The organism is Streptomyces sp. NPDC002845 (assembly GCF_053591955.1).
Window position 1 is genome coordinate 1 of sequence record NZ_JBSFUU010000015.1, and the last position, 57,671, is coordinate 57,671.

General features: G+C 70.8%; 43 protein-coding genes and 3 pseudogenes. 35 read left to right on the top strand and 11 right to left on the bottom strand.

Annotated elements, in window-relative coordinates; translation table 11 throughout:
* Positions 1 to 137: 137 nt before the first annotated feature.
* The 5 genes from ACWD3C_RS13295 to ACWD3C_RS13315 all read right to left on the bottom strand — a co-directional run bounded on the left by ACWD3C_RS13295 (position 138) and on the right by ACWD3C_RS13315 (position 5,582).
* Positions 138 to 1,493: a hypothetical protein gene (locus tag ACWD3C_RS13295; protein WP_451143235.1), complete on the bottom strand. Its 1,356-nt coding sequence runs from the start codon at positions 1,491 to 1,493 to the stop codon at positions 138 to 140.
* Between the two features lie 236 nt (positions 1,494 to 1,729).
* Positions 1,730 to 2,494 (bottom strand): succinate dehydrogenase/fumarate reductase iron-sulfur subunit, encoded by a 765-nt coding sequence (locus tag ACWD3C_RS13300; RefSeq protein ID WP_451143237.1) that lies wholly within the window; start codon positions 2,492 to 2,494, stop codon positions 1,730 to 1,732.
* Positions 2,491 to 4,431, bottom strand: a complete 1,941-nt coding sequence (locus tag ACWD3C_RS13305; protein ID WP_451143239.1) for a fumarate reductase/succinate dehydrogenase flavoprotein subunit — start codon at positions 4,429 to 4,431, stop codon at positions 2,491 to 2,493. The genes ACWD3C_RS13300 and ACWD3C_RS13305 overlap by 4 nt, the downstream gene beginning before the upstream one ends.
* Complete coding sequence (locus ACWD3C_RS13310; RefSeq protein ID WP_451143474.1) at positions 4,431 to 5,267, bottom strand: hypothetical protein; 837 nt, start codon at positions 5,265 to 5,267, stop codon at positions 4,431 to 4,433. Before ACWD3C_RS13310 ends, ACWD3C_RS13305 begins: the two co-directional genes overlap by 1 nt.
* An 18-nt stretch (positions 5,268 to 5,285) precedes the next feature.
* On the bottom strand, positions 5,286 to 5,582 hold the full coding sequence (locus ACWD3C_RS13315) for a hypothetical protein (RefSeq protein WP_451143241.1): 297 nt from the start codon (positions 5,580 to 5,582) through the stop codon (positions 5,286 to 5,288).
* A gap of 290 nt (positions 5,583 to 5,872) precedes the next feature.
* On the opposite strand from ACWD3C_RS13315, the gene ACWD3C_RS13320 reads away from it, so the two are divergent.
* The 19 genes and pseudogenes from ACWD3C_RS13320 to ACWD3C_RS13410 all read left to right on the top strand — a co-directional run bounded on the left by ACWD3C_RS13320 (position 5,873) and on the right by ACWD3C_RS13410 (position 34,462).
* Complete coding sequence (locus ACWD3C_RS13320; protein ID WP_451143243.1) at positions 5,873 to 8,152, top strand: ABC transporter family substrate-binding protein; 2,280 nt, start codon at positions 5,873 to 5,875, stop codon at positions 8,150 to 8,152.
* Between the two features lie 148 nt (positions 8,153 to 8,300).
* Positions 8,301 to 9,047, top strand: a complete 747-nt coding sequence (locus tag ACWD3C_RS13325; RefSeq protein WP_451143245.1) for a hypothetical protein — start codon at positions 8,301 to 8,303, stop codon at positions 9,045 to 9,047.
* A 171-nt stretch (positions 9,048 to 9,218) separates the two neighbouring features.
* Positions 9,219 to 11,135: a translational GTPase TypA gene (typA, locus tag ACWD3C_RS13330; RefSeq protein ID WP_451143247.1), complete on the top strand. Its 1,917-nt coding sequence runs from the start codon at positions 9,219 to 9,221 to the stop codon at positions 11,133 to 11,135.
* Between the two features lie 678 nt (positions 11,136 to 11,813).
* Positions 11,814 to 13,433, top strand: coding sequence for a peptide ABC transporter substrate-binding protein (locus ACWD3C_RS13335; RefSeq protein ID WP_451143249.1), 1,620 nt, complete (start codon positions 11,814 to 11,816; stop codon positions 13,431 to 13,433).
* A gap of 164 nt (positions 13,434 to 13,597) precedes the next feature.
* Positions 13,598 to 14,527 carry an ABC transporter permease gene (locus tag ACWD3C_RS13340; protein ID WP_451143251.1) on the top strand — a complete coding sequence of 310 codons (930 nt, stop codon included), beginning with the start codon at positions 13,598 to 13,600 and terminating at the stop codon, positions 14,525 to 14,527.
* A complete protein-coding gene (locus ACWD3C_RS13345) occupies positions 14,520 to 15,482 on the top strand; it encodes an ABC transporter permease (protein WP_451143253.1) in 963 nt (320 codons plus the stop codon). The genes ACWD3C_RS13340 and ACWD3C_RS13345 overlap by 8 nt, the downstream gene beginning before the upstream one ends.
* Positions 15,483 to 15,496: 14 nt before the next feature.
* On the top strand, positions 15,497 to 16,549 hold the full coding sequence (locus ACWD3C_RS13350; RefSeq protein WP_451143255.1) for an ABC transporter ATP-binding protein: 1,053 nt from the start codon (positions 15,497 to 15,499) through the stop codon (positions 16,547 to 16,549).
* Positions 16,542 to 17,690, top strand: a complete 1,149-nt coding sequence (locus ACWD3C_RS13355) for an ABC transporter ATP-binding protein (RefSeq protein WP_451143257.1) — start codon at positions 16,542 to 16,544, stop codon at positions 17,688 to 17,690. The genes ACWD3C_RS13350 and ACWD3C_RS13355 overlap by 8 nt, the downstream gene beginning before the upstream one ends.
* A gap of 288 nt (positions 17,691 to 17,978) precedes the next feature.
* Positions 17,979 to 21,296, top strand: a complete 3,318-nt coding sequence (locus tag ACWD3C_RS13360; protein WP_451143259.1) for an FtsX-like permease family protein — start codon at positions 17,979 to 17,981, stop codon at positions 21,294 to 21,296.
* 1 nt (position 21,297) lies between these two features.
* On the top strand, positions 21,298 to 24,075 hold the full coding sequence (locus ACWD3C_RS13365) for an FtsX-like permease family protein (protein ID WP_451143261.1): 2,778 nt from the start codon (positions 21,298 to 21,300) through the stop codon (positions 24,073 to 24,075).
* Positions 24,076 to 24,233: 158 nt separating this feature from the next.
* Positions 24,234 to 25,208, top strand: coding sequence for an ATP-binding cassette domain-containing protein (locus ACWD3C_RS13370; protein ID WP_451143263.1), 975 nt, complete (start codon positions 24,234 to 24,236; stop codon positions 25,206 to 25,208).
* Positions 25,209 to 25,294: 86 nt separating this feature from the next.
* The gene (locus ACWD3C_RS13375) at positions 25,295 to 25,948 is read left to right on the top strand and encodes a helix-turn-helix domain-containing protein (RefSeq protein WP_451143265.1); all 654 of its coding nucleotides are present in this window, start codon (positions 25,295 to 25,297) and stop codon (positions 25,946 to 25,948) included.
* On the top strand, positions 25,945 to 27,234 hold the full coding sequence (locus tag ACWD3C_RS13380; RefSeq protein ID WP_451143267.1) for an MFS transporter: 1,290 nt from the start codon (positions 25,945 to 25,947) through the stop codon (positions 27,232 to 27,234). Before ACWD3C_RS13375 ends, ACWD3C_RS13380 begins: the two co-directional genes overlap by 4 nt.
* 241 nt (positions 27,235 to 27,475) lie before the next feature.
* On the top strand, positions 27,476 to 29,353 hold the full coding sequence (locus ACWD3C_RS13385) for an ABC transporter substrate-binding protein (RefSeq protein WP_451143269.1): 1,878 nt from the start codon (positions 27,476 to 27,478) through the stop codon (positions 29,351 to 29,353).
* Between the two features lie 30 nt (positions 29,354 to 29,383).
* A complete protein-coding gene (locus tag ACWD3C_RS13390) occupies positions 29,384 to 30,451 on the top strand; it encodes an ABC transporter permease (RefSeq protein WP_451143271.1) in 1,068 nt (355 codons plus the stop codon).
* Positions 30,448 to 31,383, top strand: coding sequence for an ABC transporter permease (locus tag ACWD3C_RS13395; RefSeq protein WP_451143273.1), 936 nt, complete (start codon positions 30,448 to 30,450; stop codon positions 31,381 to 31,383). Before ACWD3C_RS13390 ends, ACWD3C_RS13395 begins: the two co-directional genes overlap by 4 nt.
* Positions 31,380 to 32,348 (top strand): annotated as a pseudogene (locus tag ACWD3C_RS13400) (ABC transporter ATP-binding protein); the annotation flags it as partial. The gene ACWD3C_RS13395 and the pseudogene ACWD3C_RS13400, both read left to right, overlap by 4 nt.
* 419 nt (positions 32,349 to 32,767) lie before the next feature.
* Positions 32,768 to 33,802 (top strand): ABC transporter ATP-binding protein, encoded by a 1,035-nt coding sequence (locus tag ACWD3C_RS13405; RefSeq protein WP_451143275.1) that lies wholly within the window; start codon positions 32,768 to 32,770, stop codon positions 33,800 to 33,802.
* Positions 33,803 to 33,910: 108 nt separating this feature from the next.
* Complete coding sequence (locus ACWD3C_RS13410; RefSeq protein ID WP_451143277.1) at positions 33,911 to 34,462, top strand: DinB family protein; 552 nt, start codon at positions 33,911 to 33,913, stop codon at positions 34,460 to 34,462.
* Between the two features lie 832 nt (positions 34,463 to 35,294).
* On the opposite strand, the gene ACWD3C_RS13415 is transcribed toward ACWD3C_RS13410, so the two are convergent.
* Positions 35,295 to 36,218: a GNAT family N-acetyltransferase gene (locus ACWD3C_RS13415; RefSeq protein WP_451143476.1), complete on the bottom strand. Its 924-nt coding sequence runs from the start codon at positions 36,216 to 36,218 to the stop codon at positions 35,295 to 35,297.
* Between the two features lie 523 nt (positions 36,219 to 36,741).
* Between ACWD3C_RS13415 and ACWD3C_RS13420 the strand changes: the two genes are divergently transcribed.
* Together ACWD3C_RS13420 and ACWD3C_RS13425 are read left to right on the top strand one after the other, a co-directional pair.
* A complete protein-coding gene (locus tag ACWD3C_RS13420; RefSeq protein WP_451143279.1) occupies positions 36,742 to 36,882 on the top strand; it encodes a hypothetical protein in 141 nt (46 codons plus the stop codon).
* Positions 36,883 to 36,940: 58 nt separating this feature from the next.
* Entirely contained in the window at positions 36,941 to 38,062 is a 1,122-nt protein-coding gene (locus ACWD3C_RS13425) for a HesA/MoeB/ThiF family protein (RefSeq protein ID WP_451143281.1), read from the top strand.
* Between the two features lie 165 nt (positions 38,063 to 38,227).
* Here the strand turns inward: ACWD3C_RS13425 and ACWD3C_RS13430 are convergent.
* Together ACWD3C_RS13430 and ACWD3C_RS13435 are read right to left on the bottom strand one after the other, a co-directional pair.
* A pseudogene (locus tag ACWD3C_RS13430) lies at positions 38,228 to 38,545 on the bottom strand (amidohydrolase family protein); the annotation flags it as partial.
* An 18-nt stretch (positions 38,546 to 38,563) separates the two neighbouring features.
* A complete protein-coding gene (locus ACWD3C_RS13435) occupies positions 38,564 to 39,016 on the bottom strand; it encodes a hypothetical protein (RefSeq protein WP_451143283.1) in 453 nt (150 codons plus the stop codon).
* Positions 39,017 to 39,053: 37 nt separating this feature from the next.
* On the opposite strand from ACWD3C_RS13435, the gene ACWD3C_RS13440 reads away from it, so the two are divergent.
* From ACWD3C_RS13440 to ACWD3C_RS13475, 8 genes are all read left to right on the top strand, one after another.
* Positions 39,054 to 39,476, top strand: a complete 423-nt coding sequence (locus ACWD3C_RS13440; protein WP_451143285.1) for a VOC family protein — start codon at positions 39,054 to 39,056, stop codon at positions 39,474 to 39,476.
* Positions 39,477 to 39,545: 69 nt separating this feature from the next.
* Entirely contained in the window at positions 39,546 to 39,803 is a 258-nt protein-coding gene (locus ACWD3C_RS13445; RefSeq protein ID WP_451143287.1) for a hypothetical protein, read from the top strand.
* Between the two features lie 35 nt (positions 39,804 to 39,838).
* Positions 39,839 to 40,180, top strand: a complete 342-nt coding sequence (locus tag ACWD3C_RS13450; RefSeq protein ID WP_451143478.1) for a hypothetical protein — start codon at positions 39,839 to 39,841, stop codon at positions 40,178 to 40,180.
* Between the two features lie 265 nt (positions 40,181 to 40,445).
* The gene (locus tag ACWD3C_RS13455) at positions 40,446 to 42,080 is read left to right on the top strand and encodes a peptide ABC transporter substrate-binding protein (RefSeq protein ID WP_451143289.1); all 1,635 of its coding nucleotides are present in this window, start codon (positions 40,446 to 40,448) and stop codon (positions 42,078 to 42,080) included.
* Between the two features lie 54 nt (positions 42,081 to 42,134).
* Positions 42,135 to 43,058 (top strand): ABC transporter permease, encoded by a 924-nt coding sequence (locus ACWD3C_RS13460; protein WP_451143291.1) that lies wholly within the window; start codon positions 42,135 to 42,137, stop codon positions 43,056 to 43,058.
* Positions 43,051 to 44,064, top strand: a complete 1,014-nt coding sequence (locus ACWD3C_RS13465) for an ABC transporter permease (RefSeq protein ID WP_451143293.1) — start codon at positions 43,051 to 43,053, stop codon at positions 44,062 to 44,064. Before ACWD3C_RS13460 ends, ACWD3C_RS13465 begins: the two co-directional genes overlap by 8 nt.
* 9 nt (positions 44,065 to 44,073) lie before the next feature.
* Positions 44,074 to 45,057: an ABC transporter ATP-binding protein gene (locus tag ACWD3C_RS13470; RefSeq protein WP_451143295.1), complete on the top strand. Its 984-nt coding sequence runs from the start codon at positions 44,074 to 44,076 to the stop codon at positions 45,055 to 45,057.
* Positions 45,050 to 46,135, top strand: coding sequence for an ABC transporter ATP-binding protein (locus ACWD3C_RS13475; protein WP_451143297.1), 1,086 nt, complete (start codon positions 45,050 to 45,052; stop codon positions 46,133 to 46,135). Before ACWD3C_RS13470 ends, ACWD3C_RS13475 begins: the two co-directional genes overlap by 8 nt.
* A 287-nt stretch (positions 46,136 to 46,422) precedes the next feature.
* Here the strand turns inward: ACWD3C_RS13475 and ACWD3C_RS13480 are convergent, their stop codons facing one another.
* Entirely contained in the window at positions 46,423 to 48,543 is a 2,121-nt protein-coding gene (locus ACWD3C_RS13480; RefSeq protein WP_451143299.1) for a prolyl oligopeptidase family serine peptidase, read from the bottom strand.
* A 176-nt stretch (positions 48,544 to 48,719) separates the two neighbouring features.
* On the opposite strand from ACWD3C_RS13480, the gene ACWD3C_RS13485 reads away from it, so the two are divergent.
* The 4 genes from ACWD3C_RS13485 (at position 48,720) to ACWD3C_RS13500 (ending at position 53,066) form a co-directional block, all read left to right on the top strand.
* A complete protein-coding gene (locus ACWD3C_RS13485) occupies positions 48,720 to 48,914 on the top strand; it encodes a hypothetical protein (RefSeq protein WP_451143301.1) in 195 nt (64 codons plus the stop codon).
* A 106-nt stretch (positions 48,915 to 49,020) separates the two neighbouring features.
* Positions 49,021 to 49,944: an N-acetyl-1-D-myo-inositol-2-amino-2-deoxy-alpha-D-glucopyranoside deacetylase gene (gene mshB / locus ACWD3C_RS13490; RefSeq protein WP_451143303.1), complete on the top strand. Its 924-nt coding sequence runs from the start codon at positions 49,021 to 49,023 to the stop codon at positions 49,942 to 49,944.
* An 85-nt stretch (positions 49,945 to 50,029) separates the two neighbouring features.
* Positions 50,030 to 50,461, top strand: a complete 432-nt coding sequence (locus tag ACWD3C_RS13495) for a DUF6113 family protein (RefSeq protein WP_451143305.1) — start codon at positions 50,030 to 50,032, stop codon at positions 50,459 to 50,461.
* A 160-nt stretch (positions 50,462 to 50,621) separates the two neighbouring features.
* A complete protein-coding gene (locus ACWD3C_RS13500) occupies positions 50,622 to 53,066 on the top strand; it encodes a hypothetical protein (RefSeq protein WP_451143307.1) in 2,445 nt (814 codons plus the stop codon).
* A gap of 134 nt (positions 53,067 to 53,200) precedes the next feature.
* On the opposite strand, the gene ACWD3C_RS13505 is transcribed toward ACWD3C_RS13500, so the two are convergent.
* On the bottom strand, positions 53,201 to 54,097 hold the full coding sequence (locus ACWD3C_RS13505) for a transglutaminase-like domain-containing protein (protein ID WP_451143309.1): 897 nt from the start codon (positions 54,095 to 54,097) through the stop codon (positions 53,201 to 53,203).
* A gap of 668 nt (positions 54,098 to 54,765) precedes the next feature.
* Positions 54,766 to 55,773: pseudogene (locus ACWD3C_RS13510) on the bottom strand (GNAT family N-acetyltransferase); the annotation flags it as partial.
* A gap of 140 nt (positions 55,774 to 55,913) precedes the next feature.
* Between ACWD3C_RS13510 and fdxA the strand changes: the two are divergent.
* Positions 55,914 to 56,231, top strand: coding sequence for a ferredoxin (gene fdxA / locus ACWD3C_RS13515; protein ID WP_005480604.1), 318 nt, complete (start codon positions 55,914 to 55,916; stop codon positions 56,229 to 56,231).
* A 283-nt stretch (positions 56,232 to 56,514) separates the two neighbouring features.
* On the top strand, positions 56,515 to 57,642 hold the full coding sequence (locus ACWD3C_RS13520; protein ID WP_451143311.1) for a bifunctional succinyldiaminopimelate transaminase/glutamate-prephenate aminotransferase: 1,128 nt from the start codon (positions 56,515 to 56,517) through the stop codon (positions 57,640 to 57,642).
* Positions 57,643 to 57,671 lie beyond the last annotated feature (29 nt).

A 57,671-nucleotide genomic window follows, 5' to 3' on the forward strand; every position in this document is an offset into this window, starting at 1 on the left:
ATACAAAAGCCTCAAGGTCGACCGACGCACCTACAAAGCCACCCTCAGCATCAACATCTTGACGCCGACGATCAGCCCGTAACTTCACGGCCTTGCCCTTTGGGGCGCGGTACCTGGCCGGACTTCGCCAGACCCGCCTAGCCGACCTCGCCCCGTACATCTCGTACGCCCTGTACATCCTGTTCGGCCAGCCGGAGCGCTTCCCGGGCGAGGGCGTCGGCGCGGGCGGTGTCCTCCGGGGTTTCGCGGTGCTCCTGGGCGTCCTGGTCCTGTTCCTCGTCCTCCCGGGCCCGCGCGAGATGCCGCTCCGCCTCCGCCAGACGGGTCCGTGCCTCGCTCCCGACGACCTCTCGATGGGCCGTGACGAAGCCCGCGGCGGCGGCCACGGTGCCCCGGACGGGCGGCAGACTCCTCGCGGCCTGGGCGGCCTGCGCGGCTTCCCTGTCTTCCCTGCCTTCCCCGGCCTCGGTGGCCTCGGTGTCGAGGGCGGGTGAGAGGCTCCCCTCGGCTTCGGCGGTCTCGGCGGTCTCGGCGGCTTCCGCGGCCTCGGTACCCCGGACGGGCGGCCGGCTCCCCTCGGCCCCCGCCAGCTCGGCCGCGAGTCGGTCCACGGCGGTGAGGAGGGCGTCCGCCCGGGATACGGCGCTCTCGGCTGCCCGTAGCTGGGCGGCGGCGGTCGTGTTGTCGCCCGAGTCGGCCGACTGGTGTGCCTGGTTGAGGCGGACAGCCGCGGACAGCAGCCGGTCCTTGGCCTGTTCGACGTGACCGATGACGGACGCGGTGGCGGAGGGGGCGTACTCCTGGCGGAGCCGGGTGAGTGTCGCGTCGGTGGCGGCGACCCGTCCGGTCAGCTCGCGGAAGCGGGTCTCGGCGTAGCCGAGGGCCGGAGCCACGTCCCGCTCCAGCGCTCTGACCCGTGCGAACTCGGCCGCCGCGGTGCCGAGGCCGCGCCCGGCCGTGGTGCAGCGGGCGACGATCTCCTCCAGCAGCCCGCGTTCCGTGTCGGGCGACACGGCCCCCGGCGCGCTGTCGTCGAGCTGTTGCCGCAGCTGGAAGGCTACGGCCAGCTGGTCCCGCGCGGATTGGAGCGCCGCCGCGAACGGTTCGCCCGCCCGGTCCCCCAACCGCCCGACGACGAAGCCGAGTTCCTCGTAACCCGCGCGTATGCGGTCGTCGACCTCGACGAGCAGTCGCCGTCCCTGCCGGTCGAGCTCGGGCAGCGGTGCGACGGGCGGCGGCGCGACGCTCCCGCCCGGGGTCGTACGGGTGGTCGCCCGCCGCCTCCGCCGGAGGTACGCGTACGCCACGAGCACCGCGACCGCGACCACCGCGACGACCGGCGGGACGAGGTCCCAGGCCGCGGACTCGTGCTCCGTCGCCTCCAGGGGCGCCGGCACACCCTGCCGGGTGGCGGCCACCTCCTCCGTCCCGCCGCCGGACGCCGCCGCCACGGCCGACACCAGCCAGCCCACGGCCACGAGTCCCCCGATCACGGCATGCGCCAACCGCGCGCATATGTGCGCTTTGGGGCGACCCGATGGGGTTCGGCTTGGGGACGAGGTCACATTTGGGAGCGTATTTCCGCTTACGCGGTCTCGCGACCGGAATGAGACCCGGAGCGCGACCCCGAGTGCGACCCCGACTGCGTCCGGGGCGGGTGAAGACCCTCGTGGCCCTTGTAGCCCCCGTGAGCCCGCCCCTCACCGCCTCACCCCTTACCGCCTCACCCTCACCGCCTCCTGATCTTCGACCCCAGCCACACCAACGGGTCGTACTTGCGGTCGACCGCGCGCTCCTTCAAAGGGATCAGGGCGTTGTCCGTGATCTTGATGCCTTCGGGGCAGACCTCCGTGCAGCACTTGGTGATGTTGCAGTAGCCGAGGCCGTGTTCGTCCTGGGCGGTGCGTTTGCGGTCCAGACCCGACTCGGCGGCGGAGTCCAGGGGGTGCATGTCCAGTTCGGCGACGCGCATCAGGAAGCGCGGGCCCGCGAACGCCGGTTTGTTCTCCTCGTGGTCGCGGACCACATGGCACGTGTCCTGGCACAGGAAGCACTCGATGCACTTGCGGAACTCCTGCGAGCGGTCCACGTCCTCCTGCATCATGCGGTACTCGCCGGGCCCCAGCTCCGCCGGCGGGACGAAGGACGGGACCTCCCTCGCCTTGGTGTAGTTGAAGCCGACGTCCGTGACGAGATCCCGTACGACCGGGAAGGCGCGCAACGGCGTCACCGTGATCGTCTCCTCCTTCCCGAACACCGACATGCGCGTCATGCACAGCAGCCGCGGCCGCCCGTTGATCTCCGCCGAACACGAACCGCACTTGCCCGCCTTGCAGTTCCAGCGGACGGCCAGGTCGGGGGCCTGGGTCGCCTGGAGGCGGTGGATGATGTCGAGCACCACCTCACCGTCGTTGACCTCGACCTTGAAGTCCTCCAGGCCGCCGCCTCCGACGTCACCTCGCCACACCTTGAAGCGGGCCTCGTAACTGCTCACTCGTAGAGCTCCTCTTCGGCGAGGTACTTGACCAGCTCCTCCTTCTCGAAAAGGGCAAGCAGGTCGGGGCGGACGGGGTCGGTGGTCTCCCGGGTGAGATCGATCTGGCCGCGCACCGGGTCCGTGGCCGCCAGCCCGCCCGTGGGGTCGACGAGTCGGCACAGCAGGTTGATACGGCGCCACGCGCGTTCCATCGTGGGGTGGTCCTCCCGCGTATGGCCGCCCCGCGACTCCGTACGCTCCAGAGCCGCCCGCGCCACGCACTCGCTGACCAGCAGCATGTTCCGCAGGTCCAGGGCGAGATGCCAGCCCGGGTTGAACTGGCGGTGGCCCTCGACCCCGGCCCGGCGTGCCCGTACCCGCAGGTCGGCGAGTTTCTCCAGGGCCTGCTTCATCTCGGCCTCGCGGCGGATGATGCCGACGAGGTCGTTCATCGTCTGCTGGAGCTCCTGGTGGAGGGTGTACGGGTTCTCCGGCGGGCGGCCGTCCTCCTCGCCGGGCACCGGGCCCTCGGCGGAGAACGGGCGCAGGGCCTCCGCGGAGGCCGTGTCCACCTGGCCGTCGTCGACCACGGGGCGCTGCTCCAGCCCCGTCGCGTACTCGGCCGCGTGCAGCCCCGCCCGCCTGCCGAACACCAGCAGGTCGGAGAGCGAGTTGCCGCCCAGCCGGTTGGAGCCGTGCATACCGCCGGCGACCTCCCCGGCCGCGAACAGCCCGGGTACCCCGCGTGCCGCCGCCGTGTCCGAGTCGACCGCGATGCCGCCCATCACGTAGTGGCAGGTCGGGCCGACCTCCATCGCCTCGGCGGTGATGTCGACGTCCGCCAGCTCCTTGAACTGGTGGTACATGGACGGCAGCCGGCGCCGGATGACCTCGGCCGGCATACGCGACGACACATCGAGGAAGACGCCGCCGTGCGGGGAGCCGCGCCCCGCCTTGACCTCCGCGTTGATGGCCCGGGCGACCTCGTCACGCGGCAGCAGCTCGGGTGGACGCCGGTTGTTGTCCGGGTCCTCGTACCAGCGGTCGCCCTCCTCCTCGGACTGGGCGTACTTCTCCTTGAAGACGTCGGGGATGTAGTCGAACATGAACCGCTTGTCCTCGGAGTTGCGCAGCACCCCGCCGTCCCCGCGCACGGACTCCGTGACGAGGATGCCTTTCACCGACGGCGGCCACACCATCCCCGTCGGGTGGAACTGCACGAACTCCATGTTCAGCAGCGGCGCCCCGGCCAGCAGCGCCAGCGCGTGCCCGTCGCCCGTGTACTCCCACGAGTTCGACGTCACCTTGAACGACTTGCCGATCCCGCCGGTCGCGATGACGACCGCCGGGGCTTCGAGGACGAAGAAACGGCCCGATTCGCGGTCGTACGCGAAGACCCCCGAGACACTGCCATCGCTCTTCAGGACGCGGGTGACCGTGCACTCCTGGAAGATCTTCAGCCGGGACTCGTAGTCGCCGGTCTCCTTCATGTCCTCCTGCTGGAGGGCGACGACCTTCTGCTGCAGCGTCCGGATCAGCTCCAGCCCCGTACGGTCGCCGACATGCGCCAGCCTGGGGTACTCGTGCCCGCCGAAGTTTCGCTGCGAGATGCGGCCGTCCTTCGTACGGTCGAAGAGGGCGCCCCAGGTCTCCAGCTCCCAGACCCGGTCCGGCGCCTCCTGGGCGTGCAGCTCGGCCATGCGCCACTGGTTGAGGAACTTGCCGCCGCGCATCGTGTCGCGGAAGTGGACCTGCCAGTTGTCGCCGACGTTGACGTTGGCCATGGCGGCGGCGATACCGCCCTCGGCCATCACCGTGTGGGCCTTGCCGAACAGGGACTTGCAGATCACGGCCGTACGGGCGCCGCGTTCGCGAGCCTCGATGGCGGCGCGCAGCCCGGCGCCGCCCGCGCCCACCACGACGACGTCCCACTCCTGCCGGTCGACCACGGACATCAGAACAACCTCGGATCGTCGAAGACACCGGACGCGACGAGATAGACGTAGAAGTCGGCGAGCGCGACGCTCACCAATGACGTCCAGGCGAGCAGCATGTGACGGGCGTTCAGCTTGCCCACCCACTGCCACATCCGGTAGCGCACGGGGTGCTGGGAGAAGTGCTTGAGCTTGCCGCCGACGATGTGCCGGCAGGAGTGGCAGGAGATCGTGTACGCCCAGATCAGCACGATGTTGACGAGGAACACCAGCGTGCCGAGGCCCATGTGGCCCCACTCGTAGCTCTCGTCCCGGAAGGCGAGGACGGTGTCGTACGTCAGGATTACGGCGACGAGGAGCGCGGCGTAGAAGAAGTACCGGTGGATGTTCTGCAGGACCAGCGGGAAGCGGGTCTCGCCCGTGTACTTCTTGTGCGGCTCGGCCACGGCGCACGCGGGTGGGGACGCCCAGAAGCCCCGGTAGTACGCCTTGCGGTAGTAGTAGCAGGTCAGGCGGAAGCCGAGCGGGAAGATCAGGATGATGATGGCCGGCGAGAGGCCCCACCAGCTGCCGAAGATCTCCCAGTTGGGGCCCGCGCGCATCGGCTCGCAGCGCTCCGCCAGGCAGGGGGAGTAGAACGGCGAGACGTACGGGGCCGCGTAGTAGTGCGCGTCGGCGAAGGCCCGCCACGTCGAGTAGACGATGAAGGCCAGGAGTCCGGCCGCCGTGGTGGCGGGGGCCAGCCACCAGCGGTCCGTCCGCAGGTGGGGAGCGGTGATGGCGGCGCGCGTACGGGTGTGTACGCCGCCGCCGGCGGTATGCGGTTCTGTTGCGGGAGGTTCCGTACCAGTGGCCAACATTGACTCCGGTCGGGTTCAGGGGGCGTGGCGGTCGCGGGCGCCGAGGCCTTCGTCGTCCGAGTCCGTCCACAGGCTGCTGTCGTACGGGGTGTCGGGGATGGGGACGAGATCGGGGCGCCGCCCTGGGGCGGAGGCGGGGGCGGAGGCCGCCTCGCGGAGCAGCGCGACGCTCTCGCGCAGGTGCTGGCAGTCGGTGCGGACCCGGCGTATGTCGAGACCGCCGCTGCCGAGCTGCTGTTCCAGGCGGCTCACGGACCGGTTCAGGTCTTCGAGGCAACGCTGGACTGACGTCAGTTCGTCGTTCACGGACATGACGTGACCTCACTTCCGTCGGCTGTGCGGGCCGTGGGCGGCAACGTTCATGCGCCTGCGAGTGTTGCGCGTCACACCTGTCGGTGGGAAGGGATGTGCACCGATTGGCCGAGGCGCGTGGACGCATCCCGTGGTGCGTTGCGCCGCACGGGTGGCCTTCGCGGCCGTTTTCGCCGTGTCGCCGCCCGTTGCGGACCTCTTTCCTTGTTCAGTGGCCGCACACATGTGATCAGCTCCATATACCGCCAAAAGTGATCATAACGCCCCGCGGCTCCCGGAGGTAAGCAGAGATGTCCCACGACGGCGTCGAATCCAGGCCTGGTCGTCGATCTCCCGCCTGCCGCGCGGCCTCCGGGCCCGGCGCGGCGATGCGCTCGGCCGCCTTCCTCATCGCGGGCGTGCTCGCGGTGCCCCTGCTCGCCGGGTGCGGCGAGGAGGACCCGGCGGGCAGACCCCTCGCCGAGCAGGACATCGCCCCGGCGCCCCGCGACCTGATCGTCGACGGAGGCACCCTGCGCTGGGCCGTGGACGCGGTGCCTCAGACGCTGAACACCTTCCAGGCGGACGCCGACGCCGCCACCTCCCGGGTCGCCGGCGCCGTACTGCCCTCCATGTACCGCCTGGACGCGAACGGCCGCCCCCAGCCCAACCCCGACTACCTCGAATCCGCCAAGATCGTCGAGCGTGAGCCCAAGCAGGTCGTCCTGTACAAGCTGCACCAGCAGGCGGTGTGGAGCGACGGCCGGGAGATCGGCGCCGCCGACTTCGCCGCCCAGTGGCGCGCTCTGTCCGGCAAGGACTCCGCGTACTGGACGGCCAGGAACGCCGGGTACGAGCGCATCGAGAAGGTCGAGCGGGGCGCGAACGACCTGGAGGTCAGGGTCACCTTCGCGCGGCCCTACGCCGACTGGAAGTCGCTGTTCTCGCCGTTGTACCCGAAGGACGTCATGGGTACCCCGGACTCCTTCAACGACGGCGCCCGGCGGGGGCTCAAGGTCACCGCCGGGCCCTTCGCCCTGAAGGGCATCGACCGCGAGGACGGCGAGGTCACCCTCACCCGCAACCCCCGCTGGTGGGGCCGCCAGGCCAAACTGTCCAAGCTCGTGCTGACCGCCGTACCGCGTGACGAGCGGGGCGCCGCCCTGGCCGAGGGCACGATCGACATCGCCGAGATCGACCCCGGGCAGGCCGAACGCATCACTCTCGCCTCCCGCGACAGCGGCAAGAGCCTCACCCAGGGCCCCGCCGCCGAGCTCACCCCCGCCCAGGCCCTGCGCTCCTGGGCCATCGCGCACGGCTCCGACGGGGAGGCCGCCGAGGAGGAGATCACCGCCCGGAAGAAGCGGGAGAAGGCCGTCGCCGCGCACGCGAAGCAGCAGTCCGCCCTGCGCGGCTTCACCGTCCGCAAGTCCCTCGAACCCGCCTACACCCAGCTCGCCCTCAACGGCGCCAAGGGCCCCCTCACCGACGAGCGCGTCCGCCGCGCCGTGGCCCGCGCCCTCGACCGCAAGGAGCTCGCCCGTGTCGTACTGAAGCCGCTCGGGCTGCCCGCCGTCCCCGTCGGCAGCCACCTCGCCCTCGCCGGCCAGGCCGCGTACGCCGACAACAGCGGCGCCCTCGGCGGCCAGGACACCGACGAGGCCCGGGCCCTGCTCGCCGACGCCGGCTGGGAACGCGGCGGACCGGTGAAGGAGGAGCGGAAGACGGCCGGGGGAGAGGGCAAGGAGTCGAAGCCGGGGCCCGAGGACTCCGCGGACGACGGGACGTACATCGTCGGTGACGACGACAAGGCGGCCGAGACCGAGACCGAGACCGAGAAGGAAGCCGACGCCAAGGAAGCGAAGGAAGTCGAAGCCGACGCCAAGGAAGTCAAGGAAGCAAGGGAAGCAGACGAGGCCGAGAGCCTCGCTCGCGACGGCAAGCAGTTCAAGCCCGGGGCGCCCCCCGGCGCCTACGCCCCGAAGGGCACCGCCGCGCCCGCCGGTGCCGCGAACGCCCCGCTCGCCAAGGGCGGCGAGCCACTGGCCCTCCGGTTCGTCCTGCCCTCGGGGCCCGGCTCGGAGTCACTGCGGGCCGTGGGGCAGCGGATCGCACGGATGCTGGGGCGGGTCGGCATTCGTACGGACATCACGAAGGTCGCCGACGAGAGCTACTTCAAGGACCACATCGCGAACGGGCAGTACGACCTCGCCCTGTACTCCTGGCCGACCTCCGCCTACCCGGCCACCGACGCCCGGCCCATCTACGCCAAGCCCGTCCCGGCGGCCGACGGCTCCCTGAACGTCGAGCAGAACTACACCCGCGTCGGCACCGACCGGGTGGACCAGCTCTTCGACCAGGCCGTCGCCACCCTGGACGAGGACGAGTCCCGCGCCCTGATCCGCAGGGCCGACGCCCGCATCTGGGCCGCCGCCGCCTCCATCCCCCTCTACCAGCGCCCCCAGCTGATGGCAGCCCGTGTCAACCTCGCCAACGCGGGCGCCTTCGGCTTCCAGACACCGATCTACGAGGACATGGGGTTCCTCAAGAAGAGCGCCGGACGGGTTGAGGGGGCATCACCTCGGAAGTGATGCTCTGAAGGACCTCAAATCGATTGTCCGGCCGGCCCGGGCCGCCCACACTGGATCAGTAGTCGACCAAATACGGTGCGGCTGTCGACCATCGGCCGTACCACGGCTGCCCCGGTGTGAGAACGCGCGGGGCCACGGGGGAGAGACTGTGCACAGCAGAATGCGCCGGATACCGGCGATCGCCTTCGCCTCGACAGCACTTGTCCTGGGGGCTGTGGCCTGCACCGCCGACCAGGCCAAGACCGGCAATACCGACAAGACCGACAAGGCGGACGCGGTCGGTGAGCCCGGAGGCAAGGCCACGCAGGCCGCGGTCCGGGCGGAGGCGTGCAAGGGCGGCACCTTCACCTGGTTCAACATCGACCAGTCGGAGCGGCTGACCGGCGTCGCGAAGGCGGAGCGCGTGGGGAAGGGCGGCGGCAAGCTCACGAACAGGTTGCAGCGGGTGTATACGCCGGAGGTCTCTGTGAAGGCAGACGGGCCGAGCGTGCCGACCAGAGAGGTTCTGTTGTCGCTGGGCATGGAGACCGGTGTCATCGACGCCGATGAAGACATCGACTCCGTGAGTGACATGTCCTTCCTCGATGCCGACCAGAAAGCCCCCGAGCTGAACGACGAGCCCGAGTCGGTCACGTTGCACGCGGCGGCCGAGTTCGTGCGGTACGCCGGGGTGAAGGTGGTGGAAGGTGATTTCCACTACTCCTGCCCCGACGGTGAGATCACCGTGGGGCACGCCAGGAGCTGGCAGGTCGACACGGCCGGCACGGCCGTGTGCACCGAAGACCCCGGCCCCGGCCTCGCTGTCGGCCGCCGCGCCTACGAGGCCGTCCGGTTTGCCTGCGACGAGGACTCGGTCGCGGCGAAGGCCGCCGCGAAGGCCCTGGCCGAGGGCTGAGACGCCGAGCTGCTCACACGTGTCGGGGAGGGGCGCGGCATGCCCCGAGCGAGCGTCCCTCCCGTGACCTACGTACCATGGGGTGAGGCCGTGGCATGTTCCGCCCGGCAGGGCCCGCGTAACGCAGACGTACGCGCAGGCCATCCTCACACTCCGGGAGAACGCCACACCATGGCTGTGACTGCTACGCGTCACGACATCCGCAACGTCGCCATCGTCGCCCACGTCGACCACGGCAAGACGACCATCGTCGACGCCATGCTCAAGCAGGCGGGTGCCTTCGCCGCGCACGCCGCCGAGAACCTCGACGACCGCATGATGGACTCGAACGACCTGGAGCGTGAGAAGGGCATCACGATCCTCGCCAAGAACACCGCGGTGAAGTACCACCCGAAGGACGGCGGGGACGTCATCACGATCAACATCATCGACACCCCCGGCCACGCCGACTTCGGCGGCGAGGTCGAGCGCGGTCTGTCGATGGTCGACGGGGTGGTCCTGCTCGTCGACGCCTCCGAGGGACCGCTGCCGCAGACCCGCTTCGTGCTGCGCAAGGCGCTGCAGGCGCGCCTGCCCGTCATCCTGTGCATCAACAAGACGGACCGGCCGGACGCCCGTATCGACGAGGTCGTGAACGAGACGTACGACCTCTTCCTCGACCTCGACGCCGACGAGGACCAGATCGAGTTCCCCATCGTCTACGCGTGTGGCCGGGACGGCATCGCGTCCCTCACCAAGCCGGACAACGGCACCGTGCCGGGCGACAGCGACAGCCTGCAGCCGTTCTTCTCCACGATCCTGCAGCACATCCCGGCGCCCACGTACGACGAGGAGGCGCCCCTCCAGGCCCACGTCACCAACCTGGACGCCGACAACTTCCTCGGCCGTATCGCGCTGCTGCGCGTCGAGCAGGGCGAGCTGCGGAAGGGCCAGACGGTCGCGTGGATCAAGCGTGACGGGTCTGTCGGCAACGTCCGTATCAGCGAACTGATGATGACCGAGGCGCTGACCCGCAAGCCCGCCGAGAAGGCCGGCCCGGGTGACATCTGCGCCGTCGCCGGTATCCCGGACATCATGATCGGCGAGACCCTCGCCGACCCCGAGAACCCGGTCCCGCTCCCGCTGATCACGGTCGACGAGCCCGCGATCTCCATGACCATCGGCACCAACACCTCACCGCTGGTCGGCCGCGGCGGCACCGGCAAGGGTGCCGACGCCAAGGCGGCGGTGAAGGACCGCAAGGTCACCGCCCGCCAGGTCAAGGACCGCCTCGACCGCGAGCTGGTCGGCAACGTCTCCCTCCGCGTCCTCGACACCGAGCGGCCCGACGCCTGGGAGGTCCAGGGCCGTGGTGAGCTGGCGCTCGCCATCCTGGTGGAGACCATGCGCCGGGAGGGCTACGAGCTCACCGTCGGCAAGCCGCAGGTGGTCACCAAGGACGTCGAGGGCAAGGTGTACGAGCCCGTCGAGCGCATGACGATCGACGTGCCCGAGGAGCACATGGGGGCGGTCACGCAGCTCATGGGCGTCCGCAAGGGCCGGATGGACAACATGTCCAACCACGGCTCCGGCTGGGTCCGCATGGAGTTCGTCGTGCCGTCCCGTGGCCTCATCGGCTTCCGGACCGAGTTCCTGACGCAGACCCGCGGCACGGGCATCGGGCACTCCATCCACGAGGGCCACGAGCCGTGGTTCGGCGCCCTTCAGACCCGCAACAACGGATCTCTGGTCGCCGACCGCGCCGGTGCCGTCACCGCGTTCGCGATGACGAACCTCCAGGAGCGCGGTGTGCTCTTCGTGGAGCCGGGCACCGAGGTGTACGAGGGCATGATCGTCGGCGAGAACTCGCGCTCCGACGACATGGACGTGAACATCACCAAGGAGAAGAAGCTCACCAACATGCGGTCGTCCACGGCCGATGTGACCGAGTCGATCGTCCCGCCGCGCAAGCTCTCCCTGGAGCAGTCCCTGGAGTTCTGCCGCGACGACGAGTGTGTCGAGGTCACGCCGGAGGCCGTACGCATCCGCAAGGTGAACCTGGACGCCCGCGAGCGCGCCCGCGCAGCGAGCCGCGCCAAGCACGGCTGACAGCCGCGGCGGCCGGTCGCTCGTGGGCGCCGGCCGATGCTGCTCCGCCACGTGAGAACGGCCCGGACCTCCTCAGGACGTCCGGGCCGTTCTCACGTGGCGGGCGGGTGCGCGCGGTGCCCTGCGGGTCCTCCGAGGGTGAGGGAAAACCCTCTCTCTGCGGTGGAACGCTCGTGGGCGAAAGCCGAGGCGGACTACCCTACTGGTCGGTCACTCTCATCAAGTTCTCATCTTCGTCGTGCGTCCTGTCTGCCTCCCGCCGTCCTTGCGGCCGTCGTCGGGCACGACTCGTGGGCGCCGTTGAGATGCGAAGCATGAGAGCGCAATGACCGCAACCTAATTCCCCTTTCGTGACGTCCGATATGCGGACAGTGATCGTCGATAGGCGTGTAACAAGTCCGTTTCGCAGGGATCTTTCGCCTAACTGTTTGTCCGGATTTTGGAAGATGTTAGTGCGATGTGTGATCGAACCGAGACCTGTTGGATGTGGTCGGGGTGCGGGTGATGGCAGATAGTTAGGCGCGTAGAGCTCGGGTCAATGGGTCATGCGCCGCGGGGGCGCGGACTCACGAGCGTGCGGGGGCACTCTCCGATCTTCACCGTCCAGGTGACGGTGTCGTGTTGCGTTGCGTGCCTCTCCTGTAGTGATCAAGTGGACTCATGAGGAGGAACCAACTCATGCGCGGTGCCAAGAGCGCGAAGTGGCTCGCCGGTGCGATAGTGGTGGCCCTGGCGGCCACTGCCTGCGGCTCTGGCGATGACAGCGACAGCGAGGGCAACGACTCGGACAAGAGTCGGTACGTTTCCATCAACGTCGGAGAGCCGCAGAAGGGCATCATTCCTTCGGACACCAATGAGTCCAACGGTGGTTACATCGTCGACGCGCTGTTCGCCGGTCTGCTGACCTTCGACGAGAAGGGCGGCATCGAGTACCTCAACGCCGAGTCCATCACCACCGAGGACTCCAAGACCTGGACCGTCAAGCTGAAGGACGGCTGGACGTTCCACGACGGCACGCCGGTGACGGCCCAGTCCTACGTCGACGCGTGGAACTGGTCCGCCCACATCGACAACGCGCAGCAGAACGCCTTCTGGTTCGCGGACATCGCCGGCTACGAGGACGTCCACCCGGCCGAGGAGGACGCCAAGGCGAAGGCCGACACGATGTCCGGCCTGAAGGTCGTGGACGACACGACGTTCACCATCGAGACCTCCAGCGCGCTGCCGTACTACGAGTACAAGCTGGGCTACTCCACCTTCGCGCCGCTGCCCGAGGCGTTCTTCGACGACCCGAAGGCGTTCGGCGAGAAGCCGGTCGGCAACGGTCCCTACGAGTTCGAGAAGTGGGACCACGACAAGCTGATCCAGGTCAAGGCGTACGCGGACTACAAGGGCGCCAACAAGGCCCAGAACGCCGGTGTCCAGTACAAGGCCTACTCGACCCCCGAGGCCGCCTACCAGGACCTGCTCTCCGGCAACCTGGACATCATCGACCAGGTCGGCGCGACGGACCTCGCCAGCTACGAGAACGACCTCGGCGACCGGGCCATCGCCAAGCCGTACGCGGCCATCCAGACGCTGGTGCCGGCCTTCTACTCCAAGACCTTCAAGGACATCGACCCCAAGGTCCTCCAGGGCCTGTCGATGGCGATCGACCGTGACACGATCACCAAGACCGTGCTGCAGGGCACCCGTACCCCCGCCGACGGCTTCGTGGCGCCGGGCGCCCAGGGCAAGCAGACCCTGGACACGGACATCTTCACGTACGACCCCGACAAGGCCAAGGAGCTCGTCGAGGACGGCGGTGGCGTCCCGGGCAACAAGGTCTTCATCCAGTACAACACCGACGGCGGCCACGCCGAGTGGGTCACCGCGGTCTGCAACTCCATCACCAAGGCCACGGGTGTGGAGTGCGAGGGCGACGCCAAGCCGGACTTCGCCACCGACCTCGAAGCGCGTGACAATGACGAGGTCAAGTCGATGTACCGCGGTGGCTGGCTGGGTGACTACCCGCTCAACGGCAACTTCCTGAAGGAGCTGTACCACTCGCAGGCCGAGTCCAACAACGGCCGGTTCTCCAACAAGGACGTCGACGACGCGATGGCCGAGGCCGACGCGGCAGCGGACCTCGACGCCTACGTCAAGGGGTACCAGGAGGTCGAGAAGGAGCTCGTCAACTACATGCCGGCCATCCCGCTGTGGTTCTACGAGATGAACGGCGGCTACGGCGAGAACGTGGACAACGTCGACATCGACTGGCACGGGCAGTACAAGCTGTACAACGTCACGACCAAGTGACCTGACCCGACAACCACGGTCCCTCGCACCGTGCGGCGTCACCTCGTACGACCGTCCGGCGCGCAGAGCCCACCCGTGCTCTGCGCGCCGGACGTGTGGGGCGCACTCCCCGGGTAGCCGAGGGAGGCCCTGCAAATTTCCACCCCCCGACCATGGAGGCACCCATGGGGCACTATGTCGCCAGACGACTGCTCCAGATGATCCCCGTCTTCATCGGGTCCACTGCCCTGGTGTTCCTGATGATGTACGCGTTGCCCGGCGATCCCGTGCGCGCACTTGCCGGCGAGCAGTACTCCGACCCCACACAGATCGCCCGTCTCAAGGCCGAACTCGGCCTCGACAAGCCGATCTGGTGGCAGTACTGGGACTATCTGACGGGGCTGGTGCAGGGCGACTTCGGCCAGCAGATCGCCTCCGGGCGTGAAGTGGGCGACGTGATCGCCGAGGCCTGGCCCGTCACCGTCCAACTGGCACTCTTCGCCGTGGTGTTCACGACCGTCGTCGGCATCACCCTGGGTGTGATCGCCGGTCTGCGCCCGAACAGCGCCCGCGACCGTGGGCTGCTGTTCCTGACCCTGGTGCTGGTCTCCATCCCCTCCTTCGTGCTCGGCCGCATGGCCCAGTACTTCTTCGCCTTCGAACTCGGGTGGCTCGAACCCAACGTGTCACTCGATGAGAACTGGACGGAGCTGCTGCTTCCGGCATTGGTGCTCGGTGCGCTCTCGCTGGCCTACGTGGCCAGGCTCACCCGTACGTCGATCGCCGAGAACCTGCGCTCGGACTACATCCGTACCGCCGTCGCCAAGGGGCTGCCCCGGCGTCGTGTCATCGGCATCCATCTGCTGCGCAACTCCATGATTCCCGTCGTCACCTTCCTCGGAACCGACCTCGGCACGCTGATGGCGGGCGCCGTGGTCACCGAGGGCATCTTCAACATCAAGGGCGTCGGCAGCCTCGTCTTCGACGCCCTGGGCCACCGCGAGGGATCGACCGTCGTGGGTGTGGTCAGCCTCATCGTCATCGTCTATCTGTTCTGCAGCCTGCTCGTCGACCTGCTGTACGCGGTCCTGGACCCGAGGATCCGGTATGCCTGAGAAGACCGCGCTCAAGAAAGAAACCCCCGGTGGGGACGGTGCGTCGGTGACCCCCGTCGCCTCCGGCCCGGATGCCGGCAACGGCACGGGCAAGCCCCGCAGCCTGTGGTCCGACGCCTGGCACGACCTGCGCCGCAGCCCGCTCTTCCTGGCGTCGTCGCTGCTGATCCTGCTGCTGGTGACGATGGCCGTGTTCCCCGGCCTGTTCACCGACGGCTCGCCCACCGAGGCGGATCTGGCCAACAACTACCTCAGGCCGCCGAACTGGTCGCACATCATGCAGCCCGACTGGTTCGGATACGACATCCAGGGCCGCTCGGTGTGGACCCGTATGGTCTACGGCACCCGCGCCTCCATTCTCGTCAGCGTCTTCGTCACGCTGATCGTGACGGTCGTGGGCAGCGCCCTCGGCATGATCGCCGGCTACTTCGGGGGCGTCTGGGACAGCCTGCTGTCCCGGCTCACCGACGTATTCTTCGGCATCCCGTTCCTGCTCGGCGCCATGGTCATCCTGACGAGCTTCGAGAGGCGCAGCGTCTGGGTGGTGATCCTGGCGATCTCGTTCCTGGGCTGGACCACCATCGCCCGTGTCTCCCGCGGTGCGGTCATCGGCGTCAAGCAGGCCGACTACGTCGTCGCCGCCAAGGCGCTGGGCGCCTCCACGAACCGGATTCTGCTGCGCCACATCCTGCCCAACGCGCTGGCCCCGATCATCGTCGTCGCGACCATCTCGCTCGGTGGCTACATCGCGGCCGAGGCCACGCTGTCGTTCCTGGGCGTGGGGCTGAGCGATCCCGTGGTCTCCTGGGGTGTGGACATTTCCCGGGGCTTCCGGTCGATCCGCGACGCACCCTATGTGCTGATCCTGCCGTCCGTGCTGGTCTCCATCACGGTGCTTTCCTTCCTGATGTTCGGCGATGCAGTGCGCAACGCCCTCGACCCGAAGCTGCGCTGAGGGAGGCGTACACCATGACTCTCATCGACGAGGCACCGATGGTGCCCCACCAGGGAGGCGGTCCGGACGCACCGCTGCTGGAAGTCCGCGACCTCCATGTCGAGTTCCACACCCGCGACGGCGTCGCCAAGGCGGTCAACGGTGTGAACTACACGGTGCACGCGGGCGAGACGCTCGCCGTGCTCGGCGAGTCCGGCTCCGGCAAGTCCGTCACCGCCCAGGCCGTCATGGGCATCCTCGACATGCCTCCCGGCCGTATCACCAAGGGCGAGATCCTGTTCCGGGGACAGGACATGCTGAAGATGTCCGAGGAGGAGCGACGCCGGCTCCGCGGTGCGAAGATCGCGATGATCTTCCAGGACGCGCTGTCCTCCCTGAACCCGGTCTACACGGTCGGCTACCAGCTCGGCGAGATGTTCCGTGTCCACCAGGCGTTGAGTCGCAAGGCGGCGAAGGCCAAGGCGATCGAGCTGATGGACCGTGTACGCATCCCGGCCGCGGCCGAACGGGTGAACGACTATCCGCACCAGTTCTCCGGCGGTATGCGCCAGCGCATCATGATCGCCATGGCGCTCGCCCTGGAGCCGGACCTGATCATCGCCGACGAGCCCACCACGGCCCTCGACGTGACGGTCCAGGCCCAGGTCATGGACCTGCTCGCCGAGTTGCAGCGTGAGTACCACATGGGCCTCATCCTGATCACCCACGACCTCGGCGTGGTCGCCGACGTCGCGGACAAGATCGCGGTGATGTACGCGGGCCGCATCGTGGAGCGCGCCCCGGTCCACGAGCTGTACAAGCGGCCCGCACACCCCTACACGCGGGGTCTGCTCGACTCGATTCCGCGTCTGGACCAGAAGGGCCAGGAGCTGTACGCGATCAGCGGCCTGCCGCCGAACCTGACGCGTATCCCCAGCGGTTGCGCGTTCAATCCGCGGTGCCCGAAGGCCCAGGACGTGTGCCGTACCGAGACTCCGGCGCTGCACCCTGTCAGCGAGCAGGACGGCACCGAACTGCCGGGCCGCGGTTCCGCGTGCCACTTCTGGAAGGAGACGATCCATGGCTGAGCTCAGCAAGACGGGGGCGACGGACGAGGCCGTGCCGGGCGTCTCCGACGAGGAGGCCGCCGACGCGCGCCCCGGGGCGGACCCGGCCGCCGCCGTGGAGGACTCGGCCGGGCGGGGCGAGCCGATCCTGTCGGTCCGCAACCTGGTGAAACACTTCCCGCTCACCCAGGGCATCCTGTTCAAGAAACAGATCGGTGCGGTCAAGGCGGTCGACGGCGTCTCCTTCGATCTGTATCCGGGTGAGACCCTCGGGATCGTGGGCGAGTCCGGCTGCGGCAAATCCACGGTCGCCAAGCTCCTGATGAACCTGGAGCGGGCGACCGAGGGTGAGATCTTCTACAAGGGCGAGGACATCAGCAGGCTCTCCCGGCGGGCCCTGAAAGCCGTGCGCCGGAACATCCAGATGGTGTTCCAGGACCCGTACACCTCGCTCAACCCGCGTATGACGGTGGGCGACATCATCGGCGAACCTTTCGAGATCCACCCCGAGGTGGCGCCGAAGGGCGACAGGCGGCGCAAGGTCCAGGACCTGCTGGACGTGGTCGGCCTCAACCCGGAGTACATCAACCGCTATCCGCACCAGTTCTCCGGCGGCCAGCGCCAGCGCATCGGCATCGCCCGCGGTCTCGCGCTCAACCCGGAGATCATCATCTGCGACGAGCCGGTCTCCGCGCTGGACGTGTCCGTCCAGGCACAGGTCATCAATCTGATGGAGAAGCTCCAGGAAGAGTTCCACCTCTCCTATGTCTTCATCGCGCACGACCTGTCGATCGTCCGGCACATCTCCGACCGGGTCGGGGTGATGTACCTCGGCAGGATCGCCGAGATCGGCACGGACACGCAGATCTACGACCACCCGACGCACCCCTACACCCAGGCGCTGCTCTCCGCCGTGCCGGTGCCCGACCCGGCGGCTCGGGAGGGCCGGGAACGGATCATCCTGACCGGTGATGTGCCGTCCCCGGCGAACCCGCCGTCCGGCTGCCGCTTCCGCACCCGTTGCTGGAAGGCCCAGGACAAGTGCGCCGAGGAGGTCCCGCTGCTGGCGGTTCCCGAGCGCTTCAAGGGCTCGGACTCCGAGGCGGCGCACGACTCGGCGTGCCACTTCGCGGAGGAGAAGGACGTGGTCCACGCGGCGTAGCCGTGGTGGGCGGTACTGGCTCCCGGCGCCCCGCGGTGCCGGGAGCCAGTGGCTTGAGAGGGTGCTTCGCCCGCCCGCTCGCAGTGTTCCCGCAGCCGGGGGCGGCGCGCCCTGACCTGTCGTCACCAAGCCCCCGTGCGGCGCCGGTTGCTCCCGGCCGGGAGCTGGAGGCACCTGACAGGCCGCCTACGGGCGGGTAGGTTGGTGGCTCGTTCTCACGAACAGCAGTGCGGGCGGGGCTTCGCCAAGGGGGGCGGGGCCGGCTGTGGAACGGCGACGGGGAGAGCGTTGACGGGGTGGGTTCTGCGGCGCGCACGCGCGCACTGGCTGTTGCTGAGTGCCGCCCTGCTCTGTGTTCTGGTGACCACGTGCGTACTGGCCCTGCTCGCGGCGTTCGGCGAGGCGGTCGAGGACGCCGGGCTGCGGAGTGCCCTGCGGGGGCAGGCAGTCGCGCGCACGCTGGTCGAGGTCGAGGCCGACGTCACACCGGCCGACCGCGCCGAGCTCGACGCGGCGGTTCGCAGGACCGTCCCCGCGGCCTTCGACGGCATGCCGGTGCGGATGGCCGCCAGCATCCGGTCCGCTTCGTACAGCCTGCCAGGGTCGTACAGCCTGCCAGGGGGCGCCTCCGGTGACGACGAGACCGATCTGACGCTGCTGGCCACCTTCGCCGCCTCGCGGGTCACGATGACCGAGGGCACCCGTCCCGGCCCGCCCGAGGCCGAGGGCCCGGTCCCCGTCGCCCTGCACGAAGAGGCCGCCCGTGCGCTGGGGCTGCGCACCGGGGACCAGGTCACGCTCACCGACCGGCGCGACGGCCGGCCGCTGCGCGTACTGCTGACCGGCGTCTACCGGCCGGTCGACCGCGCGGCCCCGTACTGGCGGCTCGATCCGCTGGGCGGCCGGGGCACGCGGACGCTGTCGTTCACCACGTACGGCCCGATGCTTGCCGACGACCGGGCCTTCATCTCCGGGGCCGTCACCCCGGCCGAGATGTCCTGGCAGGCGCGCGCCGACTTCTCCGCCATCACCGCGGATCGCATGGACGGCTTGCGGGACAGCGTGCAGGGCGCGCTGCGCGACGTGGACCGGGCGACCGACGGAGCCGCCACGGCCCGCAGCGAGTTACCGGACCTGCTGACGGACCTGCGCGACACGCTGCTGGTGAGCCGGTCCACAGTGCTGATCAGCGCGCTGCAGCTGGTCCTCCTGGCGGCCTTCGCGCTGTTCCTGGCCGCCGGGCTGCTCGCCGGGGAACGGTCGGGCGAGACCGCGCAGTTGCGCGCCCGTGGCGCCTCCCGCTCCCGCCTCGCGGGGCTCGCGGCGGCCGAGGCCCTGCTGCTCGCCCTGCCCGCGGTCGTGGCGGCGCCCCTGCTCACCGGCCCGCTGCTGCGGCTGCTGGCCGACCGTGGCGGCCTGTCCCGGGCGGACCTGCGGCCCGAGGGCGTACCGGCCGGAACATGGGCGGTGACCGCGGTCACCGCGCTGGTCTGCGCGCTGGCCGTCGCGGTTCCGGCGCTGCGCCGCTCCGGCACGTACGCCGGTGAGCGGAACGCCGGCCGACGCGGTGACGCGGTGCCCGGGATCGTACGGGCCGGAGCCGACGTGGCGCTCGCCGTGGTCGCGGTTCTGGCCTACTGGCAGTTGTCCCGCCGCGCCTCGGGCTCCGGAGCCCTGACGGCCGACACCGGTGGCACCCTGGGCGTCGACCCGGTGCTGGTGGCCGCGCCGGCGCTCTGCCTGTGCGCGGGCGCGGTGCTCGCCCTGCGGCTGCTGCCGCTCGCGGCCCGGCTCGGCGAGCGCCGGGCCGCCGGAACCCGCGGGCTGACGGCGGCGCTCGCCGGCTGGCAGATGGCCCGCCGGCCCGGCCGGGGTGCGGGCCCGGTGCTGCTGGTGGTGTTCGCCGTAGCGATGGGGGTGTTCGTGACGGGGGAGAGCGCCAGCTGGACGCGTTCCCAGCGCGATCAGGCCGACTTCGCGGTCGGCGCGGACCTCCGCGTGACGGGCTCCGCCACCCCGCCCTTCGCCCAGGGCGGGGTGTACGACGGTGTCCCCGGCGTCACGACCGCCGCCCCCGCCGTCCGCACCGAGGTGCTCCTGCCGCAGGAGCGCAACGCGACGGTGCTGGCCATGGACACCGAGGCGGCGGCCGAGGTGCTCGACTGGCGCGACGACCTGGCGGACCGCCCGCCGGGCCAGTCGCTCCGGCCGCTCCACTCCGGCGCTCAGGCGCACGGCAGGTCCGCGGGGGTCGTGCTGCCGGAGAACGCGGACCGGCTGCGGATCACCGCACGTCTGGAGGTGCTCGATCCACCGGACGCGTTGGGCCGGGGCACCGTCACCCCGCGTCTCGTCGCCACCGTCACCGACCGGTACGGCGTCCCGTACGCCGTCGCCCTGGGCGCCCTGCCCGCGGACGGCCGTCCGCACGTGCTGACCGCGGACTTCGCCGCCGAGACCGGCCGGGCCGCGGGCGCGGCGCCCGCCGGCCCGCTGCGGCTGACCGGCATCAAGGCCGACTACCGCCTGCCGCGGCGCGGCGAGGAACACCGCCTGACCGTGACCGGGCTCGACGCCGTCCTGACCGACGGACGCACCCGCGCGGTCCCGGTGCCCGCCGACTCCGCCTGGGGCGCCCGACTGCTGACCTCCGCCTGGGGCGCCCCCAGTGAGGCCCCGCGGCCCACGGTCGAGCGCTCCGCCGCCGTCCCGCTCTCCGTCACGTACGACACCGGGCACCAGGCGCCGTCGTCCCGGTTCTTCGGGGAAACCGCCGAGGGGGAGCTCGTCCTGCGGGCCGACACGGCCGCCGTCCCGCCACCGGCCGCGCTCGCCACGGACGCCTTCCTCCGCGCCACCGGTACGGACGTGGGCCAGACCGCCGACGTCAGCGTGGGCGGCGCGACGCTGACCGTGCGGGTCACCGCGGCCGTCCGCGCCCTGCCCACCGTCGTGGAGCCCGCCACCGGCGACGGCGGCGCCCTGCTGCTCGACCTGCGCGCCGTGAACCGGGCCCTGGCCGAGCTCGGCCGGTCGGGACTGCAGCCCGGCGAGTGGTGGCTCGCCGCGGACCCGGGCGCGGTCTCCCGCGTCGCTAAGACGCTTCGCGGCCGTGCCGACGCCGGCTCCGTACTCGTCCGGGACGAGGAGCGCGCCCGCCTGCGGGCCGACCCGCTCGGCGCGGGCCCGCAGGTCGGCCTCCCGGCGGCGGTGGTGGCCGCGGCCGTGCTGGCCGCCGTGGGCTGCGCCGCCGCGGTGGTCGGCGCACACCGGGAGCGGGCGGACGAGCGGGCGATGCTGCGCGCCCTGGGTGCCTCGCGGCGCTCGCTGGCCCGTGCGGCCGTCGTCGAGCAGGGGCTGCTCCTCGCCGTCGCGGTGGGCGTGGGCGCGGCCCTGGGCGTCGTGCTCACCCGCCTCGTCGTGCCGTTGATCGTCCTCACCGGGCAGGCGGCCCGTCCGCTCCCGCCCGTCCGTGTCGACCTGCCCGTCGGCCCGGTCGCGCAGTTGCTGATCGCGGTGACGGCGGTGCCGCTCCTCGTGGTCGTGCTGACGGCGCTGCGGGCCGGTGAACCCGTCCGGGCCCTGCGCCGCCGAGGGGGCGAGTGACATGCCCGCTCTCCGGCGCCGCCGGCCCACCGACGCCCCCTCGGCCGACGCCCCCTGGATACTCACCCGGCTGCGCGCGGCCCCGGGCGCCACCCTGGCCCTGTCGGTGCTGGTGCTGGTCACCGCGTTCCTCGCGGCCGCCCTGCCCCGCGCGGTCGACGTCCACGAGGACACCGCCCTGCGCGACACGGTGGCAGAGGCGCGGGTGGCCGAGCGCAGCGTCACCGCGTCGCTGGACGTGTCGTGGCTGTCCTTCCCCCGGAACGCCGACGCCCACGTCACCCCCGCTTCCCTGGCCGCGGCGGAAGAGGCGTTCCAGAGCCTCGTACGGCCTCCGCTCGCGCTGGACGAGCGGCAGGCCGTCCACGGCGTACGGACGGCTCGGGCCGTGCCCGCCACCGATCCGTATCTGGACCGGCCGACCCCGTACGTCGACCCCCGGGCCACCGTCGTCGCCCAGCCGGACCTGGGCCGCCACACGCGCGTCGTGGCCGGACGCCTGCCCCGGCCCCGCTCCGCCGCCGGTAGCGTCGAGGCGGCCGTCACCGCGGGCACGGCGCGCGTCATGGGCATACGCGCCGGTTCCGAGGTCCACCTCGCCGAGGAGGGCGGCGCCGGGCTGACCCTGCGGATCACCGGCGTCGTCCGGCCACGGTCCCCCGAAGCCGCCTACTGGAACGCGGAGCCGGAGTTGCGGGCGCCGAAGCTGCACGCCCTGCCCGACGAGAACCCCAAGTACTACTGGCGCTTCACCGCCCTCGTCGATGACAGGGCCGCGGGCGTCCTGCTCGACCTGGGCGAAGGCGTCACCGCGTACTGGCACCACCCCGCCGACACCGACGCGCTGACCGCACGCACCGCGACGGCCCTGGTGGACCGGATCGCCGCGTTCAACGGCGGCCCGGAGGCCGCGCGGCTGCAACGGCTCGGGCTGCGCGGCCTCACCGTCGAGGAGGAGGGGCTGGCCACCCTCGTGGCACCGTTCGCCCGGGAACGGGCGGCCGTCGCACCGCTGATCACGGTCGCGGCGGCCGGCGTCGGCACGGTCGCGGTCATCGTGCTGCTCATGGCCGCGGAACTGGCCGTCGCCCGGCGGCGCACGGAGCTGGTGCTGCTGCGCGCCCGGGGCGCGAGCCTGCGCGGCCTGGCGGCGCGTCTGCTCGGCGAGAGCGCCGTCACGGCCGTGCCCGCCGCGGCGGCGGGGCTGCTCCTCGCCCTGCTGCTGGTCCCCACGCAGCGCTCCGCGGCCGCCGTGTGGGCGGCGGTCGCGGTCGCGGTCGTCGCATCGCTGGCCCTGCCCGTACGTGCCCTGCTGTCGGCCCGCACCTTGCGGCCGGGCGAGCCGGAGGACCTCGTACGCGCCCGCCCCTCGCGGCGCCGCACCGTGGCCGAGCTGACCGTCGTCCTCGTCGTCACCGGCGCCGTGCCGGCGCTGCGCCGACGTGGCACGGCGGACGGCGGCCTCGACCCGCTCATCGCGGCCGCTCCCGTGCTCGTCGCGCTGGTCGCCGCCGTACTGCTGCTCCGGCTGTACCCGCTGCCGCTGCGGCTGCTCGCCCGCCCCGCGGCCCGTCTCAGGGGCGCGGTCCTCCCCCTGGGCGTGGCGCGGGCCGGCCGCGCTCCGGTCACGGCCACGCTGCCGTTGCTCGCGGTCCTGGTGGCCCTCACCGTGACCTCGTTCGGCGGTGCGGTCCTGTCCGGCGTGGCCGAGGGGCGGGACCGGGCGGCCCTCCTGGCCGTCGGCGCGGACGCGCGCATCCAGGCGCCGACCACCGTGCCGTCCGGTCTCGCGGAGCGTGTCCGGCGCCTCGGCGGCGTGCGCGACGTGGCGGCCGTCCGTATCGAACCCGACCTTCGTGTGGAGCAGGGCGGGACCGCGTTCGACCTGCTCATGGTCGACCCCGCGTCCTATGCGCGGCTCGCCGCGGCGACGGGCGTGGACGACCGCTTCCCAGCGGCGGCGCTGGACGACGACCGCGACGCGGGCGCGCTCGCCGCGGTGGTGTCCCCACGCCTGGCCGAGGAGTTCGGCCGTGCCCCGCACACCCTGCGGACGGTCTCCGGTCTCCTCGACGTCCGGGCCGCGGCGACACGGGACGCCGCCGCCGCGGCCCCGGGCCGGAACTTCGTCGTCGTGTCGACGCACGCCGTGGCACGCACCCGTCCCGACCTGCTGCGCACCACCACCTCGCTGGACCCCACCGCGCTCTACGTGACCGGTGACGGCGTCGACGGCGAGTCCCTGCGCGCCGCCGCCCAGCAGGCGTCGGCCGGGCTGACCGTGTACCTGCGGTCACAGGAGCGCCAGGCCCTGAAGGGCACGGCTCTGCAGTCCGGCGCCCAGCGGGTGTATCTGGCGGTGGTCGTGGCCGGCGGCGGCTACTGCGCCCTGGCCCTGCTGCTCTCCCTGCTGCAGAGCGCACCACAGCGCCGGACCACGCTGGCCCGGTTGCGCACCATGGGAATGCGACGGCGGCAGCGCCAGTGGCTGGCCGTGATCGAGGTGCTGCCACAGGTTCTGCTCGGCGCGGTCGGCGGAATGCTCACAGGTCTCGCCGTGGTCCCGCTGCTGCGGCCCGGAGTGGACCTGACCGTGCTGACCTTCACCGGCCGGCCGCCGGCCGACGCGCCGGCTCCGGTGCTGGACACCGACCCGGTCGCTCTCGTCCTGCCCTCGGTGGGACTGGTGACCGTGGCGTGCGCCGTGCTCGCGGCCCAGGTGTGGCTGACCGGACGGCGCGGCGAAGGCGCGAACCTGAGGATGGGGGACCAGACATGACGGAACAGACCTCCGTGGCGCGGGATGTGGGTCGGGATGGGGTCGGGGACGTGGCGCGGGATGTGGGTCGGGATGGGGTCGGGGACGTGGCGCGGGATGTGGGTCGGGATGGGGTCGGGGACGTGGCGCGGGATGTGGGTCGGGATGGGGTCGGGGACGTGGCGCGGGATGTGGGTCCGGATGGGGCCCAGGACGCGGTCACGCTCGTGGACCTGGAGCGGCGCGTCGCGCGGCAGCGGGAGCGCCCCGTCCACGGCCACGACGCGCTGATCGTGTGCGACCGCCTGGTACGCGTCTTCACCGCGCAGGGTGTGGAGGTGCAGGCACTGCAGGGGCTGGACCTGCTGGTCGCGCAGGGCGAACTGATGGCCCTGGTCGGCGCTTCGGGCAGCGGCAAGTCCACCCTGCTGAACATCCTCGCGGGCCTCGACGTCCCCACCGCGGGCGGCGCCACGGTCGCGGGCTTCGACCTGCTGGCCCTGGACAGCCGGTCCCGGCTGCGCTACCAGCGCGAAGTGGTGGGCTTCGTCTGGCAGCAGACGGCACGCAATCTGCTGCCCTACCTCACGGCCGCCCAGAACGTGGCGCTGCCCATGCGCCTCGGCGGCGTCAGAGGCAGGCGGCGGCGCGCCGCCCGTACCGCGGAGCTGCTGGAGATGACCGGCGTGGCCCACTGCCGCGACCGGCGCCCGCACCAGATGTCCGGTGGCGAGCAGCAGCGCACCGCCATCTCCGTGGCCCTGGCCAACCACCCGGCTCTCGTCCTCGCCGACGAGCCCACTGGCCAGCTCGACTCCGCCACCGGCGAGCAGGTCCTGGCCGCCTTCCGCACGATCAACGAGGAACTCGGCACGACGGTCGTCCTGGTCACCCACGACACCGCCGTCGCCTCCGCGGTCCGGCGCACCGTCGCCATCCGGGACGGCCGCACCGCCTCGGAGGTCCTGCGCCGCACCACCACCGACGACCAGGGACGCACCACGACCACGGCCCGCGAGTACGCGACGGTCGACCGCGCAGGGCGCCTGCAGCTGCCGCGCGACTTCACCGAGGCGCTCGACATCCGCGAGCGCGTCCTGCTGGAACTGGAGCCGGACCACATCACGGTGCGGCCCGACGATCACGTCTCCTGAGCGGGGCCGGCACGTCGGCACGTTCGCCAAAATAGTTTTGCAAAAAATATTGTGGAAAGTCGCCCGGGCTGCCTACCCTCCTGATCATGGTCAGTGAGGAACACAAGCGCGTACTCGACCCGGAGCAGGACACGGCGGCTCTGAAGGCCCTGACTCACCCCCTGCGTATTCGGCTGCTGGGGCTGCTGCGGCAGCACGGCCCAGCCACCGCGAGTGAACTCGCCGTCAGGACCGGTGAGTCATCGGCGTCCACCAGTTATCACCTGCGCGTCCTGGCGAAGTACGCGTTCGTCGCCGAGGCCGAGCACCGCGACGGGCGGGAGCGCCGCTGGCAGGCGGTGCACACCGTGACCTCCTGGAGCAACGAGGCGATGAGGGCTTCGGAGGGCGGCCGGGCCTTCGTCAGCCTGTCGCGCAGGCGCCAGATCGAGCACCTGGAGGTGTCCGTCGCCCGGCATGAAGCGGACATCGACGCCGGACGGCTGGGCGGGGAGTGGCTGGAGCCGTCCGGGATCAGTGACCTCATGCCCAGGCTGACCCCCGAGTCGCTGACCGAACTCTGGGAGACGTTCGGCCGGAAGCTCAAGGAGTTGACCGCCCGCGACGCGGGGGACCCGCGCGCCGCCCAAGTCGTGCTCCTCACCGCCGGGTTGCCCCTCGCGCACCTCGAACACCTCGCACAGGAGCCCTCCGCCTCCACAGAGGCGAAGGCGGAGGGCGAGGGCGAGAGCACCTCGTGACGGAGCCGCCGTACCTGCGGACCGCCCGCCGCCACTACGTCACGGTCTGCGCGCTCTCCTGGTTCCCCGTGGGCCTGTACGTCGCTCCCCAGGTCCTGCTGCTCACCGAACGCGGCATGACCCTGGCAGCCATCGCGGGCCTCTTCGCCGCGTACTCCCTGACCGTGGCCGTGCTGGAACTGCCCACCGGAGGACTGTCCGACGTCATCGGACGCCGTACCGTCCTGGCCGCCGCAGGCCTGCTGAACCTGACCGCCCTGACCCTCGTCGGCCTGGGCACGACCGCCTGGGTCCTCACCCTCGGCCTGGTCCTCATGGGCACGGGCCGAGCCCTGTCCAGCGGACCCGCCGAGGCCTGGTACGTCGACACCGTCCAGCGCCACTCCGGCCCCGACGCCGACCTGCGGACGGGCCTGGCCCGGGGCTCCTCCGCGACCTCCGCCGCGCTCGCGACCGGCACCCTGCTCGGCGGTGCCCTGCCCTGGCTGCTCGGACTGGGCCCCGACATCGGCGCCCGGCTGCGCGAGGCGACCTCCGGGACGGTGCTGCCGCTCTCCGTCCCCCTGCTGCTGGGCGCCGCCATCCAGATCGCCTTCGTGCTCCGTGTCCTGACCGCACTGCGTGAGCCGCCCCGGCCGAAGACCACCCTGCGCGGTGTGCTGCGCTCCATCCCCGTCACCGTCGTGGGCGGACTGCGGCTGGGAGTACGTGACGGGCTCGTCGCCCGTGTGTTCCTCAGCGCCGGGGCCATCGGTGGCGCCCTCGGCGCGATCGAGCTGCTCACACCCCGCCGGGCCGCGGCCCTGACCGGTGCGTCCGAGTCGGGCGCGGTGCTGTACGCCGGACTCGCCTGCGCGGGCTTCGTCTGCGCCGGCATCGGCAGCCACTTCGCACCGCTCGCCGCCCGCGTCGCGGGCAGCGGTGAGCGCGCGGTTCTGGCCGGTTTCGGCATCATGGTCACCGGGATGGCCCTGCTCGGCACCACCGCAGGCCTCACGAGCACGGTCCCCACGGCCCTCGCCGTGCTCGGTTACGGCCTGGTCTACGTCGGACTCGGCGCGGCGGGGCCGAACATGAATGCCCTTCTACACCGCCGCGTTACCGCTTCGGGCCGCGCCACGGCACTGTCCGTCAAGTCCCTCGCCCTGCAACTGGTGGGCGCTCTGACCGGCCTGGTCGTCGGCGCTGTGCGACCAGGTCCGCTGCCCTGGCTGTTGGGCGCCGCCGTACTCCTGGCGGGAACCCTCCTGTGGACGCGACGCAACGGCCCCCGCGATCCCGGATGACGCCGCCTCGGCCTCCGGCACGGGCGTACCGCTGACCACTCGCCCCGACGGTGAGGAGTCCGGTGGGCAACGCACCATGCACCAACGTGCCTCCTCCGCAGGTCACATGGCCATCACACGCCGTTGACGCGCGCAAACCCGCGCTGATAGACACGCAGCAGCCCCATAGCCGTCACCTGATCAACCCCCACCACAGCCACCAGCCACCCCTGTGCGAGCGATGACGCGAGGTCACCGACCCATGAACCCCCACGATCGGCACGATCAGCACGGCAGAGGACTCCGCCACCTCCGGAGGGAACGCAGGGGACGCGCCCTCCGGCTCCTCACATCCGCAATCGCCGCCGCCCTCGTCCTCACGGCGGGGCTCGCGACCCCGATCAACCCGGTGCCGCGGCAGGCGGAGGCCAAGGACGGCAGGAACGTCCTCACTGTCGCGGTCGCGCAGAGCGTCGACTCACTCAGCCCGTTCCTGGCGACGCGCCTGGTCAGTACGAGCATCCATCGCCTCATGTACGAGTTCCTGACGAGCTACGACCCGGTGGACAACCGTACGATCCCGGGCCTGGCCACCAAGTGGACGGCATCCGCCGACAAGCTCACGTGGACCTACACGATCCGCTCCGACTCCACGTGGTCGGACGGCACGCAGGCCACCGCCGAGGACGCGGCCTGGACCTTCAACAAGATGATGACCGACGAGGGTGCCGCGACCGGGAACGGCAGCTTCGTCACCAACTTCCGGAAGGTCACCGCCCCCAGCCCCACCGAGCTCGTCATCGAGCTGAAGAAACCACAGGCCACGATGACCGCCCTCGACGTGCCGATCGTGCCCAAGCACATCTGGGAAAAGGTCGGGGACTTCTCGAAGTTCCACAACGACACGAACTTCCCGATCGTCGGCAACGGGCCGTTCGTCCTCACTGACTACAAGGCCGACAGTTACGTACGCCTCAAGCCCAACAAGGGCTTCTGGCGTGGGGCTCCGAAATTCGACGAGCTGGTCTTCAAGTACTACAAGGACGGTGACGCGGCCGTCGCGGCCCTCCAGAAGGGCGAGGTCTCGTTCGTATCAGGTCTGACGCCCGCTCAGGCAGCGGCCCTCGAAAGCGACGGGAACATCAAGGTCAACGACGCCCCTGGCCGCCGCTTCTACGCCCTCGCGGTCAACCCGGGTGCCCGGGCCAAGGACGGCACGAGCTTCGGTGACGGCGCCGAGTCCCTGCGCAGCGAGGAGGTCCGGCAGGCGCTCTTCAGGGCGGTCGACCGCAAGACCATCATCGACCGGGTCTTCCAGGACCACGCGGTCGAGGGCCAGGGCTATATCCCCCCGCGTTTCTCGGCGTACTTCTGGAAGCCGGCGGCGAGCCAGGAACTCGCGTACGACCTGGCGGAGGCGGAGCGGCTGCTCGACGAGGCGGGCTACGAGAAGAACAGCGACGGCCGGCGCGTCGAGAAGAACGGCGAGCCGATCAACTACCGCATCCTGTGCCACGCCACCGACCCCAACGACAAGGCGATCGGCCAGTACCTGAAGGAGTGGTGGGGCGAGCTCGGCATCGGCGTCACCCTGAACTGCCTGGACAACGTGACCGATCCCTGGCTCGCGGGCGAGTACGACCTCGCCTTCGACGGCTGGTCCGTCAACCCCGACCCGGACTTCGTCCTGTCCATCCACACCTGCGCCGTGCTTCCGGCCACGCCCGAGGACATCGGTGCGACCGACAACTTCATCTGCGACAAGAAGTACGACGAGCTCTACGAGCAGCAACTCGCCGAGTACGACCCCGACAGGCGGGCGGACATCGTCAAGCGGATGCAGTCGCGGCTGTACGACACGGGCTACATGAACGTCATGGCGTACCCGAACGCCGTCGAGGCCTACCGCACCGATCAGATCGCGTCGATCACGACGATGCCCGAGGCAGCGGGCAACATCTACGGCCAGGACGGCTACTGGAGCTGGTGGTCGGCGGTTCCGGCGGAGTCCGACGACTCCTCCGGTGGTTCGAGCTCGACGGGCGTCGTCGTCGGCGTCGTCGCGGGTGCCGTGGTCCTGGCCGGCTTCGGCGGGTTCCTCGCGCTGCGTCGGCGTGCCACCGCCGATGACCGTGAGTAGCTTCCCGAGCCTTCCGCCGGGTGACAGCCCATGAGTGCTGACGCAGCATCCCCGCAGGCCGATAAGACCGGCGGTCCGCCCCAGGCCGGACCGCCGGTCCGAGGGCCCCGTGCGCGCACCGGGTCCGCGTATCTGCGCCATGCGGCGGGAAAGCTGGTCGGCGCGGCCGTCTCACTCCTCGCCGTCCTCGTCACCAGCTTCTTCCTCTTCCGGCTGATCCCCGGCGACCCGGTGAAGTACCTGACCGGCGGCCGCCAGGTGTCGGCCGAGCAACTCGCCGCCTACCGACGTGAGTTCGGCCTCGATCTGCCGCTGTGGCAGCAGTTCGCGGACTACTGCGGCAAGGCCCTCACCGGAGAGCTCGGCACCTCGTACCAGTTCAGGGTGCCCGTCGTCGACAAGATCACCGAGGCGCTGCCGAACACACTGCTTCTCACCGGCACCGCCTTCGTCCTCTACACGGGGATCGGCATGTTTCTCGGCACGCGTTCGGGGTGGCGGCACGGCGGGCCGGGCGACAGGCTGAACACGGGGCTGGCACTGGTCCTTTACTCGATCCCGTCGTTCTGGCTGGGGCTGCTGCTCATCATCGTCTTCTCCGTGGGCATGGGCCCGATCCCCGGACTCTTCCCGACCGGCGGCATGGAGTCGGGGGGAGAGGAGGGCATCGCGTACGTTCTCGACGTCGCTCACCACCTCGTACTTCCCGTGGTCACGCTGGTCGCCGTCGAGTACGGGCAGACGCTGCTGGTCGCCCGCTCGGCGCTGCTCGACGAGAAGGGCAGCGACTACCTGACGACCGCGCGGGCCAAGGGCCTACGGGACGCCCTCGTGCGCCGCCGCCATGCGGTGCCCAACGCGCTGCTGCCGACCGTGACACTGATCTTCATCAACCTGGGACGGACTGTCGCGGGTGTGATCCTCGTCGAGACGGTCTTCTCCTGGCCGGGCCTCGGCGGGCTCTTCTACCAGGCGCTCAGCGTGCCCGATCTGCCGCTTGTCCAGGGGCTGTTCTTCGTCTTCGCGTCGGCGGTGATCGTGATGAACACAATCGCCGATCTGATCTATCCGCTGCTCGACCCCCGGGTGGGCCGATGACGACCGATACGACGGCCGAACCGAAGGACCCGTCCGCCCCGAAGAGCGCCCGCGCTCTCGCCCGGCAACGGCGGCGCCACTCCGCCGCGCGATTCTGGAGGCGGTACCGTACCCACCGCGCCGGCCTCTTCGGCCTCGCCGCCCTCAGCCTCTTCACGCTGGTCGCACTCACCGCGCCGCTGACCGTCGGCTCCGCCGTGCAGAACGTGACCGACGCACCCGGCAGGCCCATGGAGAGTCCGAGCGCCGAATTCCCCCTGGGCACCGACCGGTTCGGCCGCAACCTGCTCGCGCTGGTCGTCTGGGGCTCGCGGGTCTCGTTGCTCGTCGGGCTGCTCGCCGCCGTGCTGTCCGTCGGGATCGGTGCGCTGATCGGGATCACCGCCGGGCACTTCCGCGGCTGGTACGCCACGGTGATGATGCGGATCACGGACTGGTTCCTGGTCATGCCGACACTGGTGCTCGCCATCGCGCTCGCGACCGTGATGTCCCGCTCGCTCGGCACGGTCATCCTCGCCATCGGCGTCACGACCTGGCCGACGACGGCAAGGCTGGTGCGCGCGCAGACCCTGGCGGTGGAGTCACGGCCGTACATCGAACGCGCGAAGGCCCTCGGCGGCGGCCACTGGCACATCATGTCCCGCCATGTCCTGCCCAATGTCATGCCGCTGGTGCTGGCCCAGACGACCCTCATCGTCTCCACGGCCATCCTCGCCGAGGCGACGCTCGCGTTCCTCGGGCTCGGTGACCCGACGGTCGTGTCGTGGGGCGGTCTGCTGCAGGACGCGCGAGAGGCGGGCGCGGTCAGCTCGGGCGGTTGGTGGTACCTGGTGCCACCGGGCATCGCCATCGCCGTCGTCGCCCTCGCCTTCACCCTGTGCGGGCGCGCGGTCGAGTCCGTCCTCAACCCCCGGCTGGGAGCACCCCGTTGAGCCTTCTCGATGTCAGGAACCTGGAGGTGACGTACGCCGACGGGGCGTCCGCGGTCCGCGGTGTCGACCTGTCCCTCGCGGCGGGGCAGAAGCTCGGCCTCGCTGGTGAGTCCGGCTGCGGCAAGTCCACGCTGGCGCTGGCACTGCTGCGGCTGCTGCCGTCGGGAACGCGGATCACCGGCGAGATCCTCCTCGACGGAGAGGACGTCCTGAGGATGAACTGGGGCCGGGTGCGGGCCGTGCGCTGGGCCGGGGCCTCCATCGTCTTCCAGGGCGCGATGCACTCGCTCAACCCCGTGCACCGCATCGGCGACCAGATCGCCGAGCCGATCCTGCTGCACCGGAAAGCGACCGCGACGGGCGCGAAGCAGAAGACCCGCGAACTCCTGGAGCACGTGGGGCTTTTGGCGGTGCACGCGGACGCGTATCCGCACGAGCTCTCCGGCGGCCAGCGCCAACGCGTCATGATCGCGATGGCACTGGCCTGCGACCCCCGCCTGATCATCGCCGACGAACCGACCACAGCACTGGACGTGATGATCCAGGCCCAGATCCTCCGCCTCCTCGAACGGCTCGTCGCCGAGCAGGATCTCGGCCTCGTCATGATCAGCCACGACCTGGCGGTGTTGGCCGACACCTGCGACCGGCTGGCGGTGATGTACGCGGGCCGGATCGTCGAGGAGGGCGCCGCCCGGCAGGTGTACGAAGACGCCCGTCATCCGTACGCGAAGGCGCTGTCGGCGGCGTTTCCACGGATCGGTGACCCCGCGTCCCGGTTCGCGCCTCGGGGCCTGCCGGGTGACCCACCGGACCCGGCCGACCTGCCGCCCGGCTGCGCCTTCCACCCGCGCTGCCCGGTCGCACTGGACTCGTGCGCCGGGGAGGACCAGGCGCTGCGGGAGGCGGGGGCGGGGCGGAGGGCGGCCTGCGTACATGTCGAGGCCCCGCGACAGGCGGCCGAGGCCGGGCGAGCGGCGACGGACGCGTTGACCGCCGGCCCGGTGAGCAGGGCGCCGGTGGCGGACGGGGCGCCGACGGGCGCGGCGACCACAGCCCCGGTGGACAGGGCGCCGGGGGACGACGCGGCATCGGTGGACAGGGCGCCGGGGGGCACGGAGCCTGCCGACAAGGCCCCCGATGCCAGGCGAGGGCCGGACGTGCCGCATCCCGGCGAGACGGCCGGGCTGGTGCGGTCCGAGACGGTCGGGCCGGTGCGTCCCGCGGACGACGAGACTCTTCGACCAGCCGGGCCGACTACGGACGACGAGGCTGTTCAGTCGCCTCGACCGACTGCGGATGACGGGGCTGTTCAGTCGTCGCGGCCCACCGCGGACGCGCCCGACGCGGCAGCGGGTGCGGCGGACGACGTGAGGAGCGACACACCATGACGATCACGCCGGAGTCCCCTGCGGAGCCCCCTGCCTCCCGCTTCACCACCCCACCGCTGCTCAGCGCCGAGGGACTGCACGTCACCTTTTCCGGTCGGCGTGGCGCTCCTCGGGCCCGTGCCGTCGACGGTGTCGATCTCGACGTCCACCGTGGCGAGATCGTGGCCCTGGTCGGCGAGTCGGGATGCGGCAAGACAACGCTGAGCCGCTCGCTGCTCGGCCTCGCCTTGCCGAACGAGGGCCGCGTCACCTTCGACGGCAAGCCGCTCGACTACTCCTCGCGTGCTCTGAAGGCGTTCCGCAAGCGCGTCCAACTCGTTCTGCAGGACCCGACGGGTTCACTCAACCCACGGCACACGGTGTACGACGCGGTGGCCGAAGGGCTGCGCATCCACAGGTACCAGGGAGATGAGCGAGCGGCTGTGACTCAGGCCCTCTCCCGGGCCGGCCTCAGGCCGCCCGAGCGGTTCTTCCTGCGCTATCCGCACGAGCTCTCCGGCGGCCAGCGGCAACGCGTCGTCATCGCGGGCGCGCTGGTCCTGGAGCCCGAACTGATCGTCGCCGACGAGCCGGTGGCGTCCCTCGACGCCTCCGTACGCGGCGAGATCCTGGCCCTGCTTCTGCGGCTGCGCACGGAACTCGGCCTGTCCGCACTGGTGGTGACCCATGATCTGGGGCTGGCCTGGAACATCGCCGACCGTGTCGCGGTCATGTACCTGGGCCGCATCGTGGAGACGGGCCAGGTGGAACAGGTCCTGACCTCACCTCGGCATCCCTACACCCAGGCTCTCCTGTCTGTCCTCCCCGAGGCCCCCGGAGACCCGGTCGTCCTGGCCGGCGAACCCCCGGACCCGTCTCGTATCCCGTCCGGCTGCCGTTTCCACGCCCGCTGCCAGATCCTGGCGAGCGGAGAGGCCGAGCGGGCCGGCGTCGCGGACGCGTGTCGGGGCCGGGAGCTGAAGGTCCTCGGTGGAGGCGGTGCGGCACAGGTGGCATGTCACTGGGCACAGGGCAGAGCGGCTCCCCGATAACGACCTGGCGACCTGCCAGTGCAGTTCCGGGCCTGATCCCGAGAGGAGGCAAGAGGAAGCACCAGTACCTCTTGATCCACAAATGGCCCGCCAGTAGGTTCACCAGCCATGACCGACCAGTACAAACAGATCAGCCCTGAACCTCCCCTCGCGGGCGATGAGACGGCCACCCTCCTGGGGGCTCTCGAGCGCCAGCGCGCGTACCTGGCGTGGAAGTGCGGTGGCCTTGACGCGGCCGGCCTGAAGGTGACTGCTGCCGCCTCGTCGATCACTCTGGGCGGGCTGCTCAAGCACCTGGCCGTTGTCGAGGACGACACGTTCTCCCGGAAGTGGCTGGGGCAGGAGCTCGGGTCCCCATGGGACACCGTGGACTGGAACAGTGATCCGGACTGGGAGTGGCGCTCGGCTGCCGATGACAGCCCTGAGCAGCTCCTCGCGCTCTGGCAGGACGCCGTGGCCCGCTCCCGTGCCGTCGTCGAGGAGGCACTGGCCAAGGGCGGTCTGGGACAGCTGGGCCGGTTCACCACCTCCTCCGGCGAGTCGCCCAGCCTCCGACGTCTCCTGATCGACCTGATCGAGGAGTACGCGCGACACGTAGGCCATGCCGATCTCATCCGGGAGTCGGTGGACGGGCTTGTCGGGGAGGACCCGCCCGACTGAAGGGGTGTGGGGGCTACGGTAGGCGTCGCGCCCTCTCGTGAGGGCCCACTCCACGCCAGGGCCTGCCGCCGCCTGTACGAGCGTGGGCGGCGGTCGGCCGAAGCCCAAGGGCACTCTTGATCATTCGACGGCCGGACCGGGTTCACGGATGCTCCCCGGGATCGCAGGTCGGCCAAGTCCCCCCTGGAAGCGCCAGTTGAACCCCGCCATCCGCCACAACGCGATTGCACCGGAGACCCGTACAAACTGGGCCTCTTCTTCCCGGAACGCCAGTTGATGTCGCAGTGGAACCAAACGGTGGCCCGGCCGTGAGTAATTGTCGCCTTTGGGCCACAGGTGCTCCCGATCACGCCTGCCGAAGGTCGTCGTGGTCGGCCCGAACGCACCAATTGCTGATCCGGACGCCAGCTGGAGCCGTACCGCCACTGGTTCCCGTACCGCACGACCCTCGAAAAGCCCGAGTCGATCCGTGCGGCCGACCTCTGCGACGGTGTCGCCCATGCCGAGCGCGGGGCGGCCGACGTGAACACCATGCGGGTACGGGTGCGTACCCGCATCCGGGCTGTGTGAGTGGAAGGAGCCCCGTCATGCCTGACGCCAACATCCGCATTCCCGCCGAAGCCCGCCGGTCGGCTCGCCGCGATAGCGGGCGGTGAGGGCCTGTCGCTGCGCGGACCCTACCTCGCTCGGCTCGCCGACTCGCTGTTCCACCCGCTGAACGTGCTCAGCGGGTGGAACAGGCCCGTGCCGTGCTCCCTATGGCCGAGTCTCTTTCTCCGGATGCGGCGAGTTGGACGGGGACCGCTTGCGGCCTCCCCGTCCGATGCCCGGATCAGTCCCAGGTCATGTTGATCGTGCGTTCAAAATTGACGTATCCGAGGCGCTGGAAGGCGTTCGCCATGGGAGTGTTGCCAAGATCTGTGGCCGCCCGGATGCGCGGGACGTCCTGCGCGATGAGGATGCGGGTGCCCTCGGCAAGGATCTCGTCGATGTAGCCCTTGCCCCGGTGTGCGGGTAGTACGGCGAGGTAGCCGATGATGGGGTTGTAGTCGTTGCGGGCCGGGGTGACGAACCCCACCGGCTCGCCGTCCGGCAGCGTCGCGATCCGCCACCAGTCCCGCGGGCTCCGGTAGTGCGCGAGTTCGTCCTCATAGTGTCTGACCGCCGCCTCGCGGGCGGACATCCGGGTCAGGTCGTCCCTGCTGTGCGCGTCCAGCGTCCCGTCCAGGACCAGAGTCATCAGGGCGAGGATTTCCTCGGTGTCGCGGACCGGCCGGAACACCAGGCGCTCGCTCGGCTCGGGGAGTGGCGTCCCGGGACGCCACTCCAGACGCAGCCGTTCGACGAACAGGCGGGCGCCGGTCTGTTCCAGGGCGACCATGCGGTCCTCGACGACGCGCCTGGTCACCCCGCCTTCGTGCCAATCGGGTGGGACGAAGCGGGTGTACTCGGTTGGACGGGTGCCTGCTGGGACGACTTCGGCCATGGCGGTCTGCAGCAGTCGCACGCCGATGTCCACGCGGTCGCGATCCGCGCCGCTGTCGTAGATGTCGAGAATGTCCAAGAGGGATGGCGTGTCATCTCCGGTCCGCCCCCACCAGGCGGCCCTGGCCAGCAGGTGGTCGCCGCGAAGGGCGACCCACATCCATTCCGGCCGGCGGCGGCCGGCGGCGAGGTCGTCCGCCAGTTCCTCGTTGAGGACGTAGGGCAGTCGGGAGAAGAGGTCGAGTTCTTCGCGCCCGGTGATCGGGCGCATGGTCAGGTCGTTCTGTTCCACGGTCAAGGCACGCTCCGGTGAAGGCGCCTGTCCGCTCCGGGGTCAGATGCAGTCCGCGCCCCGCGAGGACACAAGCGCAGTGATCATGGGGATCATGGGTTTATCCCTCCTCTTCGGTGTCGTGGCCCCTCGGTTCCGTCGACGGGGGACCGGTCGCAAGGTCTATCCAATCGCCGTCCCTCGCGCAAACCTTTTTGTGATCACGGCCCAAGCCCGCCGGAGGCGTCCGGCACGGTGCAGTGTTGGCCGCACCTCCCGCTTGTCGGAGGCGACCGCAGCCGGTTCGCGGATGCCCGGGAGCTGAACGCATACGCCGGGACTGACCCGGTCACCCGAGCGCCTCGACGATGCCGAGCCCGCGTCCTCTTCTGTCCATATAGGCGCCCCGCCGCTGAAGGACAGCTGAAAGGCCGGTGAAGTGCCGGCGGCGCAGACTCGCCAGGGACGGGACGGCACCGCTTGGTCCTGTCAGCCCTGTTGGGTCCGTGAGAAGGGAGTGATCGTGGAGCAGAACGTGCACACCGGCCAGTTCGACGCACAGACCGAGAGCGTCGAGACGATGCCGACCGAATCTGCGGAGTTCATCGAGATCCGTCTGCTGGACAAGATCGAGACCATCGAGAACAAGGCAGTCTCGCGCTAGTGGGCTCCGTGCCGGCGGACAAGCCTCCGCCGGCACGGGCCCCTCGAGGGGCGTCGGTATGAAGATTCCACGGGTGAAACCCGAGCACACACCTCACCGGTTCCCGGACGGCACCATCCGTATCGGCGGTGCGGGCTACGGGATAGCGGCAGAGATCCGGGATCCCGGCGGGTGGGTCTGGGACACGCTGACACGCATGGACGGCGTCACCCCCGTCGAACGGATAGAAGCCGAGCTCGCCGCGGCTCATCCGGGCCTGGGCGACAACGGCGTCCGGACGGTGATGTCCTCGCTGTTCGGCTCGGGCTATGTCGAGGACATGTCCGAGTACGACCAGGAGGGCCTGACCGCTCGAGAAGTGGAGCGGTACAGCAGGAATCATTCCTACTTCCGACGAGTGGACCTCCGGCCGGGGACGAACTCCTGGGAGCCGCAGCGGCGGCTGAAGAACTCCCGGGTGGTGATTCTCGGACTCCGCGGCACGGGGAGTCATGCGTCCTGGGCGCTCGCGGCCGCCGGCGTGGGCCGGATTCATCTCGTGGATCCGGACGTCGTCGAGGAGTCCAATCTGACCCGACAGGCCCTGTACGGCGAGGAGGACCTGGGCAGGCCCAAGGCCGAGGTCGCGGCGCGGCGTCTGCGGTCGGTCAACTCGTCCGCCGCGTACACCTGCGCCGTGGAGAAGGTCGACACCGAGGACGGGCTCGGGGAGCTCGTCGCGGGCTGCGATGTCTTCGCGCTGCGTTGCGCAGGTGAGCGAAGTCCCCGGCGAGGACGCTGTCCTCGTACCCGGCGCCGCCGAGAAAACCGGTCCAGGGCCTCGGGCCCGAGGAACCGGAGCGTGCTCCGACTCACCTGCGGCTGCCGCCACTGGGGACCTTCGAACCGCCCGCGGGGCGAGCGCCTGACACACGCCCCGAGGCAACGCCGCACCTTCTGGTCCCGAAGCCTGCTGAAACGCGTGCCTGGTCATCACGGCGAGGCCGAATTCTCCCTCGTACGGGGTGGATTCGAGGTCTCCCGGCACCCACTCGGCGCCCCTCACCAGACCCGGATGGAACTCGTCACCCGGCCCCATGGATTGGGGAGTCGTACAGCTCAGCGAACAACCAGCCCCCGCAGCACAATACGGCGAGGATGGCGCAGAGCGGCCGGTTCGCGGCGCGGGTCCGTGTCGTAGACCGTGATGTCGGCGAGGCCGCCCTCGGTCAGGGAGGGGAGGCCGAGAAGGCGCGGGCGGTCCAGCTGGCGGCGCCGAGGGCGGTTTCCGGGGGAGACCGGCGTCGATGAGGTGTTCGACCTCGGTGGCGACGTTGCCAAAGGGGGCGCAGTCCGTGCCGGCGAGGACGGTGACGCCGGCGTCGTGGGCCTCGCGGACGCGACGGATCATCGTGCGGTGGCCCTCGTGCCAGAGGCGGCCCCGGGCGTTGGGCCTGATCCTCGGCGCACTACGGGCGAAGGCGGTGAGCGTGGGGACGTACGCCGCTCCGTGCGCGGCCATCAGCTCGACGCACTCCGCCGGCATGCCCATCCCGTGTTCCACCGAGTCCACCCCGGCCCGGGTGGCGCCCAGCACGCCGTCGGCGGACTGGCAGTGCGCCGCGACGCGACCACCGACGTCGTGCACGGCGTCGACGACCGCCTTCAGCAGCTCGTACGGCACCGGGGGCGCCTCGAAGTCCTAGTCGCCCATGACCTTGCACCAGCCGTCGCCCGCCTTCGCCTCCGCGACGGCGGCGGTGACGAGATCCTCGGTGACCGTGTGGAAGTCGGCGCTCTTCGAGAGCCCCGCCCAGGCCAGCCAGCGGCCTGCCGTGAGCATCCGCGGGGCGTCCGGTGCCTCGCGCAGCTCCGGCGGTACGCCACCCAGCAGCCCGGGGAAGCGCAGTGCCGTCGTACCGGCGTCGCGGTGTGCGGCGATCTGCTCGGCGAAGACGCCGGGGTCGAAGACCGGCTCGCCCTCCCGTGCCCCCGGGTGCGTGTGCACGTCGACGAGGCCCGGCAGCAGGAAGCCGCCGTCGGCGACGGTGTCGGCCGGGGCGGACGGGCGGTCGTGGGTGAGCCGGTCGCCGAGGACCCAGAGGTCGCGTAGGACGCCATCGGGGAGGACGGTTCCGCGCAGGTGGAGGGGCATGGTGGTTAATCGTTCGACAGGCGGGCCGGGGGCAGAGATGCTCCCCGCGAGCGTACGTCGACCAAGCCCGCCTCGGAGGCATCAGTTGAACCCCGTCATCCGCCACATCACCATCGACTGCACCGGCGACCCGTACGAACTCGGCCTCTTCTGGAGCCAGTTGCTCGGCCGCCCGCTCGCCGACGACGACAAGCCGGGCGATCCCGAGGCACTCATCAAGGACCCCGACGGCGGCCCGACCCTGCTGTTCGTCAGCGTGCCCGAGGGCAAGACCGTGAAGAACCGCATCCATTTCGATCTCCTCCCCCAGGGCCGTACCCGCGCGGCCGAGGTCGAACGAGCGATCGACCTCGGGGCCCGCCTCGTCTCCGACCGGACACGGCCCGACGGACGGGGGTGGGTCCTCCTGGCCGACCCCGAGGGGAACGAATTCTGCGTGGAGCGCGGGGAGTTGGGCTGACCGTCCGCCCTCTCAACGGGTACGGGTGCGTACCCGTATCCTGTACGGGTGAGTGAGAGGGGTTCCGTCATGTCTGACGCCAATATCCGCATTCCCGCCGAGGCCCGTGACCGGCTTGCCGAGATAGCGGCCGGCGAGGGCCTGTCACTACGCGCCTACCTCGCCCGGCTCGCGGACTCGCTGCTCACGCCTGCCGAACGTGCCGAGCGCGCCGAGCAGGCCCGTGCCGTGCTCCGAGAGTGGAACGGTTACGACCCGAGCGCGGAAGAACAAGCCGACCTGGACACCGAGCTCGACCGGCGACTGGGCGAGGCGGCTGCCCCGTGACCGATTCCCTGCACGTGATCCTCGACGCCACGGCCATGGTCGCCGCCGGAACCGGCAACGTTCTGGCCTCCCGCCTGATCCACCGCGCGCACTCCGCGCCGGGGTGGTTCCTGTACGCACCCGCCTGCGCTCTTGTCGAGGCCGACCGGACCAGGCCCGGTACGGCCGAGCACATCGCCGCGCTGCCCAGCGTCACCATCCTCGATCTGGATCTGCCCGCGGCCCTTGCTGTCGCACGCGAGACCACCTGGGCTCCGGCGCAGATCGGGCACGCGGCCAGGCCGACGCCCGAACGGCCCGATGGGGCCGTCGTCGCCACAACCGCAGCGGAGAGCTGGAAGGGGCGGCCGGTGCGCGTCCTTGATCTCGGCCCCTGACCGCGAGGTCATCGGAAGCCGGTGGAGGCCGGTGGAGGCCGGTGGAGGCCGGTGGAAGCCGGTGGAAGCCGGTGGAAGCCGATGCCCGGATATCGGCAGGACTCGATATCCGGGCATCGGCATTCTCCGGACGCGTGCATCCGGATGGAGAGTGCACCCGGACGGGCGGGGTGAGTGTGTGTTATGCGAGTTATCCGTCGATATTGACCGATAACGGAACAGCGCCCCGGCGCTGCGGCACAGCGCACACATCAGGAGGCACTCCATGCGTGGAGCCACTCGCGCCAGGTGGGCGGCATGCGCGGCGGCCGTCGCCCTCGTGGCGACGGCCTGCGGGGGTGACGGCGGCAGCGGCGGCGGTGTGGACCGTGGCGGGGTGCTGAGCTCCTCCTGGGGGGACCCGCAGAACCCGCTGGAGCCGGCCAACACCAACGAGGTGCAGGGCGGCAAGGTGCTCGACATGATCTTCCGGGGGCTGAAGCGGTACGACCCGGAGACCGGCGAGGCCGAGGACATGCTCGCCGAGGAGATCGAGACCGAGGACTCGCGGGACTTCACGATCACCATCGAGGACGGCTGGACCTTCAGCAACGGCGAGGCCGTCACCGCCAAGTCCTTCGTCGACGCCTGGAACTACGGGGCCAGTCTGAAGAACAACCAGAAGAACGCCTACTTCTTCAGCTACATCGACGGCTACGACAAGGTCCACCCCGAGGACGGGAGTGAGCAGAGCGCCGACACCCTGTCCGGGCTCAAGGTCGTCGACGACCACACCTTCACCGTCAAGCTCAGCCAGAAGTTCTCGACGTTCCCCGACACCCTCGGCTACGCCGCCTTCGCCCCGCTGCCCCAGGCCTTCTTCGACGACCACAAGGCCTGGCTGGCCGAGCCGGTCGGCAACGGGCCGTACACCGTCGACTCGTACACCAGGGGCTCGCAGATGTCGCTGCGGAAGTGGGAGGACTATCCCGGCGACGACGCGGCCGGGAACGGCGGTGTCGATCTCAAGGTCTACACCGACAACAACACCGCCTACACGGACCTGATGGCCGGCAACCTCGACCTCGTCGACGACGTCCCGGCCGCCCAGCTGAAGAACGTCGAGGCGGACCTCGGCGACCGGTACATCAACGCCCCGGCCGGCATCATCCAGACCCTCGCCTTCCCGTTCTACGACAAGAAGTGGGACCAGGCCGGGATGGAGAAGGTCCGTACGGGGCTCTCCCGGGCCATCGACCGGAAGCAGATCACCGAGACCATCTTCCAGAACACCCGCACCCCGGCCACCGACTGGACCTCCCCTGTCCTCGGCGAGGACGGCGGCTACAAGGAAGGCCTGTGCGGTGAGGCCTGCCAGTACGACCCCGACGAGGCGAGGAAGCTGATCAAGGCGGGCGGCGGGCTCCCCGGCGGGCAGATCAAGATCTCGTACAACGCGGACACCGGCTCCCACAAACAGTGGGTCGACGCCGTCTGCAATTCCATCAACAACGTCCTCGACAACGACAGGGCCTGCGTCGGCAACCCGTTCGGCACCTTCGCCGACTTCCGCAGCCGGATCACCGATCTGAGGATGTCCGGGCCGTTCCGGGCGGGGTGGCAGATGGACTACCCGCTCATCCAGAACTTCCTGCAGCCGCTGTACTACACCAACGCCTCCTCCAACGACGGCAAGTGGTCCAACGCCGAGTTCGACGAGCTCGTCGACGAGGCCAACGCCGAGACCGCCCCGGCCGAGGCCGTGGAGCTGTTCCAGCAGGCCGAGGAGGTCCTGCGGGACGACATGGGCGCCATCCCGCTCTGGTACCAGAACGGCAGCGCGGGCTACTCGGAGCGGCTCTCGAACGTGTCGCTCAACCCGTTCAGCGTCCCCGTCTACGACGAGATCAAGGTCAGCTGAGCCACGAGGGGCGACCTCTCCCGGGAGCCCGCCCCGCCTACCCACGGAGCCCCCATGGGACGCTACGTCATCCGCCGTCTGCTGCAGATGATCCCGGTCTTCATCGGCGCCACACTGCTGATCTTCCTGATGGTGAACGTGATGGGCGACCCCGTCGCGGGCCTGTGCGGCGACCGGCAGTGCGACCCCGCCACGGCCGCCCAGCTGCGCAGGGAGTTCGGCCTCGACAAGCCCGTGTGGCAGCAATACCTGACCTACATGGGCAACGTCTTCACCGGCGACTTCGGCACCGCCTTCAACGGGCAGCCGGTCACCGAGCTGATGGGCTCCGCCTTCCCGGTCACCATCCGGCTGACGTTCGTCGCGATCCTCTTCGAGATCGTCTTCGGGATCGTGCTGGGCGTCGTCACCGGGCTCCGCCGCGGCCGGCCCGTCGACACCAGCGTCCTCCTCGTCACCCTGGTCGTCATCTCCGTGCCCACCTTCGTCACCGGGCTGCTGCTCCAGCTGCTGCTGGGCGTGAAGTGGGGCTGGATCAGCCCGTCCGTGTCGTCCGCCGCGCCCTTCGAGGAGCTGATCCTCCCCGGGCTCGTCCTCGCCTCCGTCTCCCTCGCCTACGTCACCCGCCTCACCCGTACGTCGATCGCCGAGAACACCCGCGCCGACTACGTCCGTACGGCCGTGGCCAAGGGACTGCCGAGAAGGCGCGTCATCACACGGCACCTGCTGCGCAACTCCCTCATCCCCGTGGTCACCTTCATCGGCACGGACATCGGCGCCCTGATGGGCGGCGCGATCGTCACCGAGCGGATCTTCAACATCCACGGCGTCGGCTACCAGCTCTACCAGGGGATTCTCCGGCAGAACACGCAGACCGTCGTCGGCTTCGTGACCGTCCTCGTCCTCGTCTTCCTGGTCGCCAACCTGCTCGTCGACCTCCTGTACGCCGTACTCGACCCGAGGATCCGCTATGCCTGAGCCCCAGCGGCCGGAGCCGCACGTGTCGGGCGGCGGCCGCGCCGCGGAGAACGGGGCCATCGCCGCGACCGGGATGGGAGGCGCCATGGACCTCGCCACGACCGAGGGGGAGACGCTGGAGAAGGGGCCGGGCGGGCCGGACGGCACCGGCCTCCGGGAGAAGCCGCGCTCCCTGTGGTCCGACGCCTGGCACGACCTGCGGCGCAACCCGGTCTTCATCCTCTCCGGGCTGGTCATCCTCTTCCTGGTCGTCATCTCGCTGTGGCCGTCGCTGATCGCCTCCGGGAGCCCGCTCAAGTGCGACCTGTCCAAGGCCCAGCAGGGCTCGGAGTCCGGGCACCCCTTCGGGTACGACGGCCAGGGCTGCGACGTCTACACGCGCACCGTCTACGGGGCCCGCACCTCGGTCGCCGTCGGCGTCTGCGCCACGCTCGGCGTCGCGGTCCTCGGCTCGGTGCTGGGCGGGCTCGCCGGGTTCTTCGGCGGGGTGTGGGACTCGTTCCTGTCCCGGATCACCGACGTGTTCTTCGCGATCCCGGTCGTCCTCGGCGGTCTCGTGCTGCTGTCGGTCGTGACCAGCAACACCGTCTGGCCGGTCATCGGGTTCATGGTGCTGCTCGGCTGGCCGCAGATCTCCCGTATCGCCCGCGGCTCGGTCATCACCGCCAAACAGAACGACTACGTACAGGCCGCCCGGGCCCTGGGCGCCTCCAACGCCCGCATGCTGCTGCGCCACATCGCGCCCAACGCCGTCGCCCCGGTGATCGTCGTCGCCACCATCGCGCTCGGCACGTACATCGCGCTGGAGGCGACCCTGTCGTACCTCGGCGTCGGGCTGAAGCCGCCGAGCGTGTCGTGGGGGATCGACATCTCCGCCGCGTCCCCGTACATCCGCAACGCCCCGCACGCCCTGCTGTGGCCCTCCGGCGCGCTCGCGATCACCGTCCTCGCGTTCATCATGCTCGGCGACGCGCTGCGCGACGCCCTCGACCCGAAGCTGAGGTGAGCCGTCGCCATGCTGCTCGAAGTGCGGGACCTCCACGTGGAGTTCAGGACCCGGGACGGGGTCGCCAAGGCCGTCAACGGGGTCACCTGCAGCGTGGACGCGGGCGAGACCCTCGCCGTGCTGGGCGAGTCCGGCTCGGGCAAGTCGGTGACCGCGCAGGCCGTCATGGGCATCCTCGACATCCCGCCCGGAAGGATCACGGGAGGCGAGATCCTCTTCCAGGGGCGGGACCTGCTGAAGCTCAAGGAGGACGAGCGCAGGAAGGTCCGGGGCGCCGAGATGGCGATGATCTTCCAGGACGCGCTGTCGTCCCTCAACCCCGTGCTCTCCGTGGGCGACCAGCTCGGCGAGATGTTCGTCGTGCACCGCGGGATGTCCAGGAAGGACGCCCGGAACAAGGCCGTCGAGCTGATGGACCGCGTCCGCATCCCGGCCGCCGCCGCACGCGTACGGGACTATCCGCACCAGTTCTCCGGCGGCATGCGCCAGCGCATCATGATCGCGATGGCGCTCGCCCTCGAACCCGCCCTGATCATCGCCGACGAGCCCACCACCGCCCTCGACGTCACCGTCCAGGCCCAGGTCATGGAGCTGCTCGCCGAGCTGCAGCGCGAACTCACCATGGGGCTCGTCCTCATCACCCACGACCTGGGTGTGGTCGCCGACGTCGCCGACCGGATCGCCGTGATGTACGCGGGCCGGATCGTCGAGTCCGCCCCCGTGCACGACATCTACAAGGCGCCCGCCCACCCGTACACCCGCGGCCTGCTGGACTCGATCCCCCGGCTCGACCAGAAGGGCCAGGAGCTCTACGCCATCAAGGGCCTGCCCCCGAACCTCATGAACATCCCGCCCGGCTGCGCCTTCAACCCCCGCTGCCCCATGGCCCAGGACGTGTGCCGGTCCGACGTACCGCCCCTCTACGAGGCGCACGAGCCGGACGGGGCCCGCAGGAGCGCCTGCCACTTCTGGAGGGAGTGCCTCCATGGCTGAGCCCCTCCTGGAGGTCCGCGGCCTCCACAAGCACTACCCGCTCACCCAGGGGATTCTCTTCAAGAAGCAGGTCGGCGCCGTGAAGGCCGTGGACGGCGTCGACTTCGAACTCGGCGCCGGCGAAACCCTCGGCATCGTCGGCGAGTCCGGCTGCGGCAAGTCCACGGTGGCCAGGATGCTGGTCAGCCTGGAGAAGCCGACGGCCGGTTCCATCACGTACAAGGGCGAGGACCTCGGCAAACTCTCCGGCAAGGCGCTGAAGGCCGTACGGCGCAACATCCAGATGGTCTTCCAGGACCCGTACACCTCCCTCAACCCCCGCATGACCGTGGGCGACATCATCGGGGAGCCGTACGAGATCCACCCCGAGGCCGCGCCCAAGGGCGACCGGCGGCGGAAGGTGCGGGAGCTGCTGGACGTGGTCGGGCTCAACCCCGAGTACATCAACCGCTATCCGCACCAGTTCTCCGGCGGCCAGCGCCAGCGCATCGGCATCGCACGGGGGCTGGCGCTGCGCCCCGAGATCATCGTCGCCGACGAGCCGGTCTCCGCGCTCGACGTGTCCGTGCAGGCGCAGGTGATCAACCTGATGGACCGGCTGCAGGGCGAGTTCGGGCTGAGTTACGTCTTCATCGCGCACGACCTGTCCATCGTGCGGCACATCTCCGACCGGGTCGGGGTGATGTACCTCGGGCGGATCGTGGAGACCGGCAGGGACGCGGAGATCTACGACCATCCCACGCATCCCTATACACAGGCCCTGCTGTCCGCCGTACCCGTGCCGGACCCCGAGGCACGGGAGTACCGGGAGCGGATCATCCTCTCCGGTGACGTGCCGTCCCCGACGAACATCCCGTCCGGGTGCCGTTTCCGGACGCGGTGCTGGAAGGCCGAGGAGCGGTGCGAGCTGGAGGTGCCGCTGCTGGCGGTGCCCGCGGAATTCCGGTTCACGGCGGGGCCCGCTGCGCATGACTCGGCCTGTCACTTCGCGGAGGCTGTATCGATCAGGCGCTCCGCGCCGGGGCTGGTCGTCCCGCCGGAGGAGGCAACGGACGGTCATGACGAGGCGGGGGCATAGGCGCACATATGTGCATCAACCGCGTTAACGCGCAGGCAACTTCACCGACCCGATACCGATATACGGACGCGGCACGCTGAACAGCGTACGGCCGTGCGGGTGCCGTAAACAGGCCGGGGTGCGCCATGTCACCCCGGCCTGTTGCACGCCCCTTGCGCCTAAGCCGGCGCCGCTCTCGCGGACCTGGCCCCCTGTGCGCCTAAACCGGCGCCGCTCTCGCGGACCTGGTTGATGCTTCGTCGTGGTTTCTCAATTGATGGTTGCGGTGCTCGGTGCGGTGTGGGTGCTCAGGCCAGTTTGAGAGCTCGCTGTAGGAAGTCCAGCTGGAGCAGGAGCAGGTTCTCGGCGACCGCCTCCTGCGGGGTCATGTGCGTGACTCCGGAGAGCGGGAGCACCTCGTGCGGGCGGCCCGCGGCGAGGAGGGCCGAGGACAGGCGCAGGGAGTGCGCCACCACCACGTTGTCGTCGGCGAGGCCGTGGATGACCATCATCGGGCGGGCCGGTTCCCGGGCGCCGACCAGGCCCGTGTCGTCGATCAGCGAGTTCCTGGAGTACACCTCGGGCTGCTCGCCGGGGTGCCCGAGGTAGCGCTCCTGGTAGTGGGTGTCGTACAGGCGCAGGTCGGTGACCGGGGCGCCCACGATCGCCGCGTGGAAGACGTCCGGGCGGCGCAGCGCCGCGAGCCCGGCGAGGTAGCCGCCGAAGGACCAGCCGCGGATGGCGACGCGGCTCAGGTCGAGCGGGAAGTCGGCGGCCAGCGCCTGGAGGGCGTCGACCTGGTCCTGGAGCACGACCGCGGCCAGGTCGTCCTTGACGGCCTTCTCCCAGGCGGGCGAGCGGCCCGGCGTCCCGCGTCCGTCGGCGACCACCACCGCGAAGCCCTGGTCCGCGAACCACTGCGAGGTCAGGTGCGGGTTGTGCGCGGCGACCACCCGCTGGCCGTGCGGGCCGCCGTACGGATCCATGAGGACGGGCAGGGGAGTGTCACCGGGGTAGTCCGTAGGCATAAGTACGGCGCACGGGATTCGACGTGCGCCCCCCTGTGTGAGCGTCACGCGCGGGGACAGACCGGGATGTTCCGCATACGAGGGGACAGTCGCCGCCGGCTTTCCGTCGCGCAGTACCTGCACCCGGGCCCCAGGCCGGTCGAGGGTGGCCGAGGACAGGACCGTCACCCCGCCGGCGCGCACCGCCGAGTGCACGCCGGGTTCCTGCGAGACGCGCTCCACGCCTAGCTCGTTCACGCGGTAGATGTGCACTTCGCCGATCTCCGGGTCGGTGGCCGCCTCGCCCGCGGACGCCGAGACCAGCACGTCGTCGGCGGAGACGTCGAGCACCGCGCGGATGTGGAGCTGCTTACTTGTCAGCGGGCGTTCACCCACCGCGAGGACCCGCGCGCCGCCCTCGTCGGTGACCCGGACGAGCTGCCCGGAGGGGCTCCAGCGCGGCACGCCGGCGAAAAGATCAAGCCAATGTTGATCTTCATCCGCGTGCACCATCCGGGTCGCCCCGGAGTCCGGGTCCACGGCCAGGAACAGCTGACTGCGCTGGTCCCGCGCCTGCACCAGGATCAGTGGCGCACCCGCCGCTGACCAGTGCACATGCGCCAGATACGGGTAGCGCGCCCGGTCCCAGGCCACCTCCGTGCGGACCCCGTCGAGGTCGGTCACGAAGAGCCGTACGTCCGCGTTGTCCGTGCCCGCCGCCGGATACGCGACCTCCTGCGGCCTCCTTTCCGGATGCGCCGGATCGGAGATCCACCACCGCTTCACCGGCGTGTCGTCCACGCGCGCCACGAGCAGCCGGTCGGACTCCGGCGACCACCAGAAACCGCGCGAACGCCCCATCTCCTCGGCCGCGATGAACTCGGCCAGACCGTGCGTGACGTTCTCCGACCCCTCCCCGGTGAGCGCCCGATCGTGCTCGCCCTCGGCGCCGACGACGCGCAGGGCGCCCCGGGCGACGTAGGCGATGTGCCGTCCGTCGGGGGAGGGCCGCGGGTCGATCGCCGGTCCGGGCACGTCGAGTTCACGTGCCGTCCCGGCCCGCAGTTCGGCCACGAAAAGCCGCCCTGACAAGGCAAAAGAGGCCAACTCCACGGCCGTGTCGGTGGCGTAGCCGACGATGCCGGCGCCGCCCTCGCGGCTGCGCTCCCGGCGTGCGCGCTCGGCGGCGGACAACTCCTCGGTGGCGCCGTTCAACAGGGCGTGCGGGTCGGCCGCCACGCGCTCTTCACCATCGTTCACGTCGAGCACCCACAGCTTGTTCGCCCGGTCGGTACCGGAGGCGGACCGCAGGAACACGACACGCGAACCATCGGGTGCCACGGCGAACGCGCGCGGCGCGCCGAGGGTGAACCGCTGGGTACGGGCGTGCCGGCGGGGAAAGGATTCGGGCTCGGTCGTCATGCTCCGACCATATTGGCCATGCGCCCCCTTGTGCGGCCGTGCGCCGATCGATGCGCGCGTACACATAGTTATGATCACTAGCGCTGCGTGGGTATGAACCTGCTGGCTGCTGTATGGATTTACAACTTGTGTTGCTCTGCCCCCCACGTCCCAGGGAACTTTGGAGGTGAGCCGCCGTGGCACTCTCGATTTCGGCGGTGGTGCTGCTGGCGATCATCGTCTTCCTGCTGATCAAGAAGTCAGGGCTGAAGGGTGGGCACGCTGCCGTGTGCATCCTGCTCGGGTTCTACCTCGCCTCCTCGACCATCGCTCCGACGATCAGCGAGCTGACGACGAACATCGCGGGCATGATCGGCAGCATCAACTTCTGATCAACTTCTGACGACGAGCATGACGAACACTGCGGGCCCGGTCGGCAGCGTCGAGTTCTGAGGCCTGGCCGGGCCCGTCCCGGTCCGGGCTCGTAGGGTGGGCTCCATGACGGATCTGCCCGCTCGGCGTCTGCTCCTGGTGCACGCGCACCCGGACGACGAGTCGATCAACAATGGCGCGACCATGGCCAGGTACGCGGCCGAGGGCGCCCATGTGACGCTGGTGACCTGCACCCTCGGCGAGGAGGGCGAGGTCATCCCGCCGCGGCTCGCGCATCTCGCGCCCGACCGGGACGACGCGCTGGGCCCGCACCGCGTGGGCGAGCTCGCCGAGGCCATGAAGGAGCTCGGCGTCACCGACCACCGCTTCCTCGGCGGCCCCGGACGCTTCCGCGACTCCGGGATGATGGGCGTCGAGCAGAACGAGCGCGAGGGCGCCTTCTGGGCGGCCGACGTGGACGACGCCGCCGCACACCTCGTCGAGGTGATCCGAGAGATCCGCCCCCAGGTCCTCGTCACCTACGACCCGAACGGCGGCTACGGCCACCCCGACCACATCCAGGCCCACCGCGTCGCCATACGCGCCGCAGACCTGGCCGCCGAGCCCGGCTACCGCCCCGGCCCGGCCGAGCCCTGGGAGATCGCCAAGGTCTACTGGAACCGGGTGCCGCGCTCAGTGGTCCTGGAGGGCTTCGCCCGGCTGCGCGAGGCGCTCGGCGAGTCGCTTTTCAAGAAGGCCGCCACCGTCGAGGACGTGCCCGGCGTGGTCGACGACCACGTGATCACCACCGAGATCGACGGCACCACCTTCGCTGCCGCGAAGGCCGCCGCCATGCGCGCGCACGTCACCCAGATCGAGGTCGCCGAGCCGTGGTTCGCGCTCTCCAACGAACTGTGGCAGCCCCTCTTCGCCACCGAGTACTACGAGTTGGTGCGCGGCAGACGCGAAGGGGGTGGCCGGGAGGCCGACTTGTTCGAAGGGATCGTTCCGGATAATTCCGGTGCCGCTCAGAACGGAGCGGGCTTCTGATGCGTACGACTGTGTATGCGACGTATGCGACAGCGTATGACGGACAAGCCGCGGGCGTGGCCGTTGGGCGAGAGGCGGGCGCGCTGTGAAGACGACGGACAGGCAGCCGGGCGGCCAGGGCGGCGCGCTCGCACAGCCGTTGACGATGCCACCGGTCGGGCGGATCGCCGCCTACCTCGGGCTGTTCGTGCTCGGGGCCGTGATCGGGGCGGCCGGGGCACTGGTCCAAGCCGGCTGGTTCCCGGGCGGGTTGCTGCTCGCGCTGCTGGGCGCGGCCGGGACCTTCCTGGGCGGCGCGCACGCGACGGGCGCCCGGGCGGGGGCCGTTGCGCCCGCCGCCGGCTGGATGATCGCCGTCATTCTGCTCACCACCAGCCGCCCCGAGGGGGACTTCCTCTTCGGCGTGGGAGCCGTCTCCTATCTCTTCCTGCTCGGTGGTATGGCGACCGCTGTGATGTGCGCCACCCTTGCTCAGGGGCGGCAACCAGCCGGGCCCGGCGCCCGACTTGGGAAGTGACGTACAGCATCGCCGTAGCGCGCGCGTGCGGGTCCGGTGTGGGTTTCCCCAGCGGGCATGGGATACAGGCCGGAAGTGGCCAGTATGGTGGTGCGCGCCGCCGAGCTGCCCGAGATGAGGTCGAGTACACGGGCGGCGGAGCCAACCGGGAGAACCTGCCTTGAGTCGTGACACTGACACCTCGTCCTCCGGGCCCAACGGGCGCGGCGGAGCCGCGTACCCCTCCGGGACACCGCCGTACGGGACCCCCGCGGTTCCCGGGGCCTCCGGTGGCGGCGACGCGGCCCGTGCGGCAGCGGGCGCGCAGTCGGAGGAACAGGACCGCAAGACCGAGACCACGCTGACGACGCGGATCCGGATCAACATCCCCGGTTCGCGGCCCATCCCGCCCGTCGTCGTACGGACGCCGGTCGGCGACTCCGAGTCCGGGGCGAACGAGAAGGGCGCCTCCAGCTCGGAGACCACGGGGACCATGAGCATGCCCGTGGTGACGGACGGCTTGTCAGGGCCGCCGTCCTCTTCGTCGCCCTCGTCGCCCTCGTCGTCCTCGGGGGCTTCGGCTGGTTTGTCGGCTTCTGTGGGTTCGGCAGGTTCGGCAGGTTCGTCGGCGGGGCGTGGGGGGATGGCTGGTTCTGGTCCTTCGGCCGGGTCGGGGGGCGCGGGTGGCGCGGGGGCTTCCGGTGCTTCGGGCGCCACGGGTGCTTCGGGCGCCCCGGGGGCTTCGGGCGAGGAGAAGACCAGCGACTGGTTCGCGCCGCGCAAGCCTGCCGCCGCCAACGGGGCCGGTCTCGGTGCGGGTTCGCCGGCGCAGGGTGCGTCCGGTGGTCCCGGTGCGCGTCCTGGTGGGGCGAAGGGGGCCGCGGGGCCCGTGGGCGGTCCGGGCGGTGCGCGTCCCGGTGGGCCGGCGGGCAATGGTTCCCGGCCCGGTCAGGTTCGTCCCGGCGGTCCCGGCGGTCCCGGCGGTCCTGGTGGTCCTGGTGGTCCTGGCGGTACGAACGGTGCGGGGCTTCCCGGTGCCACGGGTGCCGGGCCCGTCGCGCCCGGTCACGGTGGCGGGACCGGCTCCTTCGACGTGTCGGCGGCGCTCGGCGGTACGCGTCCGACGGGCGGACCCGAGGGCGGCGAACCGCGGCGCGACGAGCTGCCGTACTTCACGGAGAACGGACAAGGCGGGCCGGGCAGGCATGGTGGGCCCGGTGGGCCGAACGGCGGTGGTGGCCCCGCAGGGCCGACCGGTGGCCCGGTCACAGGAGACGGCCCGATGGTGCCCCCGGTGGGTCCGGGCGGTCCGGGCGCACCGGGAGGCGGCCCCTTCGGCGGTCCCGGCAGCGACTTCTCGGCTCCCCAGGCAGGGGGCGCGGACTTCTCCGGCCCCGGCCCCGGCGGCGGCCTCAGCGACGACACCGCGATCCTGACCCCCCAGCGCCCCGTGCCCGACCAGAACTTCCCGCCCGGGTTCGACGGCCCCGGCGGCCCGCGGGACCACGTCTCCGGGCACACCGTGACCAGCGGCATCCCCGTCGTCCCACCCGGCGCCCAGAACGCGCGGTTCGGGACGGGCGCCCCGGGCGACGGGCCGGTGCCGCACACGCCGCCCAAGCTGCCCGACCCGGTTCAGCCGCAGGCGGCCTCCTCCGCCAAGCCCGCGAAGAAGAAGGGCCGCAGCAAGCTGGTGCTCCTCGGCGTCGGCGTGGTGGTCATCGGGGCCGGCGTGTACGGCGCCGGGCTCCTCATGAACCACTCCGACGTGCCCAAGGGCACCACAGTGCTCGGCGTCGACATCGGCGGCGGTACGCGCGACGAGGCGGTCAACAAGCTCGACGACGCCTTCGGTGACCGTACGAACGAGGCGCTGGAGCTGTCGGTCGACGGCCGGACGGTCTCGCTCAAGCCGGATCAGTCGGGGCTCCAGTTCGACATGCAGTCCACGGTCCGCGAGGCCGCCGTCAGCGACTACAACCCGGTGTCGGTGGTCGGCTCGCTGTTCGGCCAGAAGCGCGCCGTCGAGCCCGTGATGCCCGTCGACGAGGAGAAGCTGCGGGCCGCCCTGGAGCGCGCCGCGGGCGGCTCCGGCACGACGACCGACGGCACGATCAGGTTCGAGTCCGGCAAGGCCGTCGCCGTCTACGGCAAGGAGGGCAAGGGCATCGCCGTCGACGCCTCCGCCGAGGCCGTCGAGGAGGCCTACCGCGCCCAAGTCGAGACGGGCGCCACCGACCCGGTGGAACTCCCCACGACCGTCAAGGAGCCGGCGATCGACAAGGCCGAGGTCGACCGGATGATGAAGGAGTTCGCGCAGCCGGCGATGTCCGCGTTCGTCACGCTCAAGGTGGACTCGGTGGAGGTCATCCAGTTCAGCCCGGAGAACTCCCTGTGGAAGTTCCTCCGGGTGAAGGCCGAGAACGGCAAGCTCGTCGAGTCCTACGACAAGGCCGCGCTGAAGGACCTGTACGGCAGCACCACCTTCGACGGCGTCCTGATCACCCGGGCCAACGGCCAGAAGACCCCGGTGACGCCCGAGGACGTGTTCGAGGCCCTGCGCCCGGCCCTCCTCGGCAAGACGGACGCCGAGCGCACGGGCGTGATCGAGACCAACCCGAGCTGACCCGAGCGATCGGCCGACCGCGCCGGCAGGATCTCTGAAGGGCGCCCGTCTCAGACGGGTGCCCTTCGCCGTCTGCCGTCTGCCGTCTGCCGTCTGCCGTCTGCGGTCTGCGGTCTGCCGTCTGTCATCTGCCCTCAGTTGAGCATCGCCCGGGCCGCCCGTGCCTGGTGGCGCAGCCGGTCGGCGGCTGCCTCGTCGACGGCTGCCACCACGTCGGCGTATGCGTCGAGTTCGGTCGCGCCCCGCAAGAAGTCGCCGCGCTGGATGAGGAGTTGGGCGTGCTCGTGGCGGAGGCGGGCCGGGTGGTGGGGGAGGAGGAGGGACAACTCGACGGCCCACAGGGCGACATCGGAGCGCTCGGGGCGGGCGGCGGCCCAGGCGCGGATGTTGTTGAGGATGCGCAGTACGACGTCGAGCGGGTCGGCGGGCGTGAGCATCGACGGGTCCAGCGGCGCGCCCGTGGCCCCGGCGACCAGCAGCTCGGCGTCGCTGCCGGTCAGCAGGCGTCCTCCGTCGCACGGATCGGCGAGTACCGGTGCCTGGAAGGACTGAGGGGTGTCGGTCGGCCGACCGGAGGAGGGGCCGGTAGGGTCCCCGAACCCGACGACGAAGTGCCCGGGCAGGGCGACCCCGTACACCGGCGCCCCGGCCCGCCGCGCCACCTCCATCCACACCACCGACAGCAGGATGGGCAGCCCGCGTCGCCGCCGCAGCACCTTGTGCAGCAGGGAGGACTCCAGCCGCCGGTAGTCCCCGGCCGACCCGCGGAAGTCACAGCGCTCCCCGAGCAGCTCACCCAGTGCCAGGGCCCACGCCCGCGCCCCACCGGGCCGGAACGGCACCAGCCCGGCCAGCCGGTCCAGCTCGATCTGCGCGGCATCGATCCCCGCCTCGTCCAGCCCCCCGTCCGCCGCCGCCCCCACCAACAGACACAGCCCCGCCAGATCCGGCCGCTCGGCCCGCGCCTCCTCCCCGAACCGCCGCCGCACCTCAGCGGCCCGCTCCGGCTCCGGTGGATACGGCGCCCCCATAGCGACCTCGTGCCCACTCACACCGATCGATACGGCCGCACGCCGCCCCGAACCCGAACACCGGCCCTGGCCTCGACCCTGGCTTCGGCTTCGGCTTCGGCCCCGGCTTCGGCCCTGGCCCCGGCCCCGGCCTCCGCTCCGACCTCGGTCCCGGCCCTGGCCCCGGCTCCGACCTCGGCTCCGACCCTGGCCCCGGCTCCGACCTTGGCCCCGGCTCCGACCTTGGCCCCGGCCCCGGCCCTGGCCCCGGCCCCGGCCCCGGCCTCGGCTCCGACCTCGGCCTCGGCCCCGGCCCCGGCCTCGGCCCCGACCCCGGCTCCGACCCTGGCCCTGGCCCCGGCCCCGGCCCTGGCCCCGGCCCCGACCCCGGCTCCGACCCTGGCCCCGGCCCTGGCGTCGGACTCTGTCCCGCGCCCGGCTGCGGGCGTTGCCTCGGGGCGGACTCCGGGCTCCGCCTCTCGGCTGGCTTCGTGGGTTGGCCCTAGTCCGGCTTCGGGCGCTGTAGCGGTACGGGCTTCGGTCTTGGTCTCCGGTCCAGCCTCGTGCCCGGCTTCAGGACCAGCTGCCCCGGTCTCGGCTCCGCACTCAGCCCCAGCCTCCGAGCCACCTTCGGTCCCAGCCCCAGCCCCCGAGCCACCCTCGGTCCCAGCCCCAGCCCCGGCCTCACCCCCGACCCCCTCCGGCCCCCGGTAATGGTGATACGCGTGGTGCGCCCCGAACCCCATCCCCGTGTACAGGGCCCGCGCCCCCGTGTTGTCCAGCTCGACCTGGAGCCAGGCGGCCGAGGCGCCCTCGGCCAGGGCCTGGTGGGCGAGGGCGGACATGACGGTGGTGGCGAGGCCTCGGCGGCGTTGGGACGGGGTGACCTCGACGGCGGCGAAGCCTGCCCAGCGGCCGTCGATGACGCAGCGGCCGATGGCGGCCGGGGGTTCGCCGGGTGCGCCGGGGACGGTGGCGAACCAGACCGAGGTGCCGCCGCCGAGGACCTTGAGGGCGACCTCGCTCAGCCCTTTGCGCTGGTAGCGGCTGAGCCAGGCCTCGTCCGCCGTCCGGGAGAGGACGACCCTGTCGGACCCGGGGGCATCGAGGTCGGCGATCGGCGCCAGGGAGCCGGTCCACAGCTCGGCGGTGACCTCGCGGACCCAGCCGCGCTGCTCCAGCTCCGCGCAGAGCAGCTCCTGGGTCCCCTCGGCCCCGGTCGCCAGTTGCATGTAGGCGGGGAGGCCACGGGCCGCGTACCAGGCGCGTACGGCGGTCAGCGCCTCGTCCAGCGGGCGCCCCGGGTCACCGACCGGCAGCACGGAGTTGGCGCGGCGGGTGAAGCCGGAGGCCGCCCTCAATTCCCACTCGCCCAGCGGCTCGCGTTCCACCGGTTGCCAGGCACGGGCGGAAACGCGCGCCAGCTCCTCGTACGAGGTCGCGGGGCCCCGTCGGCGGGCCGGGGCGGCGGGGACGACCTTGCCCGCGACCAGCGAGGACTCCTCGATCCGGACCCGTTCGCCGGTCCGCCGCGTGATCAGCAGCACACCACCGTCCCAGGATGTGAGAACACCCACCGTGTCAGTGAATTTCCCACGCTCGGGGGTACCTGTGTCGATCCGCCGTACCGAGACGCGTTTGCCCACGTCAGCGGCGGAGATACGGACCTCGAGCCGTCCGCCCGCAGAGATTTCCACAGGTCAGTTCACCCCTCCTGTTCGGATCATGCTCAGGAACGGAGATACTAGAGGCGGGCATCGACGACGCCGCGCTCCCGCGCGCCAGGCGGCGGAGCCTGAGGAGGCCCGCCAGCGCCCTATCGAGGAGGAACGACAGCGTGACCTACGTCATCGCGCAGCCTTGTGTCGACGTCAAGGACAAGGCGTGCATCGAGGAGTGCCCGGTCGACTGCATCTATGAGGGCCAGCGGTCCCTCTACATCCACCCGGACGAATGCGTCGACTGTGGGGCCTGCGAGCCGGTCTGCCCGGTCGAGGCGATCTTCTACGAGGACGACACCCCGGAGGAGTGGAAGGATTACTACAAGGCTAACGTCGAGTTCTTCGACGAGCTCGGCTCGCCGGGCGGCGCCAGCAAGCTGGGCCTGATCGAGCGCGATCACCCCTTCGTCGCAGCGCTGCCGCCGCAGGCGTAGCGCTCCGCTGGTGGTGCCATTTGACATCAGCGGGCTGTCTGCGGCCGTCCGCGCCCCGTGGCGGAGCCGCTGATGTCACCGGCCCGCGCTCCGTACGGGGCGCGGAGCCGCCACCGGCCTTCAGCCGCCGCCTCGGTCCCGTACGGCCTGATCGCCTTGATCGCCGTACGGGACCGAGGCGTTTGCCGTACGAGCGGCACGTATGGGCCTTTGTCGCCGGATGCCGGTCGTATGGATGTCGGTCGTACGCCGGTCGTATGTACGAGAAAGTGAGCCAGATCCCGTGTCCTCCGTAGTCTCCGACCGTCTCCCCACCTTCCCCTGGGACAAACTGGAGCCCTACAAGGCGACCGCCGCGGCCCACCCGGGTGGCATCGTCGACCTCTCCGTCGGCACTCCGGTCGACCCCGTGCCCGAGCTGATCCAGAAAGCCCTGGTGGCCGCCGCCGACTCCCCGGGCTATCCCACCGTCTGGGGCACCCCCGAGCTGCGGAACGCGATCACGGGCTGGGTCGAGCGACGCCTCGGCGCCCGCGGGATCACCCACCACCACGTGCTCCCGATCGTCGGCTCCAAGGAACTGGTCGCCTGGCTCCCCACCCAGCTGGGCCTCGGCCCGGGAGACAGGGTGGCCTACCCGCGCCTGGCCTACCCGACGTACGAGGTCGGCGCCCGCCTCGCCCGCGCGGACTACGTGGCGTACACGCTGACATCAGGCGCTGACGCGCCGGGTCCGACGGAACTGGAGCCGGCCGGCCTCAAGCTGCTCTGGCTCAACTCGCCGTCGAACCCGACCGGCCGCGTGCTGTCCAAGGACGAGCTGACACGGATCGTGGCCTGGGCCCGCGAGCACGGCATCCTCGTCTTCTCCGACGAGTGCTACATCGAACTGGGCTGGGAGGCCGACCCCGTCTCCGTCCTCCACCCGGACGTGTGCGGAGGCTCGTACGAGGGGATCGTCTCCGTCCACTCCCTCTCCAAGCGCTCGAACCTGGCGGGCTACCGCGCGGCCTTCCTCGCCGGGGACCCCGAGGTCCTCGGCCCGCTCCTCCAGATCCGCAAGCACGGCGGCATGATGACCCCCGCGCCCACCCAGGCCGCCGTGATCGCGGCCCTGGGCGACAACGAGCACGTACGGGAGCAGAGGACGCGTTACTCGGCCCGCCGCACCGCCCTGCGCGACGCCCTGCTCGGCCACGGCTTCCGCATCGAGCACAGCGAGGCCAGCCTGTACCTGTGGGCCACCCGCGAGGAGTCCTGCTGGGACACGGTCGCCCACCTCGCCGAACGGGGCATCCTGGTCGCGCCGGGCGACTTCTACGGCCCGGCGGGCGAGAAGTTCGTCCGCGTGGCGATGACGGCGACGGACGAGCGGGTGGCGGCGGCGGTGGAGCGCCTGGCCCAGCCGTGACGACGCCGTGACGACGCCGCGGTGGCGGA

Excerpts from the sequence above, each read along its gene's own strand:
- ACWD3C_RS13305 (WP_451143239.1), bottom strand. The coding sequence starts at position 4,431 with ATGTCCGTGGTCGACCGGCAGGAGTGGGACGTCGTCGTGGTGGGCGCG.
- ACWD3C_RS13315 (WP_451143241.1), bottom strand. The coding sequence starts at position 5,582 with ATGTCCGTGAACGACGAACTGACGTCAGTCCAGCGTTGCCTCGAAGAC.
- ACWD3C_RS13320 (WP_451143243.1), top strand. The coding sequence starts at position 5,873 with ATGTCCCACGACGGCGTCGAATCCAGGCCTGGTCGTCGATCTCCCGCC.
- typA (WP_451143247.1), top strand. The coding sequence starts at position 9,219 with ATGGCTGTGACTGCTACGCGTCACGACATCCGCAACGTCGCCATCGTC.
- ACWD3C_RS13335 (WP_451143249.1), top strand. The coding sequence starts at position 11,814 with ATGCGCGGTGCCAAGAGCGCGAAGTGGCTCGCCGGTGCGATAGTGGTG.
- ACWD3C_RS13340 (WP_451143251.1), top strand. The coding sequence starts at position 13,598 with ATGGGGCACTATGTCGCCAGACGACTGCTCCAGATGATCCCCGTCTTC.
- ACWD3C_RS13345 (WP_451143253.1), top strand. The coding sequence starts at position 14,520 with ATGCCTGAGAAGACCGCGCTCAAGAAAGAAACCCCCGGTGGGGACGGT.
- ACWD3C_RS13350 (WP_451143255.1), top strand. The coding sequence starts at position 15,497 with ATGACTCTCATCGACGAGGCACCGATGGTGCCCCACCAGGGAGGCGGT.
- ACWD3C_RS13355 (WP_451143257.1), top strand. The coding sequence starts at position 16,542 with ATGGCTGAGCTCAGCAAGACGGGGGCGACGGACGAGGCCGTGCCGGGC.
- ACWD3C_RS13365 (WP_451143261.1), top strand. The coding sequence starts at position 21,298 with ATGCCCGCTCTCCGGCGCCGCCGGCCCACCGACGCCCCCTCGGCCGAC.
- ACWD3C_RS13375 (WP_451143265.1), top strand. The coding sequence starts at position 25,295 with ATGGTCAGTGAGGAACACAAGCGCGTACTCGACCCGGAGCAGGACACG.
- ACWD3C_RS13385 (WP_451143269.1), top strand. The coding sequence starts at position 27,476 with ATGAACCCCCACGATCGGCACGATCAGCACGGCAGAGGACTCCGCCAC.
- ACWD3C_RS13390 (WP_451143271.1), top strand. The coding sequence starts at position 29,384 with ATGAGTGCTGACGCAGCATCCCCGCAGGCCGATAAGACCGGCGGTCCG.
- ACWD3C_RS13395 (WP_451143273.1), top strand. The coding sequence starts at position 30,448 with ATGACGACCGATACGACGGCCGAACCGAAGGACCCGTCCGCCCCGAAG.
- ACWD3C_RS13405 (WP_451143275.1), top strand. The coding sequence starts at position 32,768 with ATGACGATCACGCCGGAGTCCCCTGCGGAGCCCCCTGCCTCCCGCTTC.
- ACWD3C_RS13410 (WP_451143277.1), top strand. The coding sequence starts at position 33,911 with ATGACCGACCAGTACAAACAGATCAGCCCTGAACCTCCCCTCGCGGGC.
- ACWD3C_RS13415 (WP_451143476.1), bottom strand. The coding sequence starts at position 36,218 with ATGCGCCCGATCACCGGGCGCGAAGAACTCGACCTCTTCTCCCGACTG.
- ACWD3C_RS13425 (WP_451143281.1), top strand. The coding sequence starts at position 36,941 with ATGAAGATTCCACGGGTGAAACCCGAGCACACACCTCACCGGTTCCCG.
- ACWD3C_RS13435 (WP_451143283.1), bottom strand. The coding sequence starts at position 39,016 with ATGCCCCTCCACCTGCGCGGAACCGTCCTCCCCGATGGCGTCCTACGC.
- ACWD3C_RS13440 (WP_451143285.1), top strand. The coding sequence starts at position 39,054 with ATGCTCCCCGCGAGCGTACGTCGACCAAGCCCGCCTCGGAGGCATCAG.
- ACWD3C_RS13445 (WP_451143287.1), top strand. The coding sequence starts at position 39,546 with ATGTCTGACGCCAATATCCGCATTCCCGCCGAGGCCCGTGACCGGCTT.
- ACWD3C_RS13450 (WP_451143478.1), top strand. The coding sequence starts at position 39,839 with ATGGTCGCCGCCGGAACCGGCAACGTTCTGGCCTCCCGCCTGATCCAC.
- ACWD3C_RS13455 (WP_451143289.1), top strand. The coding sequence starts at position 40,446 with ATGCGTGGAGCCACTCGCGCCAGGTGGGCGGCATGCGCGGCGGCCGTC.
- ACWD3C_RS13460 (WP_451143291.1), top strand. The coding sequence starts at position 42,135 with ATGGGACGCTACGTCATCCGCCGTCTGCTGCAGATGATCCCGGTCTTC.
- ACWD3C_RS13465 (WP_451143293.1), top strand. The coding sequence starts at position 43,051 with ATGCCTGAGCCCCAGCGGCCGGAGCCGCACGTGTCGGGCGGCGGCCGC.
- ACWD3C_RS13470 (WP_451143295.1), top strand. The coding sequence starts at position 44,074 with ATGCTGCTCGAAGTGCGGGACCTCCACGTGGAGTTCAGGACCCGGGAC.
- ACWD3C_RS13475 (WP_451143297.1), top strand. The coding sequence starts at position 45,050 with ATGGCTGAGCCCCTCCTGGAGGTCCGCGGCCTCCACAAGCACTACCCG.
- ACWD3C_RS13480 (WP_451143299.1), bottom strand. The coding sequence starts at position 48,543 with ATGACGACCGAGCCCGAATCCTTTCCCCGCCGGCACGCCCGTACCCAG.
- mshB (WP_451143303.1), top strand. The coding sequence starts at position 49,021 with ATGACGGATCTGCCCGCTCGGCGTCTGCTCCTGGTGCACGCGCACCCG.
- ACWD3C_RS13505 (WP_451143309.1), bottom strand. The coding sequence starts at position 54,097 with ATGGGGGCGCCGTATCCACCGGAGCCGGAGCGGGCCGCTGAGGTGCGG.